The sequence below is a fragment of the Agromyces fucosus genome, from assembly GCF_004134865.1.
Lineage (GTDB): Bacteria > Actinomycetota > Actinomycetes > Actinomycetales > Microbacteriaceae > Agromyces > Agromyces fucosus.
Window position 1 is genome coordinate 567,277 of sequence record NZ_SDPO01000003.1, and the last position, 57,671, is coordinate 624,947.

Consider the following 57,671-nt stretch of genomic DNA (forward strand, 5'->3'; position numbering starts at 1 on the left):
GAGAACGACGACGACGATGACGACGATGACGACGAGAACGACGACGACGATGACGACGACGACGACGACGACGACGATGTCGACGACGATGACGATGACGACGACGATGACGACGAGAACGACGACGCGCAACCCGGTGACGACCGACCCCGCACCCGGTAGCGTCTCATCATGACGTTCAATCCCGACGCCGACATCAGCAAGGGCAGGGCTTCGAAGCGCGGCCGCAACACCGGCATCGCCCTCGGTGGCGGCGGCCTCGGCGTGCTCGCGATCTTCCTGATCTCTCAGTTCCTCGGCGTCGACCTCAGCGGGCTCGTCGGCGGCGGAGCCCAGCCGGAAGCGAGCGACTCCACGCTCGAGCACTGCCTCACCGGCGAGGATGCGAACGAGGACGTCGAGTGCCGCATGAAGGGCGCTTCGGCGTCGCTCGAGGCGTACTGGGCCGAGGAGGCGCCGGCACTGGGCGTGAACTACAACGCGCCACAGGACTTCGCGCTCTTCGACCAGGCCACGACGACGGGATGCGGCAGCGCCTCGTCGGCGACCGGTCCGTTCTACTGCCCGCCCGACCAGACGATCTACATCGACGTGACGTTCTACGACGAACTGCGCAGCAGGTTCGGCGCCAGCGGCGGCCCGCTCGCCGAGATGTACGTCATCGCGCACGAGTGGGGCCACCACGTGCAGAACCTCGCCGGCGTGCTCGAGCGCTCGCAAGACGGGCAGACCGGGCCGTCGTCGAGCGCCGTTCGGGTCGAACTGCAGGCCGATTGCTTCGCCGGCGCCTGGGTGGCCAATGCGTCCACAGTGCCCGATGACAGCGGCGTGCCGTTCCTGCAGCCGATCACGGCGGCGCAGCGCAGGGATGCCCTCGACGCGGCAGCGGCAGTCGGCGACGACCACATCCAGCAGGCGACGCAGGGACAGGTGAATCCGCACACGTTCACGCACGGCACGAGCGAGCAGCGGATGAACTGGTTCGAGACCGGCTTCGAGCAGGGTGCCGGGGCCTGCGACACGTTCTCGGTCAGCCCCGACGCGCTCTGACGAATCGGTGCGCGGCCGGTCGGGCCGATCGGCGCACCCCCTTGAATGCCCCATGTTGCTCGACCCGCGTCATGATCGAGCGTGATCGCCGTCTCTTCAGTAAGCGCACCGCGACGTGCGCAGATTGGAGCACGAGCCATGGGCCGACGACGACGCGAGATCCCGACTCCCCACCGCGAGTTCTTCCGAGCGGTGACGATCGACGAGACGGTGGCGCTCTCGTGCACCTGCAGCCGGGGCGCCGACCACTGGTACGCGGAACCGATGGGGGAGGCGCCGCGCGGCGGAGCGCCCCGCCCCAGCACGCGGACCGGGACGACCGCGACGCCCGACGCGGAGGGGCCGAGGCTCAGCCTTCGAGCGCCGCGACGATCGCCTGACCGAGCCGGACTGGCATGGTGAACTGCGGCCAGTGCCCGGGCAGGTCGAAGGAGCACGACGGACGCCGTCCTCAGACATCGCGGCGCTCCATGGGAAGCGCCGGCGGAGCCGGGGTGATCAGCCCAGTGCGACCTTCGCCCTCCGGCCGGCATTCGCGGTCGCGAGCACGACGATCCCCGCGGCCAGCACGAGCAGTCCGAGCAGTGCGCCGGGGGTGAGTGCCTCCCCGAGGACTGCCACGCCGAGGATGCCGGCGGTCAATGGCTCGGCGAGCGTCAGTGTCGAGACGGTCGCGGGTGCGAGTCCGCCGAGGCCGTAGCCGAACATCAGGTAGGCGACGGTCGTCGTCACGAGGCCGAGCCAGAGGGCCATCGCGAGACCGGGCCCGGTCGCGAGCCACGAGGCATCCGTCATCGCAAGCAGGGGGATGCTGCAGGCCGCCGCGACGCCGAACAGCGCGCCCATGCTCGCGGATCCGCTCCACCCGCGGTCGAGCAGCGCCTTCGCGGCGAGCGTGTAGACGGCGTACGAGGCGCCCGCGCCGAGTGAGGCGACCAGCCCGAGCGGATCGGCTCCCGTGGCGCTGCCGCCCCCACCCGTCGCCGCGGCCAGGATGCCGACGCCGATGGTCGCGATCGCGGTCGCGACGGCCCAGCGGTGCCCGGGATAGCGGCGGCGCAGCGCCCAGTCGAGGCCGCCGGTGATGACGGGCGCCGAGCCGAGCGCCACGACCGTGCCGACGGCGACGCCGTTCGCGGCGGTGCCGGCGAAGAAGGCCGGCTGGTAGGCGAGCACTCCTACTGCGCCGATCGCGACGAGCAGCCAGGCGGGCAGCGGATGCCTCGGGCCGACGCCGGCCGCCGGGAGGGCGGGTGTCCCGACCGCACCGCGCCGGCGGCCGGCGAAGATCGTGATCACGGCGGCGATGCCGAGGGCGCCACCGCCGATCAGGATTCGCGCCGCGCCGACCGAGGCCGCGCTCGCCTCGGGGCCGAGCGCCTGCGCGGTGCCCGTCGTGCCGAAGCAGACGGCCGCGAGCAGCACGGCGGTCACGAATCGCATGGCACATTGTTACACAATCACGCCACCGCCGCTGGACCGCCCGTACGAGCGGGCGCTCGCGGGCCGATAAGCTCGCGGATGTCGCGCGCGCGATCCGGCGACGATGCCGTGACTGCCGCCGACATCCGTGACCCGATACGGAAAGGACTCCTGTGCGCGCCGTGCTCTTCAACGCCTTCGGTGTGAACCCCGAACTCGTCGACGTGCCGGAGCCCGAGTGCCCGCCCCGCGGCGCCGTGATCCGGGTTCGCGCGACCGGCGTCTGCCGCAGCGACTGGCATGCCTGGATGGGCCACGACGACACCGTGTCGCTTCCACATGTTCCCGGCCACGAGTTCGCCGGTGAGATCGCCGTGCTCGGCACGGACGTCGACCCCGACGCCGGCTGGGCGGTCGGCGACCGCGTCACCGCCCCCTTCATCTGCGCGTGCGGGCGCTGCCACGAGTGCCTCACCGGCAACGAGCAGGTCTGCGACCACCAGTCCCAGCCCGGCTTCACGCACTGGGGCTCGTTCGCGGAGTTCGTGGCGATCGACGAGGCCGAGCTGAACCTCATCCGTCTGCCCGAGTCGCTCGGCTTCGTCGAGGCCGCATCGCTCGGCTGCCGCTTCGCGACCGCCTACCGGGCCATCGTCTCGCGCTCCCGGCTCGCCCCCGGCGAGCAGATCGCGGTGCACGGATGCGGCGGGGTCGGCCTCTCCGCGATCATGATCGCCGTCGCGGCAGGCGTGAAGGTCTACGGCGTCGACGTCTCCGACGCCGCGCTCGCCGCGGCCGAGGGGCTCGGCGCGGTGCCGCTGCAGGGCGGCGAGGGCGCCGCGGAGCGCATCCTCGAAGCCTCGGGCGGGGGCGTCGACGTCTCGGTCGACGCCTTCGGTTCGACGGAGACCTCCTTCGCCTCGGTGCGGAGCCTGAAGAAGCGCGGCCGACACGTGCAGATCGGGCTCATGGTCGGCGACTCCGCGCTCGCCGCCATGCCGATGGATGCCGTGATCGCCGGCGAACTCGAGATCCTCGGCAGCCACGGCATGGCGGCGCACGAGTACCCCTCCATGCTCGGCGCCGTCGCCTCCGGCGACTTCCGTCCGATCGAGCTCGTCGGGCGGCGCATCACGCTCGACGAGGTTCCCGCGGCGCTCGCCGCGATGGGCACCGCCGGCGGCGGGGGCTCGGGCATGACGGTCGTCGAGCTGTAGCGGCATCCGCTCGCCGTGTTCCGGAGCGTGGACGCCGTCGTGCCCGTAGCATGTCCGAGAACCCTCAGGAGGAACCGATGAGCGATGGTCGTGCGGCACCCGCAGGCTGGTATCCCGACCCGAGCGATGCCACCGCGCAGCGCTGGTGGAACGGCGCGCAATGGACCGAGCACGTCGCGCCGGCGGCGCCGGTCGCGCCCGTCGAGCAGGCCGCCCCGGCACGGTCGGTCCCGCCGGTCGTGGCTCCCGCCGTCGAACCCCCGGTGGCCGCTCCCGCGTACGTCGCGCCGGTGACCCCGGCGTATGCGCCGGCCTACACCTCCGCACCCGCGTACGCGGCGACCCCGGTGTACGGCGCCGGGCAGCCGGCTCCGTACAGCGGCGCCGCGGCGACGGCTCGCGTGCCAGAGGGCACCCCGGTCGACACGCTCTGGATCTGGCTGATCGTGGCGATGCCGGTGCTCGCCGCACTGCCCATCTTCCTCTGGGACTTCGAGGGCTACATGGAGCAGTCGATGTACCCGTCGTCGAACTCGATGATCACGGCCCTCGGCCCGTACACCGACCCGTGGTACCTCGCCGCGACGTTCGGGGGATGGATCGTCTACGGTCTCTCGGTCTGGTTCGCCGCCCTCGACAGTGCCAAGCTCGCGAAGCTCGGCTACCAGCGCCGGTTCCACTGGGCCTGGGCGTTCCTCTCGTCCCTCGTGTACGTCATCGGCCGCTCGGTCGTGGTGCGGCGGCAGGCCGGTCGCGGGTACCTGCCGATGGCCGCCGCGATCGCGCTCACCGTCGTGCTCACGATCGGCGTGATCGCGTGGGTCGTCGTGATGATGGTGAACGTCGTCAACACGTCGATGGAGATGTACCCCTCGTACTGATCGGCACGACCGGTCGGGGCGCCTGACGGCGCGTGCCCGTGGACGCCGCTGCCGGCGTCCACGAGCACGCGGTCCGTTCAGGCGTCCACCAGCTCCTCGGCGGGCGCGCTCGCCGAGCGGGGCGCCGCACGCAGGAGCACGGCGGAGGCCACGAGCCCGATGACGGCCAGCACGGCGGCGCCGATGAAGGCCGATGAGAACCCGGCCGTGAGCGCCGCGGCATCCGCAGCACCGCCGGTCGCCTCACTCGAGACGGCGGCGGTCACCGCAGCACCGACGGCCGTCAGCACGGCGAGGCCGATCGCCGAGCCGATCTGGTAGCTCGTGTTCACGAGGCCCGACGCGACGCCCGTCTCCTCGGGGCGTGCGGCGCCGATCGCCGTGCCGAGCGACGGCACGAACGCGAGCGCCATGCCGAGCGCTGCGACGAGCGAGGCGGGCAGCACGTCGACGGCGTAGCTGCCGTCGGGCCGGGCGAGTGCGAGCCAGCCGAGTCCGACCGCGAGCAGGGCGAATCCGCCGACGATGAGCGGCTTCGCCCCGAACCGCGCCTGCAGTCGCGGCGCCACGGCGACCATGCCGACCACGATGAGCGCGGTCATCGGCAGGAGCGCGGCACCCGAGGCGAACGCGCCCGCACCGAGCACCTGCTGCAGGTAGAGGTTCAGGAAGAACCACATGGAGACCCAGGCGGCGCCGAGGAGCAGCTGCGCGAGGTTCGCGGCGCCGAGCTGCGGGGCCCGGAAGATGCCGAGGCGCAGCAGCGGCGTGCGGCGGCGGGCCTGGATCGCGAAGAATGCGATGAGCAGGGCGGCGCCGGCGACCAGGGCGACGATCGTCTCGACCGAGGCCCAGCCCACCTCGGGTGCGCGCACGACGCCGTAGACGATCGCGGCGAGTCCCGCGGTCGCGGTGAGCGCACCGGCGACGTCGACGCGCCCGCGGCCGCCCGCGACGCGGGGGAGTGCGAACGGCGTCAGGATGATGACGAGCGCGGCGATCGGCACGGTCGCGTAGAACACCCACGGCCAGCTCGCGTACTCGGTGAGCACGCCGCCGAGGAAGACGCCGGCCGTACCCCCGATGGGTGCGGCGGCGCCGTAGACCGCGAAGGCGCGCGGCAGGTCGGCGGTGCCGCCGAACAGCGTCATCAGCAGGGTGAGCGCGGCCGGGGCGATGAGCGCGGCGCCCGCGCCCTGGACGGCGCGACCGGCGATCTCGAGGCCGACGTTGCTCGCGGCGCCCGCGAGCACGCTGCCGATGAGCAGCGTGAGCCAGCCGGCGATGAACACCCGGCGTGCTCCGAACACGTCGGAGAGGCGTCCCCCGAGCAGCAGGAGGCCGCCGAAGGCGATGACGTAGGCGTTGAACACCCATGACAGGGACTCGGGGGTGAACCCGAGTTCGGCCTGGATGTCGGGCAGGGCGACGCCGATGATCGACGTGTCCATGATGACGACGAACTGGGCGGCCGCGATGAGCGCGAGGCCGAACCACCGACGTCTCGTCGGCGGAGAGGATGCTGGCATGAGAACTCCTTCTGTGAATACCCCTAGGGGGTATAGATATACCGACAATGGAGCGCCCGTGTCAAGCGGCGGGCACCGCGTGACGAGGCCGGGGCCCCGGCGGGTGCACTGGCCGGTCGCCCCGCGACGCGCCAGAATGGGGCGATGGACCCCGTGGCGGCACTCGAGGAGATCGCGTTCCTGCTCGAGCGCGATCGGGCATCGGCGTTCAAGTCGAAGGCGTTCCGCCGGGCGGCCGACGTCATCCGGCCGCTCGACCCCGACGAGGTCGCCGCTCGCGTCGCCGACGGTCGCCTGCAGCGCACGAAGGGCATCGGCGACACGACGTTCGCGGTCATCGCGCAGGCGAGCGACGGTGCGGTGCCCGACTACCTCGCCGACCTCCGCACGCGCGCCGGGCTCTCACCCGAGGGCGCGCACACCGGCCTCAGGGCGCAGCTCCGCGGTGACCTGCACAGCCACACCGACTGGTCCGACGGCACCACGAGCCTCGAGACGATGGCGCGCGCCGCCGAGGCGCTCGGGCTCGAGTACCTCACGATCACCGACCACTCGCCGAGTCTCCGGGTGGCCAACGGACTCAGCGCCGAGCGGCTCACCGCCCAGCAGCAGGCGATCGCCGACGTGCAGGCAGGGGCCCGCGGCATCCGCCTGCTTCGCGGCATCGAGGTCGACATCCTGCTCGACGGCGCCCTCGACCAGACCCCCGAGATGCTCGATCGCCTCGACATCGTGGTCGCGAGCGTGCACTCGAAGCTCCGCACCGAGGCGCCCGAGATGACGAAGCGGATGCTGCGCGCCATCGCCGACCCGCACACGAACGTGCTCGGGCACTGCACCGGCCGGCTCGTCGAGGGGTCGCGCGGCACCCGGCCGCAGTCGACCTTCGACGCCCACGCGGTCTTCGAGGCGTGCGCCGAGCACGGAGTCGCCGTCGAGATCAACTCGCGGCCCGAACGGCAGGACCCGCCCGACGAGCTCATCGCGATCGCCCTCGAGGCCGGCTGCCTGTTCTCGATCGACAGCGACGCCCATGCGCCAGGGCACCTCACGTTCCTCGAGCTCGGGGCGGCGCGCGCGACGGCGAACGGCGTGCCGGCCGAGCGCATCGTGACGACCTGGCCCGTCGAACGACTGCTCGAATGGAGTCGCGACCGCGGAGTGCGCACCGCACGCGAGGAAGGACGACCATGAGCACCTGGACCGCCGAGGAACTCGACCGGGTCGGCGCAGCCGACGAACTGCAGATCGCCTCTCGCCGTGCCGACGGATCGCTGCGACCGTTCGTGACCATCTGGGTCGCACGGGTAGGCGATGAGCTGTTCGTCCGGTCCGCTTACGGGCCGGGCAATCCGTGGTTCCGCAGGGCCCAGGCGAGCGGCGCGGGTCGCATCCGTGCGGGCGGCGTGGAGCGCGACGTCGCGTTCGTCGAGCCGCCGGCCGACGTGCACGAGGCCGTCGACGCCGCGTACCACGCGAAGTACGACCGATACGGGCCGAAGATCGTCGGTACCGTGGTCGGGCCGCAGGTCATCGCCACGACGCTCCGGCTGGAGCCGGCCGCCGTCTGACTCGCGGCCACCCGAGCGGGGTCCGTGCCTGGTGGGCTGACGCCCTGGCGAGCCGGGCCCCCGGCGGCGACCGGTCCCTCGTCGTGACATGATTTCTGCATGCCCAATGCGCTGCGCGTCACCCCTCGGGTCTGGATCGGCTTCGCGATCTGGGTCGGCTACCTCGTCGTGATCTTCGCCATGCAGAGGGTGACGGGCGTGCCCTACACCGAGCTCGGCGAGAGCGGCGAGAACCTGTTCTTCGGCGTCGGACTCTCACTCATCGTCGGCACCGTGCTGCTCGCGATCACGACGTCGCTGCTCGGTTGGTGGCGCCCGGCGCTGTTCGATGCGGCGCGGAGCCGTCACCGGTGGCCGCTCATCGCACCGTTCGCGATGGCGGTGCTGCTGGTCGTGAACCTCGCAGTGACCGATTGGGCGGCCTACGACGCGGCCTTCTTCGGCGCGTCGATCGTGCTGCTGCTCGTCGGCTTCACCGAGGAGCTCACGACTCGAGGCTTGCTGCTCGTGGGTCTCCGTAGCCGCCTGTCGGAGCCGTGGGTCTGGTTCCTCACCACACTCGCTTTCGCGCTCATGCACTACGTGAACGTGCTGACCGGCCAGGACTTCCTGCCGACGACACTGCAGGTCGGATACGCCTTCCTCGGCGGCACGATCTTCTACATCCTGCGACGCACGACCGGCTCGCTCGTGTGGGCGATGGTGCTGCACGGCTTCTGGGACTTCTCGACGTTCTCGTCGGGCTACGGCGAGACGTCACCGCTGGTCGGGCTGACCGCCACCCTCTACGGCGTCGTCGGGTTGTTCGCCCTCGTGGCGGTGTGGTGGACCTTCCGCAGCGCCGCGCAGTCGGATGTCCCGAACGTGATGGCCGCGCGCCCGGCCGTGTAACGGCGGCGAGCGTCGCCTAGCGGCCGATCCCGCGATCGTCGGCCGGCGGCAGGTGCGTGCCGCGATGGATCTCGTACAGGCGCGCGTGGCCGGGTGAGCCGGGGTCGTCGACGATCGGCTTGTCGGCCATGAACAGCCGGATCAGGTGGGCGAGCTCGCCCGAGTGGCTGAAGTTGATGGCGTGCGCCGCGCCCTCGATCTTGACGAGCAGCACGTGGTTGTCGGTCGCTGCCGCGACCTCTTGCACGCGGCTCGCGCCGGGCATGAGCGGATCCCGATCGCCGATCACGACGAGCGTGGGGATGCGCAGTTGGAGGAGCCGCTCGAGGGTCGGGTACTGCGTGAGCGAGCGGAACATCTTGAACGTGCTGGGCACGCCGAACCGGAAGTAGTCGGGAACGGCCACCTTCATCATGCGGGGAGGCTCCCGGCTGCCGTCGCGGGTGAGCTGCCCGACGGCGCGGCGAAGCGGCTGGTTGTACAGGCCGCCGGCCGGCGAGACGAGCACGGCGCGGTCGATGCGCTCGGGGTAGTGGTGTGCGAACTCGAGGATGACGGGGCATCCCATCGAATTGCCGACGAGGGTGGCCTTCTCGATGCCGCGATCGTCGAGGAAGCGAGCCGCGGCGTGCGCGAGGTCGGGCACGTCGAGCGCGTCGCCCGCCTTGCCGCTGCGGCCGAAGCCGGGCAGGTCGGGCACGAGGGTGTGGAACTCGTCGGCGAGTCGTTCGGCGGTCGGCAGCAGGTACCGCCCGGAGAGGCCGAAGCCGTGCAGGTGCATCATCGCCGGGGCGTCGGGCGGCACGGGCGACTCGCGGTAGAACAGGTTGATGCCGTCGACCGTCGTCCAGCGCTCGGCAAGGCTCGACTCCGGTCGCCGCGGAGCACGCCGAGGTGTCGCTTTCGTCCCCATGCGTCGATCATCCTCGTCGGCGGAGGGCACGTCAACGCGCCGTCCCGCCGGCGCGTCATCCCGACGGGCGACCACGCCGGGGCGCCCAGCACCGGGCGCCGGCACGACAGAATGTTTGCGATAGCAGAATTTGCCCTGTTTGCGTTGACATCGTGATGATCCCGCCTCTAGCCTGACCGAGTCAGGGCCGGTTCGCGTCGGTCTCGCAACAGGGCGGGGCCGCCTCGATCGGCAGAACAGAGAGGTTCGCAGAATGCATCGTCGTACCCTACGGGTCGCGGTCGGACTCACGACCGCAGCACTCGCGATATCGGTCGCGAGTCCCGTGTACGCAGCAGCACCCGAGGATCCGATCGAGGTCCTCACGGGTCCCGAACTCGCGGCGTCCTGGACGGCGCCGCTGCACACCGTCGGCCGCTACATCGTCGACGCCGACGGTGATCGCTTCAAGCTGGAGTCCGCGAACTGGGACGGCGCGCAGGGCCACTGGAGCGGCAGCGGCGACAAGAACGATCCCGCCAACCACAACAGCGGCATGAGCTACGACATCCCCATGGGCCTCGACCGGGTGCCGATGTCGACCCTCATGAGCGACTTCCACGGGGTCGGCATCAACAGCATCCGCCTGTCGTTCTCGAACGAGATGCTCGGCATGACGGCGCCGGTTCCGGATGTCGCGGTGGCCGCGAATCCGCAGCTGAAGGGCAAGACCCCGCTGCAGGTCTTCGACGCGGTCGTCGCCGCGCTCACCGCCGACGGCTTCGCGGTGATCCTGAACAACCACACGACCACCTCGCACTGGTGCTGCGGCACGAACGACGGCAACGAGCGCTGGAACAGCAGCCAGACCACCGAGAAGTGGATCAGCGACTGGGTCGTGCTGACGACGCGCTACCAGGACAATGCGCGCGTGGTCGGCATGGACCTGCGCAACGAGGTGCGCCGCGACATCCTGAACGACGCGAACTGGGGCTGGGGCGACGACCACGACCTCTACAAGGCCTATCAGCAGGCGGGCATCGCGATCCAGCAGGCGAACCCCGAGGTGCTCGTCATCATGGAGGGCATCAACTGGCAGGGCATCCCGACCGACCTGACCTCGCACGAGCGGCCGCACCTGAAGCCGGTGCGGAACACCTCGAACACGCTGCCGTATCCCGACAAGCTCGTCTACGCGGCGCACATCTACGGCTTCACCGGACCGAACCACACCGGAGCGACCGGCCTCGGGGAGACGACCGACCCTCGCTACCGCGACATGACGGCGGCCGAGCTGAAGGCCTCGGTCACCGAGGGAGCGCTCTTCGTCAACACGGCGAACCAGCACTACACGGCACCCGTGTGGTTCAGCGAGTTCGGCACCACCGGTGCCGGCCAGACGAACGACAAGGAGAAGGCCTGGTGGACGAACTTCACCGACCTCCTCATCGAGAACGACAGCGACTTCGCGGCCTGGCCGCTCGTCGCCCACGCTCGCGATGACGGATCCTTCGTCGACACCTTCTCGCTGCTCGCCTACAAGGCCGACGGCACGAAGCTGAGCATCGCCGACGACTGGCGCTACCCGCAATGGAAGAAGCTCGTGAACTCGGACGGCAAGACCGGCCCCGTGGCATCCGTGCCGCGCTGGAACATGCTCGGCAGTGGCAGCACCTCACCCGACACCAACGCGTCCGCGCTCATGAACACGCGCCCCGACTGGGACCCGGGCCAGTGGAAGGGCAACTGTCCCGACAGCCAGCGACTCGTCGGCGTGGCACGTGGCACGAACCGCGCCCTCTGCACCGACAACCTGCAGCCGGCGCTGACCACCACCCGCACGGTCGTGAAGGACGAGTCGACCGTCCAGTCCGACTGGGCGAGCGGCTACGACAAGCTGCAGTGCCCGGCCGGACAGATGGCCGTCGGCTACAGCCTCCGGACCAGCACGATCAACAAGTGGTCGACGTCGAAGCTGCTCTGCGCACAGGGCCAGACGACCCTGCCGTCGAGCCAGGGCCGCAAGGTCTGGTTCGACAACGGCGACAACCGGCCGGCCGGCGGAGGCTCGATCCAGAGCGACTGGGCGCCCGGCAACTACAAGGGCCAGTGCGCCGACGGCGAGTACCTCTCTGGCATCGCCTTCACCTGGCGCTGGAACCACGGCGGCGTGCCCGACATGCTGCTCTGCAAGCCGCTGAGCTGATCGGCGGATGACGGAAGGGGCCGGGTCGCGACTGCGACCCGGCCCCTTCCTCGTCCGTCGGGCGAGCGACGCGTCAGGCGAGCGGCCGGAGCCGGACCTCGTGCACGACCTCGCCGCCGAGATCCCGCATCGTGAGCACGAGCTCCTCCGCGGTGGCGACGCCGTCGATCCACGTGGCCGCCTCGTCGGAGGTCGTCTCGGCGTCGGGTCCGCCGCTGATGAGCTGCGCATACGGGAACTCCACGGTCGCCGGCAACGAGGTGCGATGGTGCGTGTGCCCCGACACCACGATCTGGGCGCCCCAGGAGACGAGGCTCTCGTGCCACGCATCGCGGCTCATGCGGCTGAACCAGTCGTACCCGTCGGCGTCGTAGTCGACGACGGTCTCGTCGATCCACCGCAGCGGGATGTGGCAGAACACGACGCGGTACGGGGCATCCGCGAACTCGGGTCGCGCCGTGACCTCGCGGAGCCACTCGGCCTGCTCGGCGCGGAGCGGCTCGAACGCCACCCGCCCCTCGAAGCTCGGGTGGGCGTCGGGCTTGTCCTCGCCGGTGTGCAGCACGATGCACGCGACCGGGCCGATGCGGAACGCCGTGAACGGGCGCCCCTCGGGCGTCGCCACGAAGTCCTCGAGCTGGTAGGCCCAGGCGCCGCGGACGTCGTGGTTGCCGATGACGATCGAAAGCGGCCGGCCGTCGCTCACGTCGAGGCCCGCCGGGTTCAGCACCGTCGAGGTGAACCACGACGGATCCTTCCAGTCGTTGCAGAGGTCGCCGTTCCAGACGAGCACGTCGACGTCTGGGGTCGCGTCGTGCAGCGCCCGCAGGGTGTCGTCGCGCTGATGCGTGTCGTTCCAGACGGCGAAGTGCGCGGTGTCGGATGCCGCGTCGAGCGTGCGCAGCGTCTTCCACTCGCTCTCGTGGCGGACGCGGCGCCGGTCGACCGCCTCGGTGATCGCGCGCACCCGCACGGCGGTGGCCGACGGCAGCCCGTCGACCCGCACCCGAAGCACCCGGTGGTCTTGGGGCACCATGCCGAAGGCGTCGCTCGTCACGGTGCCGCTCGATCCGTCGGCGGCCTCCCACTCGATCCAGCCGCGGCTCAGGCCGCGCACGCCCCAGACGACCTCGAAGCCGTCGGAGCGCGGCGCCATCACGACCGGGGGACTCGTCACGATCGACGCGCTCACCGCGTGGCTCCGCGGTCGAGGCGGCGACCGGCGTCGGCGCCCGCGTCGAGGTCGAGTTCGAAGCGGAACCGCAGGTCGTCGTCGAACCACATCGTGAAGTTCGTGCCCCACATGTTGTTGTGCAGGTTCACGTGCAGGCCGTCATCGGGATCGGGCACCGCGTTGTCGAACCGGTACAGCGCGGGGCGGCCGACTGCGACGAGGGCGGCGTCGAGGGGCCGCAGCGAGAAGTCCCGCGTCGCCGTATGCGTGACCGCGGCGACCGCGTGCAGGCTGCGGTTGCCGTTGCGGACCACCGACTGCGGGTCGACCGGTGTCTCGATCTTCGTGAGTCGCCAGTCGCCCGGCCCGGTGAGCGGGCGGAAGCCGAGCCAGCTCGCCTCGGGGAGCCGCGAGGCGTCCTTGCCGCGGAGGTCGAGCGTGACGGTGATCGGTCCGGGCGCGGACGGGAACCGGTAGGCGAGCCGGATGTCGCGCGGCCCGCCCCATGCCTCGCTCGCCGCAGCGGGCAGCGCGAGTCGCAGCACCGCGACCGTGTCGGCGCCGTCGTCGAAGCGCTCGGCGGACACCACTCGAGGTGCGAACGTCGTCGCGGGCAACGTCTCGGCGATCGCGAGACCGGGCTTCGACTGGTCGGGCACGGCCCAGAAGGCGGTCGCCTCGATGTCGCGGCAGTACTCCTGCACCCATCTGGCCTCGTCGCGTTCGTCGAACGTCTCGTAGCGGTAGGCGGCGAGCGGATGCTCCGGACCCGCCCACTGCGTGCCGTCGCCGTCGATCAGGGAGACGAGGGACCCGTCGTCGCCGAAGCGCACCCGGTAGGCGCCGAGGGCCTGCTCGTCGTCGAGGTCGATCGTCGTCGTCGTGCTCCCCGTCGCACTGCTGCTCGGCGCGTCGCCCGGCTGCGTCTCGGCGATCGCCGTCTCGGCCTCGGCGCGGCGTTCGGGCGAGAGGGCCGCGAGCGCGCGATCGAGATGGGCGCGCTGCTCGGCCCACGACCGTTCGAACGCCGAGTAGCGCAGTCCCTGCGAGCTCGGGTGCTCGCGGTATGCCCAGGCGTAGCGGTCGAACTCGCTGGGGTTCAGGGCGGGGTCGATGACGTCGGCCGCACGAGCACGCTGGAAGTCGGCCTTCTCGTAGTTCACGTAGTCGGGCAGGTAGGTCTTCAGGTCCTCGCCCCACGTGTGCTCGGGCACGAGCAGCAGGCCGTCGCTGAACGCGTCGCACTCCTCGGTGCCCGGCACGAGCACGCCGGCGTCGACCCACGCGGTGCGCAGGCGAAGCAGTGTGCGGAGTCGCGCGGTCTGCACGGGGTCGCTGCCGATGCCGTGGATCCAGGAGTCGCCGATCTCCTGCGTGACGACCGGCAGGCTCGCGCGGGCAGCGACGGCCTCGCGGCTGAAGGCGTCGAGCGTCGAGGCGATCACCGTCGCCCCCGGGTAGGCGGCCTGGAGCTCGGCGAACAGCGACTCGACGTCGGTCGCCGAGGGAGGGCCGAAGTTGTCGCCCGTGTGCGCGAGGTGGAGGGCGTCGGTGCCGCCGGGCACGACGGCGACGCCGAGCTCGGTGGCGCCGTAGCTCCGCGCGTAGTTGACGACCACTTCGCTGCCGTCGGGCGCGCGCCAGACGAAGAACTCCGGCACGTCGGGCACCCCGGATGCCCCGTTGACCCCGAGGTGCAGGAAGTCGAGGCCGCCCCGGGCGAGCAGCGGCACGAGGCCGATCGTGTGGCCCGGGACATCCGTCATCTTCGCTGCTTGCGTGCGGTGGCCGAACCGGGCGTCGAGCCTGCGGCCGATCGCGATGCCGTGCTCGACGAGACCGGCATCCATGAGCTCGGTGTGCGTCGTCATCGGCAGGCCGTGCCAGGTCACGTGGCCGGCGCGGATCGCCCCTTCGAGCGCGGCCCGCTCGTCGGCGTCGCCGAGTCGGAGCGCCTCGTGGATCAGCCAGGACCCCGTGGTCCAGACGAAACGGGCGGGTCCGTCTCGGCGCTCGAGCTCCTCGGCCAGCGCGATCGCGCGGGGGAGGTACTCGTGCACGTACCGGCCGGTGACGTTCGCGGCGGTGTCGGTGAAACCGAGGTCGAGGTGCGTCTTGAAGACGACGTGGACGGTGGTGATCATGCATGCATCCAAACGGCGGTGTCGGGGGTGTGTCTACGGGCTGCTGTGCCGGGCCGGAGGAGGCTCGCCACTCGTCATTCAAGCGCACGGCGAGGTTGGAGGGACACCCGCGGATCCCCGGAATCATGCGGTTCTCACGCCGATCGGCAGATCGCGATCTGCCGGTTCCGAATCTCTGTTTGCGCAAACATCATTCTCGCCTATACTCCGATGGGAACGCAAACATTTCACGAAGGAGTGCGTACGCGCATGACGAAGACGTCGCCGATCCGAGGCGCGGAACGGGGCCACCGATGACCGTGGCCCACGTTCACGCGCAACCCCCTGCAGGTGTCTCGACCGAGACGTACGCGACGGTCGCCGCGACCGGGACCCGGGCTGCCGGTGCCACCGGCGGTCGCCGGAGACGAGCGCGCCGCGACTGGGCGGGCTGGTGGTTCGTCGGCCCCTTCATGCTCGTCTTCGGGCTCGTGTTCGTCGCGCCGCTGCTCTACGCGATGTACCTGTCTCTGTTCCGCGAGACGCTCATCGGCGGCAACTCCTTCGTCGGGCTCGAGAACTATGCCAAGGCGCTCGTCGACCCGAAGTTCTGGGAGGCGATGCTCCGGGTCTCGATCTTCCTGCTCGTGCAGGTGCCGATCATGCTCGGGCTCGGCCTGTTCGCGGCACTGGCGCTCGACAGCGCGCGGCTCCGCTGGGTGCCGTTCTACCGGCTGTCGATCTTCCTGCCCTACGCAGTGCCCGGTGTCGTCGCGGTGATGATCTGGGGCTACATGTACGGCTCGCAGTTCGGTCTCGTGGCCGACATCAACCGGTTCTTCGGCGTCGAACTGCCGTCGCCGCTCGCCGAGAACCTCATCCTGCTCTCGATCGGCAACATCGTGACGTGGGAGTTCGTGGGCTACAACATGCTCATCTTCTTCTCCGCACTGAAGGCCGTGCCGCAGGAGCTCTACGAGGCGGCCGAGATCGACGGCGCCGGTGCCTTCCGCACGATCTTCTCGATCAAGCTCCCGTCGATCCGCGGCGCGATCATCATCGCCACGATCTTCTCGGTGATCGGCAGCTTCCAGCTCTTCAACGAGCCGTCGATCCTGCAGACCATCGCACCGAACTCGATCACCACGTACTTCACGCCGAACCTCTACGCCTTCAACCTGTCGTTCGCCGGCTCGCAGTTCAACTACGCCGCCGCGATCGCGATCGTCTCGGGAGTCATCACCATGGTCGTCGCCTACCTCGTGCAGCTCGCGGGCGAGAAGAACGAGGCGACGTCATGAGCGCCGTCGACGCGGCGGCCCGGTCGGGCCGCACGCCGAGCCGCCTCGCAAGCGGCAAGGTCGCGCGCACGGAGCCCAAGCAGGCGAAGAAGCCGGTGACACCCCGCCACAAGCGCGCCTCCGTCACCCTCGGCATCCTCATGACGCTCATGCTGCTCTACTGCCTGGTGCCGCTGTGGTGGCTCGTCGTGAACTCGACGAAGACGATGGACTCGCTCTACAACTCCTTCGCCTTCTGGTTCAGCGGCGAGTTCTCGCTCTTCCAGAACATCGTCGACACGTTCACCTATCAAGACGGCATCTTCCTGCGCTGGCTCGGCAACACGCTCGTGTACGTCGTCATCGGGGCCGGCGGGGCGACCCTGCTCGCGACCCTGGCCGGGTACGGCCTGGCGAAGTACGCCTTCCCGGGCCGCAAGTGGGTGTTCGCGATCATCCTCGGCGCCATGGCCATCCCGGCCTCGGCGCTCGCCGTGCCGCAGTTCCTGCTCTTCAGCGGGCTCGGCATCACGAACACGCCCTGGTCGGTCATCATCCCGTCCATGGTGAGCGCCTTCGGCCTCTACCTCGTGTGGGTCTACGCCCGCGAGGCGATCCCCGACGAACTGCTCGAGGCCGCTCGACTCGACGGTGCCGGCGAGATCCGCATCTTCTTCGTGATCGCGCTGCGCCAACTCGCGCCGGCACTCATCACGGTGCTCATGTTCACGGTCGTCGCGACCTGGAACAACTACTTCCTGCCTCTCATCATGCTGAGCGACGCGCAGTGGTACCCGCTGCCGGTCGGCCTCGCCCAGTGGTCGGCCCAGTCGAGCGCGATCGGGGGCCAGGCCGTGCCGAACCTCGTCATCACGGGCTCGCTGCTCACCGTCATCCCGATCTCGGCGGCATTCCTCTATCTCCAGCGCTACTGGCAGTCGGGTCTGACCGCCGGAAGCGTCAAGTAGTCCGGCTCGGCAGGTCTCACAGGCCCGATCCGGTACACCGGCACGTCCGGCGCACCATCAGCACCACCCGCATCAACCGCATCACCCGTACACACCCAAGCGAAAGGGAATCACAGCAATGGAACAGATCACCACCCGCCGATGGGCGCGACTCGGAGCCGTCGTCGGCACCGGCGCACTGCTCGTCGGAGTGCTCGCAGGCTGCAGTGCCGCAGCTCCGGGCGCCGACAGCGGCTCGACCGACACCGACGCGGCGCTCGAAGAAGACGTCACGCTCACCTGGTGGACCTGGAGCGACAGCACCCAGGAGCAGGCCGACGCCATCTCGGAGAAGTACCCGAACGTCACGTTCGACGTCGTCAAGCTCGAGAACCCCGACGCCGTCGTCACGAAGCTGCAGAACGCGATCAAGGCGGGCAAGGGCGCGCCCGACATCGTGCCGGTCGAGTACCAGACCATGCCGCAGCTCACCCTCGGCGGCGCGCTCGCCGATCTCACGCCCTACGGTCTCGACGAGTACGAAGACGCCTTCACCGCGTCGACGTGGAACTCCGTCAACGTGCAGGACCAGCTCGTGGGCCTGCCCGGCGACTCGGGCCCCATGGTCATGATCTACAACACGGCCCTGTACGAGAAGGCGGGCATCACCGAGGCGCCCACGACGTGGGACGAGTTCGCGACGGCGTCGGCGGCGATCCACGCCGCCGACCCCGAGGCCTACATCGCGAACAGCGGCGACGCGGGCTTCTTCACCAGCATGATCTGGGCGTCGGGCGGTCAGCCGTTCACGACCGACGGCGAGAACGTCACGATCGACCTGCAGGACGAGGGCACCAAGAAGTTCTCCGATTTCTGGAGCGAGCGACTGAACAACGGCGAACTCTCGGGCCTCGCGACCTGGTCGGACGAGTGGACGAAGGCGCTCACGCAGGACAAGCTCGGCACCCTGCTGATGGGCTCGTGGATGATCAGCGGCGGCATGGAGGACTACGGCCCCGCGGGCCGGTTCAAGGTCGCTCCGATGCCGACGTGGGACGGTCAGCCGGCTTCGGCCGAGAACGGCGGCAGCGGTCTCTCCGTCACCTCGCAGAGCGAGCACAAGGCGGCCGCGGCCGGCATCCTCAAGTACCTCGCCGAGGGCGAGGGCCGTGAGCTGCTGAACGCGAACGGATTCCCGTCGACCATCGCCGACCTCGAGAACCCCGAGTGGCTCGACTACCCGTTCCCCGGATACAGCGACCAGCCCGCCAACCAGGTCGGTGCCGCCTCGGCCGCCTCGGTCATCTCGGGATGGCAGTACCTGCCCTATCAGGGCTACGCCAACAACGTCTTCTCCGACTCGGTCGGCAAGGCGCTCGGCTCCGGAGGCGACCTGAACGAGGCGCTCCTCGCCTGGCAGGACACCCTCGTCGAGTACGGCAACGAGCAGGGCTTCTCGGTCAACGAGTAGCACCGACGCACCACTCCGCGGGGCAGTCGCCGTCACGGCGACTGCCCCGTGGTCCGATCTCGACACAGGACCAGGCAATGCCCACCTTCTCCATCGGTGACACCGACTTCCTCCTCGACGGCGCCCGGCATCGCGTGCTCGCCGGCGCGCTGCACTACTTCCGGGTGCACCCCGACCAGTGGAGCGATCGCATCCGCAAGGCCCGCCTCATGGGCCTCAACACCATCGAGACGTACGTGCCGTGGAACGAGCACTCCCCGACTCGGGGCGAGTTCCAGACCTCCGGCCGGCTCGACCTGGCACGCTTCCTCGACCTCGTGCACGCCGAGGGCATGCACGCGATCGTGCGCCCCGGGCCCTACATCTGCGCCGAATGGCACGACGGCGGCCTGCCCTCCTGGCTCGTGGCCGACGAGGGCGTGGTGCTGCGTTCGCACGACGCCGGCTACCTCGAGGCCGTGGACGAGTACCTCGATGCCGTCTACGAGATCGTGCGCCCGCGGCAGGTGCAGCACGAAGGGCCCGTGATCCTCGTGCAGATCGAGAACGAGTACGGCGCGTACGGCGCCGACAAGGACTACCTGCGCCACCTCACCCGGCTGACGCGCGAACGGGGCATCGACGTGCCGCTGACGACGGTCGACCAGCCGCTCGAGCAGATGCTCGAGCGCGGCAGCCTCGACGAGCTGCACCGCACCGGGTCCTTCGGCTCGCGCGTGGGGGAGCGGCTCGCGACCCTGCGGCGGCACCAGCCGACCGGTCCGCTCATGTGCTCCGAGTTCTGGTGCGGATGGTTCGACAGCTGGGGTGAGATCCACCACACGACCTCGGCGGAGGAGTCGGCTCGCGAGCTCGACGAGCTGCTCGCGGCCGGGGCATCCGTCAACGTCTACATGTTCCACGGCGGCACGAACTTCGGGTTCACCGCGGGCGCGAACGACAAGGGCACCTACCGCCCGATCGCGACGTCGTACGACTACGACGCCCCGCTCGCCGAAGACGGCACCCCCACCGAGAAGTTCTGGCGGTTCCGCGAGGTCATCGCGAAGTACGCACCGGTTCCCGATGAGCGTCCGGCAGAGCGAGCGGATGCCCCGGCGCTCGAGGTCCGGCTCGACCGGAGTGCCTCGCTGTGGTCGGTCCCGATCGTCGCCGCGCACGCGTTCGAACATCTCCCCACCGCCGCGGAGTTCGGGTCGACGCGCGGCTTCACGTGCTACTCCACCCGCATCGAGCACGGGGGCCTCCTCTCGTTCGGCCACGTGCGCGATCGCGCGCTGGTGTACCTCGACGGAGCACTGGTCGGCACGCTCGACCGCGAACTCCACGAGCGGATGCTGCCGCTGCCCGAGGACGCGCGGGGCGAGCTCACCGTGCTCGTCGAGAACCTCGGCGGCGTCAACTACGGAACGCGGCTCGGCGAGGCGAAGGGGCTCATCGCGCCCGCGACGCTCGACGGCGCGCCGCTGACCAAGTGGTCGGCCGGATCCGTCGTGCTCGACGATCTCGCGCCGATCCGTGCCGTGCTCGCGGCCGGGAGGCCGGATATCTCGAGCGTGCCCATGCCGCTGTCGGGCCCGGTGTTCGCGAGCGGGACCTTCACGCTCGACCGGGCGACGGACCTGCAGCTCGCGCTGCCGGGCTGGTCGAAGGGCGTCGTGTGGGTGAACGGCACGAACCTCGGCCGGTACTGGAACCGCGGTCCGCAGCTCACCCTGTTCGTGCCCGCGCCGGTCGTGCGGGCCGGCGAGAACGAGCTCATCGTGTTCGAGACGCTCGGCGCCGCCTCGGCGACGGTGCGGTTCGTCGAGCGGCCCGAGCTCGGCCAGACCGAAGCGTGATCACGCTCGCGAGCGATCGGCTGCGGACGGCTCGGCCGCGGTGCCCGCGCGAGGCGTCCCGGTGGCGGCCGTGGTCGCCCTGGTCGCCGCGTTCGGCGTCAGGCGCTCGGCACCGGCCCGCTGCGCACCGGCCCGGTGCTGTCGCGCACCACGAGGTGCGTCGGAATGAGGACCTTCCTCCTCGTGTCGGGCGCGCCGTCGATGAGCGAGAGCAGCAGCGACGTGGCATTGCGGCCGACCTGGTCGAAGTTCTGGTGCACGGTCGTGAGGGCGGGCCAGGACACGGCGGCCTCCTCGGCGTCGTCGAAGCCGACCACGCTGACGTCCTCGGGCACGCGCAATCCGCGTTCGCGGATCGCATGGATCACGCCGAGCGCCATCTGGTCGTTGCCGGCGAAGACGGCGGTGGGCGGCGGTCCGTCGGCGAAGAGCTCGCGGGTCAGGGCGAGTGCCGACTGCGCGCTCCAGTCGCCGACGAGCACGGGGCGGGCCTCGAGGCCGGCCTCGGCCATCGTCGTGCGATACGTCTCGGCACGCCGTCGCGCCGAGAAGGAGATCTCAGGGCCAGAGACGTGCACGATGTCACGATGGCCGAGATCCAGCAGATGCCGCACGGCGAGCCCGGAGCCCTGCTCCTGGTCGGTGTCGACGATCGTGTACGGCAGCATGGCGTCGGAGTCGACGATCACGAGCGGCAGCCCCAGCGTGACCTTGAGCTCGTCGAGCGAGCCGACTTCGGCCGACATGACGAGGATGATGCCGTCGACGGCCTGCTCCTCGAGACGGCTGAAGGCACCCGCGACGTCGAGCTTGGTCGGGTCGGTGACGGGCAGCAGCGTCGTCGTGTACCCGGCCTTCTCGGATGCCTCGGCGACGGCGTTGAGCGTCTGCTCGTTGCCGAGCGTCGCCAAGTTGAACGTGACGAATCCGATGCTGCGGAACTTGCCCGACTTGAGGTTCCTCGCCGCGCTGTTCGGGCGGTACCCGAGCGCCTGGATCGATTCGAGCACGCGATCGCGAGTCGTCGGTCGCACATTCGTCTGGCCGTTCGCAACGCGCGAGACGGTCTGCGCGGAGACGCCGGCGTGCGCGGCGACGTCGTAGATCGAGGCGCGCCCCTTGGGCTGCGACCCGGGTTCGGACGGAGTGTTCGATGCCGGCGTCATGGTAACGCAAACAATACCCCGTGGCATCCGTTGGAAGGAATCTTGAGACATGACTGACACCCCCGACTTCGGCGTGGTGATGCGGGCCGGCGGCGTCTCCCTCGTACTCGACCTCGGCGATCGCGGACTGCCGGCGATCGTGCACTGGGGTGCCGACTGCGGAGACCTCGATGCTCGCGGCTTCGCCGGGCTCGCGGTGACGGGCGTGCTGCCGGTCGCGGCCAGTGAAGTGGACGTTCCCGTGCGCATCTCGATGCTCCCCGAGCACGCTCGCGGCTGGATGGGACGCCCTGGCCTCAGCGGTTCGCGCGCCGGCGCGGCCTGGTCTCCGCTCTGGCGCACCGTGACGATGGCGCTCGACGGGGTGCCCCTCGGGATGCCCCTCGACGGGGCATCCGATGGCGGTGTCGTGAACCATGGCGCCGGCACGCTCGTCGTCGATGCCGTCGACGAGGTCGCCGAGCTCGCGCTCACCCTCACCGTCGAGCTCGGCGTGTCGGGCATCGTCCGCACCCGCGCCGCGGTGCGGAACCTCGGCGCCGAGGTCTACCAGCTCGACGACCTCCTGCTCTGCCTGCCGACGCCGGCGATCGCGAGCGAGGTGCTCGACTTCGCCGGACGCTGGGGTGGCGAGCGAGCCCCGCAACGACGCGCGGTGAACGTCGGCGCGCACCGGCGCGAGAGTCGTCGCGGTCGCACTGGACTCGACGCGGCGACGATCCTCTCGGTCGGAACGCCGGGCTTCGGGTTCGCCGGTGGCGAGGTGTGGGGCGTCCACACGGCATGGTCGGGCAACCACGTGCACCAGGTCGAACGTGTGCTGAGTGGTGAGCAGCTGCTCGGCGGCGGCGAGCTGCTGCTGCCCGGCGAGGTCCGCCTCGCGCAGGGGGAGTCCTACGAGAGCCCCTGGGTGTACGGCATCTACGGCGCAGGTCTCGACGATTCGGCCCGGCGGATGCATCGCCACCTGCGGGCCCGCCCGCAGCACCCCCGCTCGCCGCGCCCGGTCACGCTCAACGTGTGGGAGGCGGTGTACTTCGACCACGACCTCGACACGCTCCTGGCCCTCGCCGAGAAGGCGGCCGACGTCGGCATCGAACGCTTCGTGCTCGACGACGGATGGTTCGGCGGACGCCGCAGCGATCGTGCGGGTCTCGGCGACTGGACCGTTTCGGACGCGGTGTGGCCCGACGGCCTGCACCCGCTCGTCGACCGCGTCCGCGGGCTCGGCATGCAGTTCGGGCTCTGGTTCGAGCCCGAGATGGTGAGCATGGACTCCGACCTCGCGCGGGCCCACCCCGAGTGGATCATGGCCACCGGCGACCGGCTGCCCGTGGAGTCGCGGCACCAGCAGGTGCTGAACCTCGGCATCCCCGAGGCGTACGACCACGTCCGCGACGCCATGTGCGCGATCCTCGACGAGTACGACATCGCGTACCTCAAGTGGGATCACAACCGCGACCTCGTCGACGCCGGCACGCAGCCGCTCGGCCGCCCCGGGGTACATGAGCAGACGCTCGCGTACTACCGGCTCGTCGACGAGCTGAAGGCGCGCTACCCCGAGCTCGAGATCGAGTCGTGCTCGTCGGGCGGCGGTCGCGTCGACCTCGCGGCGCTCGAGCGCACCGACCGCGTCTGGGTCTCCGACAACAACGACCCGATCGACCGCCAGCAGATCAACCGGTGGACGACCCAGCTCGTGCCGCCCGAGCTGATGGGCAACCACATCGCCTCGGGCGCCTCGCACACGACGAACCGGCTTCACGCGCTCTCCTTCCGCGCGATCACGGCGCTGTTCGGGCACCTCGGGGTGGAGTGGGACCTGCGGCACGCGAGCGAGGCCGAGCTCGCCGAGCTCAGCGGATGGATCGAACTGCACCGGGCGAACCGCGAGCTGCTGCACGGCGGCGAGCTCGTGCGCCTCGACCACCCCGACGCCTCGCTGTCGCTGAACGGCGTCGTCGCGGCCGACGGGTCCGCCGGCCTCTTCGCGTTCGTATCGCTGTCGCGCGCGCCGGTGGCGAGCCCCGGACGCATCCGGCTTCCGCGCCTGCTCCCGTCGGCACGGTACCGGGTCGAGCCCCTGCTCGTCGGCGGGCTCCCGCACGGGGCCGACACCGCGCCGTGGTGGGAGCTCGGACCGGTCGAGCTGAGCGGGGCGGTGCTCGGCTCCGTCGGCCTGGTGATGCCGGCGCTCCGGCCCGAGCAGGCGGTGCTGCTCCGCGCCGAGCGGGCCGACGAGGTCGACGGGGGCACCAGCGGCAGCCGCACCGCGTGAGCAGCGGCATCCTGCTCGCCGTCCTCGGCGCCGCGCTGCTGCACGGCAGCTGGAACGCGATCGCCAAGGCGATCCCGGCCCGGCTCGTCTCGTCGGCGCTGATCGGACTCGTCTACTTGGCGGCGGGGGCGGTCGGATGCATCGTCTTCCCGTTCCCGCCGGAGGCGGTCTGGCCGTACCTCCTCATCTCGGCCGCCGTGCAGACGCTCTACCTCGTGCTCCTGACGGCGGCCTACGCGAAGTCGGAGTTCGGCCGCACGTATCCGCTGACCCGCGGCATCGCCGTGCTCGGCATCACGCTGATCTCCACGACGTTCCTCGGCGAGCGCATGACCCCGGCCCAGATCATCGGGGTCGCGGTCGTGGCGATCGCGTTGTTCGCGCTGTCGTGGTCGCCCGCGGGCCGGGGCGGGAAGGCCGGAACCCTGATGGCGGTCGCCGTCGGCATCACGATCACCGCCTACTCGGTGATCGACGGCATCGGCGTCCGCCTCTCGGGCGAGCCGTTCGGCTACGCGTCATGGCTGTTCCTCATGCAGGGCGTCTCGATCCCGCTCGTCTGCTTCCTCCTGGAACGCGATCGGCGCGGGATGCTCCGGGGCATGCGCGAGCACGCGCCGATGGGTGCGCTCGGCGGCATCCTCTCGCTCACCGCGTACACGATCGTCGTCTGGGCGCAGTCGCTCGCGCCGCTCGCGATGGTCTCGGCCCTGCGCGAGACCGGAGTGCTCGCAGCCGGCGTGATCGGCTACTTCGTGTTCCGCGAGCCGTTCAGCAGGTGGCGGCTCACGGCGACCGTCTGCGCGGTTTCGGGGATCGTCGCGATCCGGCTCGGCGGGTGACATGGCGTCGTTCGCCGTGGTCGGGCGGCGCCGCGCTGCGGCCGGTGGCCGCGCGGCGTGATCGCCCGCCGGCGGGGTGGCGGCGACAGATCACTCAGATCGCGTGAGGGACGGATCGGGGGACACCGTAGATTCTGGATCGCACGTGGGGTGCCTCCGGGTACACCTCGTCGGACTCGTCGCGGGGGCGGCGAGGACATCCAGGTCGAAGGGGAACCGATGTCACGGGTAGGCACGCAGCTGGACACGCCAAGTTCATCGTCGCGTTCAGGCTTGATGGTCGTGTTCGCGACGGTGCTCACGCTCGTCGCCGGGCTGGCGCTCGCGCCACAAGCGGCGTTCGCCGGCCCGGGGAGCCTCGTCGGCGGTGTCGTATGGGCCGACACGAACCGGGACGGCGTGCGGGATGCCGGAGAGCCGGTCCAGTCCGGGGTCCCCGTCGAGCTGCTCAGCTCGCCTGGTGGGGTGGTCGTGGCCACCACCACGACGAGCGCGGTCGGCGCGTATTCCTTCGCTGGCAGCGCCGACGGCAGCTATATCGCGCGCGTCACGGCGCCCGGTGCCTTCATCCTCCCCGCAGCGGCGACAGGGGCCAACGACTTCGTCCGGGCCGGCCAGCCGGCGGCCGGTCAGCCCGAACGGGGTGTCTCCGCGCCGTTCGCGATCGCGGGTGCCACCCAGGTCACCGCGCTGGATGCCGGCCTGCAGCCGATCGCGAGTCTCGTGGTCGAACGGCTTCCTCTGGCCAACGCCTGCGACGGCTTTGCGCTGACGGGGGCGCCTCCGTTCAATGCCACCGACGCGCCCGGCAAGGACACCGGCACGAGCAACTGCGTCGTGCGCACCGAGAACACCGTCATGCAGCAGTACGCGGCGTCGCTCACGGGGCTGCCCAGCGGGGCATCGGTGCCGAATGTGATCATCGAGTTCACCATCGCCTCGTCGGACGGCGCGAAGCTGAAGCTGGTGGGGCCAGGCCTCGACGGCATGCCCGCGGGTTGCCTCGACGCGGCCAACGGAGCCAATCCCCCCTCATCGCGCACGCTCAACCCCGACGGGTCGATCACCGTGCGCTGCAACTTCGGCACGATGTCGTCCAACGTCGGGGCGTTGCAGGTCTCCTACCAGTTCGCGGGGGACACGCCGATCCCGTCGCACGCGAGCATTTCGGCGCGTGCGTACGCGGCCGGCGGGCAAGCAGCTGCTTCGAACACGGTGCAGGGTCCGGTGGTCGAGGTCACAGGAACGGCGCAGTGGGATCTGAAGAAGACGGTGTACACCGGCAATGGCACGTTCAGCACGGGGCCGTCCTTCACCACGCGCACCATTGGCGGAACGCAGGTCTCGGGCTACATCATGCGGTACCAGTTCACCATCACCGATCTGCTGGCCGGAGCCGGCGGCAGCGACCTGGTGTGGCCGGTGTCATTCGTCGATGTGATGCCTGAGTTCCCGAATGCACGGATCGACGCGTGCCGCCCGACGTTCGCCCCGTGGGACCCCGTGGGCGGAACGTCAGCGTGGACACTCACCTGCCCCCCTCTGACCGAGGTGCAGGGCGCTGACGGATGGAACCTCAGCATCAAGCCCAACAACGCTGCGGCTGCCGACAGCGGTGTGGGGCACATGGTGATGGACGTGTTCATCCCCCTGGACGACATGAACCGGGCGATCGACCCGGCCTGGCAGCCGGGCGACGACACCCCCACAGGTACGTTCGACTTCGCGAACCGGGCGCAGGACACGGATCACTGGGCGATCAACGGTGGCGCGCTGAACTACGGCGACGGACGCGAGCCCGGCTGGAACGGCACCGGCAACAATCTCGCCGTGCGCCAATCGAACGCGGCGCCGCCGCAGTGGGACCTGCTGAAGTACTTCGGTGGCAACCTCGTGTTCAGCACGGAGACGGTCGCAGGCGTGCGCACTGACGGGTACTTCATGGACTACATGTTCAGAGTCACCGACCTGGCCGGTGCTGAGAACGTGGCTCCCTGGCTGGATCTTCCCGTCACATTCAAAGACCGCCTCGTCAGCCACCCCGGCGCGATGCTTCTGAGCTGCCGTGACCTGCAACCCGACGCCAACGTCGCCAGCGTGGTCTGCCCGACGAACCAGGTTCAGCCCGCCGACGGCTGGACGATCTCGGCGACGCCGAATCGGCGGGGCTTCGAGGGGCGGCGGATGGACTTCATCGCCCGGATCTTCATCCCGCTCGCCGAGATGCCCAGCGACCCGTGCACCAGCAACATCACCATCGACCTCCGCAATGAGGCGGTCGGCTCCGAGAACTGGACGGTCGGCGGCCAGCCGAACAACCCGACGGGCCTCAATGGTGCACAGCCTGGCTTCGAGCCCGGGTGGGATGGCACCACCGCCACTGGCAACAACCTCGACGCGAGCAAAGTGCGGCCCGCGGCAGGCCAGTGCGGCTCGCTCGCCGGCAACAAGCAGTTCATTCGGAACGGGCATGATTTCAGCGGTAGCGCGACCTGGGGTGGCGACACCATCCTGTCGTTCGTCTCCCTTAGCGCGAACAACAACCGCGTCAAGGTCGACGCCACCAAGATGATGCTGTGCGACGTGTTCGACGTGTCGGTGTTCGAGCTTTCAGACACTCTGCTGCCGCAGATGGGGTCCTACCCCTCCGGGGTCAACGTCAACCCGGCGAACTACGTGATCGAGTACTCGGTCGGGCCCAACAATGTGAACACGCAGGCCGGGCCCCGCGTGAGCGGTTACTACCCGATCGAGAGGACCTCCCTCACGGCCGCGGCGACAGACTGCCGCAACGCCGCGGGACCGTGGTCGACCAATCCGGCCGCGGACTTCGGACCGGACTGGAAGGACCACGTCAACATGGTGCGGGCCCGTCCGATCGACCCCGCCCATGTTGAGGTCGGGCCGTTCGCGGCTCACCTGTTGTTCAACCTCCAGACCCGCACGTTCTACAACGGCGGCCCGAACGCAGGTGAGGCGATTCCATCGGGTGTTCGCCTGACCAACATCGGCGGCTGGCCGGCAGGTGTGACCGGAGCCATCTGGGGCACGGTCCCGAAGGAGATGTTCTTCACGGGCATGCAGCTCGGCGTGCAGAAGACGGTGCCGCAGGCGACGTACCTTCCGGGTGCCTCGGTGGTGTGGGATCTGAATACCTGGATCGGCCGCACAACCGTGGGCGCCACGCTGCGCAATCTGCGGGTCGTCGATACCGTGCCCGTCGGGCTGAATTTCGATCTGGCGTGCACGCAGAACCTGTTGCCCACCGGGGTGACGGTGAACTACGACTCGCAGACGCGGAAGGCGACATTCACCGTCGGTGACGTGCTCATCACGACGGCACCGCAGCACAATGTCGGCCTGCTGAAGATCTGCACGACCGTGGACACGTTGGCACAGCCTGGCGACCCCTACGTCAACACGGTGCAGGCGATGGCCGACAACGCGGAGAACCAGCCCACCGACGATGCGGCCATCACGATCGTCGGGTCCGGGCAGCTCGGCATCACCAAGAGCGTCGACAAGCCGTTCGTGGCCTCTGGTGAGACGTACACCTGGACGGTCGACTGGGGGAACACCTCGACGGAGATCGCGTTCCAGGCGCCGGATGTCATCGACGTGCTGCCTTGGAATGGCGACGGCGACGCGGCATCCGGATCGGCACGAACGCAATACGAGTCCGACTACACCGGCCTGGTACAGCTGACCGGCCCGCTCGAGGCGCCCACCTACGTACGCGGGGGCACCGGAGTCGGCAACGACGTGGCGGGAACCTGGTACTACTCGACGGCGGATCCGTCGACGGTGAACCACGATGCGCGGCATGCGTCGAACGCCGACCCGGCCGCGCCCGGTGGACTCTGGAAGACGGCGGCGGAGATCGCCGACTTCGACGACGTGACCGCGGTGCGCTTCGTGTCGAACGAGCCCTTGCCGCAATCCTCACGCGTGCGATCGTCGATCCCCATGGTCTCGACCAGCAACGGCCTCGACAACGTCTACGTGAACAAGGCCATGATCTTCTCCGCGACGTTCCCCGACCAGCCGCTGCTCTCCACCGAACCGTACGTGCTGATGCCCGGGTTCACGCTCGGTGACCTGGTGTGGGCGGACCTCAACGGCAACGGCAAGCTGGACGGCACCGAGCACGGCGTACCCGGTGTGACGGTGCAGGTGAAGAACGCGAACGGCGACGTCGTCGCGACCGTCGTCACCGACGCAGCCGGCCGCTGGTCGGTCGCGGCGATCGCGGCCGGCGAGTACACCGTGCACATCCCGCCGGCGATGTTCGCCGCGGGCGGCCCGCTCGCCGACACCGTGGTGCGGACGGTCGGGTCGAGCGGCGCAAACAACCCGAACGAGAACGCCGACAACAACAACACCGCAGCGGCCGACCCGGCGGCGACGGGCCTTACGAGCACCCCGGTCACCATGTCGTACGACTACGTCGGCGACGACCTGGTCGGCGGCAACGGCCCCGCGGGTGACGACGTTGCCGGGCTCGGCGGCGAGGTCATCCCCGACTCGTTCACCACCTTCACCGTCGACCTCGCCGTCATGCCGGCACCCTCGGTCGACATCGAGAAGGCGACGAACGGTCAGGACGCCGACGACCCGGCCGGCCCGACCGTCACGGTCGGCGGGCAGGTGCGGTGGACCTATGTGGTCACGAACACCGGCGGCGTAGACCTGACGAACGTGACCGTCACCGACGACCTCGTCGATGCGGACGACATCGACTGCGACGGCACCGGCAGCAACGTCATCCCGGGGCCGTTGGCTCCGGATGCATCGTTCACGTGTGTCGCGACCGGCACGGCGACCGCGGGTCCGTACGAGAATCTGGGCACGGTCACCGGCCTCGATCCGACGCAGGTCGAGGTGACCGATGACGACCCGTCGCACTACTTCGGGGTGCAGCCGTCGATCGACATCGAGAAGGCGACGAACGGCCAGGACGCCGACGACGCGCCAGGCCCGAACGTCACGGTCGGTGGCGCGGTGCGCTGGACCTATGTCGTCACGAACACGGGCAACGCAACGCTCACGAACGTGATCGTCACCGACGACCTGGTGATGGCCGCTGACATCGACTGCGACGACACCGGCGGCAACGTCGTCGCGGGCCCGTTGGCACCGGATGACTCGTTCACCTGTGTCGCGACCGGCACCGCGACCGTGGGGCAGTACGAGAACACCGGCACCGTGACCGGCGCCGGCCCCGAGTCGACCGACGTCGACGGAAACCCGGTCGCGGGGGCGCTGGTGACCGATGAGGATCTCTCGCACTACTTCGGCATCCAGCCCGCTATCGACATCGAGAAGGCCACCAACGGCCAGGATGCCGACGAGGCGCCCGGGCCGAACGCGGCTGCAGGCGGCGATGTGCGCTGGACGTACGTGGTGACGAACACCGGCGACACGTCGTTGACGAACGTGACGGTGATCGACGACGTGGTCGCTGCAACCGAGATCGACTGCGATGGCACGGGCGGCAACGTCGTTGCCGGTCCGTTGGCTCCGGATGCCTCCTTCACCTGTGTCGCGAACGGAACGGCGACGGCCGGGCAGTACGAGAACCTCGGCACGGTGACCGGCACCGGTCCGGAGACGACCGACGTCGACGGAGATCCGGTCGAGGGGACGGTGACCGACGAGGATCTTTCGCACTACTTCGGCATCCAGCCGTCGGTCGATATCGAGAAGGCGACAAACGGCCAGGACGCCGACGAGGCGCCCGGCCCGAGCGTCACGGTCGGGGGCGCGGTGGAGTGGACGTACGTCGTCACCAACACCGGCGACGCACCGGTCACGAACGTGACCATCACTGATGACGTGGTGGCCGCGGACGACATCGATTGCGACGCCACTGGCAGCAATGTCATCGCCGGGCCGTTGGAGCCCGGTGACTCGATCGAGTGCACGGCACACGGCGCGGCTACCGCCGGTCAATACGCCAACCTCGGCACGGTGGCAGCGACAGGACCCGTGACGACCGATGTCGACGGCGCCGAAGTCGCCGGCGCGGTCGCGACCGATGAGGACTGGTCGCACTACGTCGGGGTCGTCGTGGCCGTGCCGCCGCAGAACCCGCCGAAGAACCCGCCGGCCGCCGGCTCCGGCGCCGATCTCGCAGGCACCGGCGTGACGATCGGCCTCCCGATGGCGGCAGGAGCCATCCTCCTCGGCGGCGGCCTGGTGTTCATGCTGCTGGCGCGACGGCGCAAGGCTGATCGCTCGATCGACTGAAAGGTCGACTGAGCGCAGAGAGAAGCCCCGGCACCCGATCATGGGTGCCGGGGCTTCGTGCATCCGAGCGTCCCGCTCGGCCCCAGGCTTCAGCGGCTCAGGTCGACGCCGCCCGCAGAAACCAGAAAGCCCCCGGCGAACCGGGGGCTTTCGATGGTGGCTCCGACGGGCGTCGATCCCGTGACCTCACGATTTTCAGTCGTGCGCTCTACCAACTGAGCTACAGAGCCTCGAGATGACGAATCACCCCGAATAAGGAGAAAGCCCCTTCTCTCGTAAGGGAAAGGGCTTGTCGCCTGAGCGACCCTGACGGGACTTGAACCCGCGACCTCCGCCGTGACAGGGCGGCACGCTAACCAACTGCGCTACAGGGCCTCGTGATGCCTTTCGGCACCGAGTGTTTTCAGTTATAGATCTTGCCAATTATACGTACTGGTCGTGCAGTGACCCCAACGGGATTCGAACCCGTGCTGCCGCCGTGAAAGGGCGGTGTCCTAGGCCACTAAACGATGGGGCCGGAGGGCGTTCCCTGGGTCACGCCCGCCGACAGCCAAGCATACGTGCAGTCGGCGCAGATGGCAAAACGAGGGTCGCGGATGCCTCGGCGCCCGCCACGCGGCATCCGCGGACATGCGCTCGAAATGCCCGGAATGCGCCGATCCCGCGCCTATCGTGGGGCTGCCAGTGCCCGAACCGAGAGTTGAGGAGCGCGGGGACCCGAGCCCGCGTGGACGGGGAATGATGTACCGCACCGCAGACCGAACACCCGCAGGCCGAGCTCGAACGAGCCCGGTTCCCGGGGGAGCCCGGGCCGTAGCGCGACCGCGGACGATGCAGCGCCTCGTCGCCGTCGTCGCGATCCTCGCCGCTGCGCTCGTCGTGCCGATCGTGGCACCGCCCCAGTCGGCGGTCGCCGCGACCTACCCGAGTTGGGACGAGCTGCAGGCGGCGAAGGCCAACACCGCGGCGGGCGCCGCAGCGGTCGAGCAGGTGACCGCACTCATCGCGGAGCTCGAGGTGAACGTCGAGGTCACGCGGGCCGAGGCCGAGCGCCGCACCGACGAGCTCTTCGTGGCCCAGCAGAAGTACGACGAGGCCGTCATCCGGGCCGATCAGATCCAGGCGCAGGCCGATGCGTCGGCAGCGGAGGCGCAGACCGCGGAGACGAACGCGGGCCAGGTCGCGGCGCAGCTCTACCGGTCGGGCGGCAGTGACGTCGGCGTGAACCTCTTCCTCGACGCCGGAGACTCGCGGGCGACCGACGCGCTGCTCTCCAAGCTCGGCAACATGGAGAAGATGGTCGAGCGCACCTCGAGCATCTACGACCGTGCGCAGGAGAAGAAGAACACGGCCGAGGCGCTGAGCGGTCAGGCGGAGGTCGCGCAGGCCGAGCGCGAGAAGCTGCGCATCGCCGCCGAGGCCGCCCTCGTCGCGGCGCAGGAGGCGCAGGCCGCCGCCGAGGCGGCGCTCGCCGAGTCGCAGGCGAAGAAGATCGAACTCGACGCCCAGCTCCGTTCCTCAAGGACACGGAGGCGAAGACCGCCGCGGCCTACCAGGAGGGCGAGCGGATCCGCCAGGAAGAGGAGCGCAAGCGACGCGAGGAGGCCCTGCGTGCCGGCACTCCGGGCACGCCGGCGTCGTCGGGGTGGGCGAAGCCCGCCGCCGGCCGCATCACGGGCGACTTCGGCCCGCGATCGCCGATCTGCTCGGGCGGTGGGTGCTCCGGCTCCTTCCACTACGCCGTCGACCTCGGCACCGGATGCTCGTCGCCGATCTATGCCGCGAACAGCGGGGTGGTGACCTTCTCGGGCTACTCGGGCACGTACGGCAACTTCATCAAGATCGACCACGGCGGCGGCATCTCGACGGGTTACGCCCACATCCGCGACGGCGGCAGGTTCGTCGGCGTCGGCGAATGGGTCGAGGCCGGGCAGAACATCGCGTCGAGCGGCACGACCGGTGCATCCGACGGATGTCACTTGCACTTCGAGGTCTACAGCGGCGGGAGTCGCATCGACCCGCAGCCGTTCATGGCGGATCGGGGGATCTACTTTGGCTGAGAATCGCACCAGGCCGGTGTCGCGAGTGAAGCCCGCGACCGTCTTCTCGGCGGTCGCCGTCGGCGCCGTCACGGCATCGGTCGTCGCCGCGGGCGGGCCCGCCATGGCCGAGCCCGACTACCCCTCGTGGAGCGAGATCGAGCAGGCGAAGGGCAACGAGGCCACGAAGCAGGCCGAGATCGCTCGCGTCGGCGAGCTGCTCGCCGGTCTGCAGCAGGTGGCGGATGCCGCGGTGCAGGCGTCGCAGATGGCGGCCGAGTCGTATCGCATCGCCGTCGACCAGCGCGACCGTGCGGCGGAACGCGAGACCACGCTCGCCCAGCAGGCCGACGAGGCCGATGCCGTCGCGGAGATCTCCAAGATGCGGGCCGGCCTCCTCGCCGCCCACCTCGCGAAGACCGCGGGCAACGACCTCACCTCCGAGCTCGTCTTCTCGGGCGAGGACACCGACGGCCTGCTGAAGCAGCTCGGCATGGCGTCCAAGCTCGGCGAGCAGTCGCAAGCCGTCTACGAGCAGGCCGTCGCCGATCGCAACACGGCGGATGCGCTGCGGGCGCAGGCCGCGGAGGCAGCTGTGGAGCGCACCAGGCTCGCCGCGCTGGCGGAGGCGAAGGCCAACGAGGCGCACGCCGCCGCGGAGTCCGCGATGGCGGCCGTGGCCGCGCAGGAGCAGCGCTCGGCCGAGCTCTACGCGCAGCTCGCGACGCTCAAGGACACGACGGCCGAGCTCGAGCGGGAGCGCGTCGAGGGACAGGCGCAGGAGGCCGCTCAGGCGGCGCTCGAGGCGAGCCGCCCGCCGGCGCCGACCCCGCCGTCCGGCGGCAGTGGCGGTGGCGGTGGGAACAGCGGCGGCGGCACGCCTGCGCCGAATCCCGATCCCGCACCGCCGAACGCGAGCGCCGTCGAGACGGCGATCTGGTTCGCGAGCCAGCAGCTCGGCGAGCGATACGAGCTCGGCGGTGCCGGCCCCGACGTCTGGGACTGCTCGGGCCTCACGCGGGCGGCGTACGCCGCGGCGGGCATCGGCATCGGCACGCACTCGGCGACGAACCAGTACTACACGCTCGCGGGTCGAGGGAAGGCCGTCTCGCTCGGCAACGTGCAGCGCGGCGACCTGCTCTTCTGGGGCGGGGGCGGAAGCTACTACCACGTCGCGATCTACCTCGGCGGCGGACGCATCCTCGAGGCCCCCGACTACGGCAAGCCCGTGCGCGAGTGGCCGATCTGGGGGAGCCCCTCGGCCGCGGCGCGGCCGGCCGGCTGAGCCGGACCAGACATACACAGGCGACCGACGCACCCTGCGACCGGACGCACGCAGAAGGGGCGGGCCACTCGGCCCGCCCCTTCTGCGTACGGATGTCGCGAGCCCGCGACATCCGCTTCGTTCATGTCCGGTCTCAGTGACCGGGGAACGCCTCGATCGCCTTCTGGATGAGCGACTCCGCCTCGGCCGCGTCGGCCCAGCCCTCGGTCTTGACCCACTTGCCCGGCTCGAGGTCCTTGTAGTGCTCGAAGAAGTGCTCGATCTCCTTGCGCGTGAACTCGGGGATGTCGTTCACGTCCTGGATGTGGTTCCAGCGGGGGTCGCCGGCCGGCACCGCGATGACCTTGGCGTCGCCGCCGCCGTCGTCGGTCATGTGGAAGACGCCGACGGGGCGCACCTTCACGCCGACACCGGGGAAGAGCGGGAACTCGAGCAGCACGAGCACGTCGAGCGGGTCGCCGTCGTCGCCGAGGGTGTTCTCGAAGAAGCCGTAGTCGGTCGGGTAGACGAAGGTCGTGTAGAGCACCCGGTCGAGGAAGACCCGGCCGGTCTCGTGGTCGACCTCGTACTTGTTGCGGCTCCCCTTCGGGATCTCGATGACGGCGGCGTACTCGCCCATGTGGTTCTCCTTGATCGTGGAAGCACTGTCTGGAAGCTTCGTCGCCCGCGCGGGGCGCGGAATAAGGTTACTTGATGCCTTCTGACCAGCAGACGGATGCCGCGGCTCCCCGCCGCCCGCGCCTGACCCCGCCGATCGCCGACGTGCGCCGCGCGGTGCGTGCCGTGCTTCCCCCGGGAACGGATCCGGTGCGCCGAGTCGAAGGAACAGACGCACAACACGCCGATCCCGACTCCGGCGTGTCTCCCGATCTTCCTGCGACTCAGCGTGAGCTCGTGCTCGTGGCCCTCTCGGGCGGCGCCGACTCCCTCGCGCTCGCCGCGGCCACGGCGTTCGAGGCGCCACGCGCCGGATGGCGCGTGGGCGCCGTCGTCGTCGACCACGGGTTGCAACCGGGGTCGGCCGAGGTGGCCGAGGCCGCAGCGGCGACCGCGCGGGCACTCGGTCTCGACCCGGTCGTCGTGCGACGCGTCGAGGTCGCTTCGACCGGCTCAGCGAGCAAGGGCGGACCCGAGGCATCCGCTCGCGACGCCCGCTACGCCGCGCTCGACGCGGCAGCCGTCGAGACCGGCGCGGCGCTCGTGCTGCTCGGTCACACGCTCGACGACCAGGCCGAGACCGTGCTGCTCGGACTCGCTCGCGGTTCGGGTGCGGCGAGCCTCTCCGGCATGCCGGCGCGCGCCGGGCGCTACGCCCGCCCGCTCCTCGGCATCCGGCGGGCGGACACCCGGCAGGCCTGCTTCGACGCCGGCCTGACCCCGTGGGACGACCCCCACAACCTCGACCCCGCCTACGCCCGCGTACGAGTGCGCGAGCGCGTGCTGCCCGTGCTCGAGGCCGAGCTCGGGCCGGGCGTCGCCGAGGCCCTCGCGCGCACGGCCGAGCAGCTCCGCGAAGACGAGGCGGCCTTCTCGGAGCAGATCGAGGAGTTCATCGAGGAGATCTGCGAACCCGCCGAGGCCGGCATCGCGATCTCGGTCGGCGCCCTCGCGGCGAACCCGGCGGCGCTGCGGCAGCGCATCATCCGCCATGTCGTCGGCAGCGAGTTCGGCGTCTCGCTCTCGCGGGCGCAGACGCTCGAGGTCGCGCGCCTCGTGACCGACTGGCACGGGCAGGGGCCGCTCGACCTGCCGGGGGGCGTGCTCGCCACGCGAGCCGGGCGGCACGTCGTGCTGAGCATCACCGGGTCGACCGAGATCCTTCCCCACGACCACTGAGCGGTCCGACTGCGGGTTGAGCGTGTCGAAACCGCCCCTGCTGCCGGTTCCGGCAGGCTCAACCCACAGGGACCGACGGCGTAGGCTCGGTGCATCCGTTCGCCGCGCACCCACGGCGAACGCGCCACGATCGCCCCCACAGGAGAGCAGGCCATGTACGCGAACGAGATCGAAGCCGACCTGACCGAGGTGCTCGTCACCGAAGCCGAGATCCACGCGAAGCTCGCCGAGCTCGCCCGCCGCATCGAGGCCGACTACGAGGGTGAAGACCTGCTCCTCGTGGGCGTGCTGAAGGGTGCGGTCATGGTCATGGCCGACCTCGCACGCGAACTGCGCGGGCACATCAACATGGACTGGATGGCGGTCTCCTCGTACGGCGCCGGCACGCAGTCGTCGGGCGTCGTCCGCATCGTGAAGGACCTCGACACCGACCTCACGGGTCGCCACGTGCTGATCGTCGAGGACATCATCGACTCCGGCCTGACGCTCAGCTGGCTGCTCGGCAACCTCGAGTCGCGCGGCGCGAAGTCGGTCGAGATCTGCGCGCTGCTCCGCAAGCCCGACGCGGCCAAGGTCGCGGTCGACGTCAAGTACCTCGGCTTCGACATCCCGAACCAGTTCGTGGTCGGCTACGGCCTCGACTTCGCCGAGAACTACCGCAACCTGCGGGATGTCGCGATCCTCGCGCCGCACGTCTACTCCTGACGTTCGCCGGGGCCCCGAAGTCGCCGGCACGCCGATGGGGGAGAGGCCCTAGAGTCATCGCATGGGCCAGGGCCGGCGCCGCGACAGGGTACGCGACGCTGCCGCCGCGTTCACGAGCAACTGGCGCAATCCCAACCTGCGCCGCGCCCAGCTCAGCTTCCTCGGGGCATGGACCGCCGAGTGGGCCTTCACGGTCGCGCTCGGCATCGTCGCCTACCGCGACGGCGGCGCGGTGGCGCTCGGTCTCGTCGGGCTGCTCCGCATGGTGCCGTCGGCGATCCTCGCCCCGTTGCTGTCGCCCATCGCCGACCGGGGGCGTCGCGAGCGGGTGCTCGTGCTGGTGTCGATCGTGCGCGGACTCGCGACGGCCGGCGCCGCCGTGGTGGCCGCGGTCGCCGGGCCTCCGGCCGTCATCTACGCGCTCGCCGTGCTCTCGACGATCGCCGCGACGCTCTACCGCCCGGCGCACTCCGCCCTGCTCCCGTCGCTCTGCCGGACCGGGCACGAACTCGCGAGCGCCAATGTCGTGCGGGGACTGCTCGACTCCGCGGCCACGCTCGTCGGCCCGCTGCTCGCCGCCGTGCTACTGCAGTTCACCGGGGTCGACATCGTGTTCGCGGTTGCCGCTGCCGCCTCGTTCTGGGCCGCGGCCCTGCTCGCCCGACTGAAGTACGACGCACCGCCGCGCCCTCCGGCGCCGAGCCGTCCGAACCTCGCGAGGGAGGCGGCCGAGGGCATCCGCGCGGTCACGGCCAACCGAGACCTGATGCTCATCCTCGGGCTCGCCGCGGCCCAGGCCCTCACGAGGGGCGCCCTCACGGTGCTCTCGGTGGTGGTCGCGATCGAGCTGCTCGGCACGGGGGAGCCCGGGGTCGGTGCGTTGATGACCGCGGTCGGCGTCGGTGCGGTGCTCGGCTCGCTCGCGGCATCCCTGCTCGTCGGCACTGGTCGGCTCGGCGTCTGGTTCGCCGTCGGGGTGGGGCTCTGGGGCCTGCCGTTCACCCTCGTCGGCCTCGCCCCCGCCGAGGCGCCGACGCTGGTGCTCCTCGCGTTCGTCGGCGTCGGCAACGCCCTCGTCGACGTCGCCGGCTTCACGCTCATCGCCCGCATGGCTCCCGACGAGGTGCTCGCGCGCGTCTTCGGGGTACTCGAGAGCCTCGTCGCGATCTCCATCGGCATCGGCGCCGTCGTCGCCTCGTTCCTCGTCGAGTGGTTCGGCGTGCCGGCCGCGCTCATCGCGATCGGACTCGTGTGCCCGGTGCTCGCGATCCTCTCGCTGCGGCGGCTGCGGGGCATGGACCGCACGGTCGACGTGCTCGACGACGACATCGAGCTGCTGCAGCGGGTGCCGATGTTCCGCACCCTGCCGCTGCCCTCGATCGAGCAGCTCGCGCGCGGACTCGAGCCGGTCGGGGTCGCCGCCGGTGCCGCCGTGTTCACGCAGGGCGACGTCGGCGAGCGGTACTACGTGATCGAGTCCGGTGAGGCCGACGTGGTCGGCGACGGCCGGGTCGTCGCGACGCTCGGCCCGGGCGAGGGCTTCGGCGAGATCGCGCTGCTGCGCCGCACCCGCCGTACGGCCTCGGTCGTCGCGAGGAGCGCCCTCGGTCTGCGGGCGCTCGGCTCCGATCGATTCCTCCCCGTCGTCCTCGGCTACACGGCGAGCGCGCAGGCGGCGGCGGTCGTCGTCGACGAGCAGCTCGACCGGTACTCGCCAGGCGAACGAACGGATGACGACCCGGCGTCCTGACGACCCGGGCAGACGACCCGAACAGGGGTGTTGAGAACTCCTCGACTCGGTGGGATCGTGAGGCATGGACTCCGGCCGTGCCGCGCTGCTGATCGCCGACATCGGTGGCTACACCGACTACATGAGCTCCCATCGCATGAGCCTCGCCCACGCCGAGGTCAACACGGGCCGCATGCTCGAGCGCATGATCGACGCGGCCCCGGGATTCGACCTCATCGAGATCGAGGGCGACGCCGCCTTCCTCTCGCGGCGGGTCGACGACGAGCATGCGGATGCCTCGATCCCCGAGATCCTCGACGCCGCCGTCGCGATGCACCGCGCCTTCCACCTCGAACGCCGGTACGTCACGGCGAACCTGTGCCCGTGCAAGGGGTGCAAGGGCGCCGCCGACCTCAAGCTGAAGTTCGTGGCGCATGTCGGCGAGGTCGCGATCCAGACGATCCGCGACCGCATCAAGCTCGTGGGCATCGATGTCATCCAGGTGCACCGAATGCTGAAGAACCCGGTCGACATCCCCGAGTACGTGCTGCTCTCCGAGGAGCTCTACCTCACCGCAGAGGACTCGGTGCCGAAGCCGGTGCGCGAGGTGGCGCCCGAACTCGAGGGCTTCGGCACCGTGCGCGCGTACTTCGTCGACGTGGGCGACCTCGATCGGACCCCCGAGCCGATGCCGTCGCCCTCGTGGCCGAAGCGCATCGGGCAGACGTTCGCCGCAGTGGGCCCGGGGCTCCCATACATGCTCGGAATGCGCGACACCCGCCGCGCGGCATCCGCTCTGTGAGTCGTCGGCAGTCGCCGCTCGGGCGGGCCGTGACCGCCCTCAGCGAACACTCGGCCGCCTTTCGGCAAGCGCGATGTAGCCTGTGAGCACCATGAACATCAAGAAGATCCTGCGCGGGCCGATCGTCTACATTCTGCTCGCCATCGTCGCCGTGTGGATCGGGTCGAGCCTCATCACCGCATCGGGTTTCAAAGAGGTGTCGACGCAAGAGGGCCTCGACCTCCTGAACGACGGCAAGGTCGCCGCGGTCAAGATCGTCGATGGTGAGAACCGCGTCGACCTGACCCTCGCCAAAGAGGACGACAAGCTCGGCAAGCAGGTGCAGTTCTACTACGTGACGCCGCGCGGTGCCGACATCGTCGCCGCCGTCGACGCGGCCGACCCGGCAGACGGCTTCAACGACGAGGTCCCGCAGCCGAACTGGTTCCTCTCGATGCTCGGCATCCTGCTGCCGCTCGTGCTCATCGGCCTCTTCTTCTGGATCATGCTCTCGGGCATGCAGGGCGGCGGCAACAAGGTCATGCAGTTCGGCAAGTCCAAGGCGAAGCTCGTCTCCAAGGAGAGCCCGAAGGTCACCTTCGACGACGTCGCCGGCGCCGAGGAGGCGATCGAGGAGCTCCACGAGATCAAGGAGTTCCTGAAGGAGCCCGCGAAGTTCCAGGCCGTCGGCGCGCGCATCCCCAAGGGCGTGCTGCTCTACGGCCCTCCCGGAACCGGCAAGACGCTGCTGGCCCGCGCGGTCGCTGGCGAGGCCGGCGTGCCGTTCTACTCGATCTCGGGTTCCGACTTCGTCGAGATGTTCGTTGGCGTCGGCGCATCCCGCGTGCGCGACCTCTTCGACCAGGCGAAGCAGAACGCTCCCGCCATCATCTTCGTCGACGAGATCGACGCGGTCGGCCGCCACCGCGGCGCCGGCCTCGGCGGTGGGCACGACGAACGCGAGCAGACCCTCAACCAGCTGCTCGTCGAGATGGACGGCTTCGACCCGAAGACCAACGTCATCCTCATCGCGGCGACGAACCGCCCCGACATCCTCGACCCCGCGCTGCTGCGCCCCGGCCGCTTCGACCGCCAGATCGGCGTCGACGCCCCCGACCACAAGGGGCGGCAGAAGATCCTCGAGGTGCACTCGAAGGGCAAGCCGCTCGCCAACGGCGTCGACCTCGAGGTGCTCGCTCGGAAGACCCCGGGCTTCACCGGTGCCGACCTCGCGAACGTGCTGAACGAAGCCGCGCTGCTCACGGCGCGCTCGAACGCGCAGCTCATCGACAACCGCGCCCTCGACGAGGCCGTCGACCGCGTCATCGCCGGCCCGCAGCGCCGCTCCCGCGTCATGAAGGACAAGGAGAAGCTCATCACGGCCTACCACGAGGGCGGACACGCACTCGCGGCGGCGGCGATGAACTACACCGACCCCGTGACGAAGATCACGATCCTGCCGCGCGGCCGCGCACTCGGCTACACGATGGTGATGCCGCTCGAAGACCGGTACTCGGTCAGCCGCAACGAGCTGCTCGACCAGCTGACCTACGCGATGGGCGGGCGGGTCGCTGAAGAGATCGTGTTCCACGACCCGTCGACCGGCGCCTCGAACGACATCGAGAAGGCCACCTCGACGGCCCGCAAGATGGTCACCGAGTTCGGCATGAGCTCGAGCGTCGGTGCGATCAAGCTCGGCCAGTCGGGCGGTGAGGTCTTCCTGGGCCGCGACATGGGCCACCAGCGCGACTACTCCGAGCGGCTCGCCGAACGGGTCGACACCGAGGTGCGCTCGCTCATCGAGCAGGCGCACGACGAGGCGTGGCAGGTGCTGAACGACAACCGCGACATCCTCGACAAGCTCGCGGCCGAGCTCCTCGAGCAGGAGACGCTCGACCACACGCAGATCGCCGAGATCTTCAAAGACGTGAAGAAGCTGCCCGAGCGCCCGCTGTGGCTCTCGAGCGACAAGCGCCCGGTCTCCGACCAGCCGCCGATCTCGTTCCCGACCGAGAAGATGCCGATCGATCAGGGTGCCGTCGACGGAGGGGTCGACTCCGACCAGCTGCCCGTCGAAGACGAGGCGCCGGCGCGCGCACCGAAGTCGAACCCGCGGCCCGCGACCGCCTAGTCGCGGGCACGGCGAGTCCGTCGACCCGAAGAAGGGGAACATGGCCGGAGTGGACGCCGAGCGCATCCAGCGTGCAGTGCACGAGATCCTGCTCGCGATCGGTGAAGACCCGTCGCGACCGGGCTTGGAGCGCACGCCCCAGCGCGTTGCCGAGGCCTACGCCGACTTCTTCGGCGGACTCGACGTCGATCCGCTCAGTCACCTCGCCGACTCGGTTCCGATCGGGGCGACGGATGCCGGCGTGCCCGCGACCTCCGACGCGGTTGTGCTCCGCGACCTCGCGTTCCGGTCCGTCTGCGAGCACCACCTGCTCCCGTTCGTCGGCACCGCGCACGTGGCGTACCTGCCGGGCGACCGGGTGGTCGGGCTCGGTCGCATCCCCGCGGTCGTCGACACCCTCGCGCGCCGGCCCCAGCTGCAGGAGCGGCTCGCCGAGGAGATCGCCGACGCGCTCGTGGCCGGACTCGACCCGAAGGGCGTCCTCGTCGTGCTCGACGCCCAGCACCGCTGCGTGACCACGCGCGGCTCCCGGCAGGAGCGGAGCTCCACGGTGACGATCGCGAGCCGCGGTGCGCTGTCGGAGCCGGCCGCCCGGAGCGAGATCATCACGCTCATCGGGGCCCAGACGAATGCCTGATCGCACGCTCGTCATGGGCGTGGTGAACGTGACGCCCGATTCGTTCAGCGACGGAGGCCGCTGGTTCGACGCCGATGCCGCGATCGCGCACGGGCTCGAGCTCGTGGCCGACGGCGCCGACATCCTCGACGTCGGGGGAGAGTCCACACGTCCGGGGGCCGCCCGGGTCGAGCCCGAAGAGGAGCTGCGCCGCGTCGTGCCCGTCATCAGGGAGCTCGCCGGCCGCGGCATCCGGGTGAGTGTCGACACGATGCGCGCCGCCACGGCGCAGGCCGCGGTCGAGGCTGGGGCCGAGATCATCAACGACGTGTCGGCGGGCCTCGCCGACGCGGCGATGGGCCCGATCGCGGCCGAGACGGGCGCACGCTACGTCGCCATGCACTGGCGCGGCCACTCCGACCGCATGGACTCGCTCGCCGAGTACGCCGACGTCGCCGTCGAGGTGCGCGACGAGCTCGCCCAGCGGGTCGACGCGCTCGTGGCGGCCGGGGTCGACCACGAGCGGCTCATCCTCGACCCAGGGCTCGGCTTCGCCAAGCGCGGCGACCAGAACTGGGAGCTGCTCGGCCGGCTCGACGTGCTCGCCGGTCTCGGGCTGCCGATGCTCGTCGGCGCGTCGCGCAAGCGGTTCCTCGGCGCGATGCTGCCGGGCGACGCATCCGTCACCGACCGCGACCTGCCGACGGCGGTCGTGAGCGTGCTCGCCGCGCAGGCCGGCGCGTGGGCCGTGCGGGTGCACGACGTGCAGGGCACGCGTCGAGCCCTCGACGTCCTCGGCGCATGGCAGAGTGGACGACGTGACTGAACTGCGCAATCCCGGGCGAGGCGACCGGATCACCCTCACCGGGCTTCGTGTGCGCGCCCATCACGGCGTGTTCGACTTCGAACGCGTCGAGGGGCAGGAGTTCGTGATCGACGTCTCGGTCGCCGTCGACCTCGCGGCAGCAGCGGCATCCGACGAACTCGACCGCACGGTGCACTACGGCGAGCTCGCCGAGGCCGTCGTCGCCGCGGTCGAGCGCGATCCCGTCGACCTCATCGAGACCGTCGCCGAGCGGGTCGCCGCGGTGGCGCTCGGCTTCGCCGCCGTCGACGAGGTCGAGGTCACGGTGCACAAGCCGCAGGCGCCCATCACCGTGCCGTTCGGCGACGTCGCCGTCACGATCGTGCGGGGCCGGGCATGACGCGCGCCGTCATCGCGTTCGGGGCGAACCTCGACGACCGCGAGGCGACCATCGCCGCCGCGGTGCGGGAGATCGCCGAGGCATCCGGCGTCGAGCTCGTGGCCGTGTCGCCGGTGTACGAGACCGCGGCCATCAAAGACAGCGGTGTCGACGTCGACGCCCCCCGTTACCTGAACGGCGTCGTCGTCGTCGAGACGCTGCTCGAGCCGCACGCCCTGCTCGAGCTGCTGCAGCGCATCGAGCTCGAGCACGGCCGCGTGCGCACCGAGCACTGGGGCGACCGCACGCTCGACCTCGACCTCATCGACGTCGCGGGCGTCGTGCTCGACGACGAGCGCCTGACGCTGCCGCACCCCCGGGCCTGGCAGCGGGCGTTCGTGCTGGCGCCCTGGCTCGACGTCGACCCCGACGCCGAGCTCGCGGGTCGCGGACCGATCGCCGCCCTGCGCGCCGCCGCTGACGATGAGGTGGAGCGCCGATGAAGCGCACGCATCCGTCGACCATCATCGCGTTCGTGCTCGCGGGCATCGTCGCCGGGTATCTCATCGACCTCGCGATCGTCTCGAACGGGTCGAAGGCGATCGTGCCGCCGCTCTCGCTCCCGATCACCCTGGCGGGCGTCGCGGCGCTCGTCGTGGCCTTCGCCTGGCCGATCCGCCGGGCCGTGAAGGGCAAGGCGACCAAGCACCTCGACCCGTTCCGGGCCATGCGCACCGCCGTGCTCGCGAAGGCCTGCAGCCTGAGCGGGGCCCTCATGCTCGGCTTCGGTCTCGGCATCACCCTGTTCCTGGTGACCCGCAGCGTCGTGCCGTCGCCGGCCACGATCTGGCTCGCGATCGCCACCGCGATCGGCGCGGCACTTCTCATGGCCGGCGGCCTCATCGCCGAGTTCTTCTGCACGCTGCCGCCCGACGACACCGACACCGAGAAGGAAGAGCACGCACATGCCTGAGGCGCCCGGCCTCCAACCCGATGAGACCGTGCACGACGAGGCGCAGCCGCACCAGCAGCCGCAGCATCTCGGCGATGCGCAGCCGCCCTTCGACGATGCGCAGCAGCCCGAGGCATCCGACACCGGCTGGCTTCGGGTCTCGCCCAAGTACGTGCTCGTCGAGGTGGTCGGATCGATCATCGGCATGCTCGTCTTCGTCGGGCTCGCGCTCGGGGCCTACTTCCTGCTGCACTGGCAGTGGGCGCTGTGGGTCGCCGGGGCGATCGCCCTGGTCTCGCTCGTCGGCATCGCGTTCGAGCCGCGCCGCGTGCGGTCGATCCAGTACCGACTGCGCGCCGACGACCTGCTCTTCCGCCGCGGCATCATGTTCCAGCGACAGGTCGCGGTGCCCTACGGTCGCATGCAGCTCGTCGACATCACCCGGGGTCCCGTCGCGCGCGCGCTCGGCCTGGCCGACCTCAAGTTCGTGACCGCGGCCGCATCGAGCGCCGTCACGGTGCCCGGACTGCCGATGGCGGAGGCCGACCGACTGCGCGACGAACTCGTCGCCCTCGCCGAGTCGCGCCGGGCGGGACTGTGAGCGGTCCGGTCCGCCCGCAGGGAGTGGTGAACCTCGCCGACGGCGAGTGGCACCGGCTCCACCCGGCGAGCCCGTTGCTGCGCGGCGGCCTCGTGTTCATCGCGGTGATCGGCTTCATCATCGCGAACCTGCGCGAGCGGGTCATCGAGATCTTCCTGGCGATCTTCGCGCCCGAGTCGACCGCGCCGATCGACGCCGAGTACGGCGAGTGGCAGCAGGACTGGGCCAACGACCCGGTCGGCGGCATCGTGGTGAACGGGCTCGTGGGCTGGGCGCTGCTCGCCCTCGCCGCGGTCATCATCGCGGTCGTCATCGGCTTCTGGCTGTCGTGGCGCATGCACACGTTCCGGGTCACGCCCGAGGCGGTCGAGGTTCGCAGCGGCATCCTCTTCCGCTCGCACCGGAGCGCCAGGCTCGATCGCATCCAGGGCATCAACGTCAACCGTCCGCTCTTCGCGCGGCTCTTCGGCACCGCGAAGCTCGAGATCTCGGTCGCCGGGCAGTCGGCGAACGTGCAGCTCGCCTACCTCGGGTCGGCCCTCGCCGACGCGCTGCGCGCCGACGTGCTGCGCCTCGCATCGGGCGCGCGCGCCGAGCGGGCGCAGGGTGCGGTCGCTCCGGCTGCAGGAGCGGTCGACGGCCGAGCGGATGCATCGTCGGTCGTCGCTCCCGGAGTCGTGGCGGTTCCCGGCACGGCTCAGGAGCCCGGCGCACCCGCTGCGGCAGCCGATGCTCCTGCTGCCGACGGTACCGGCGCAGGCGTTCCTGCGGTCGGTGCCGCAGGCCAGCGCACCCCGGTGAGCGCCCGGGCCGGCGCACTCGTGACCCAGCGCGTCGACGAGTTCCTGGCCCCCGAGCTCGATCCCGACCTCGCGCCGCCCGAGTCGGTCGTGCACCTGCCGCTCGGCAGGGTCATCGGCTCGACGCTGCTCGGCGGATCGACGATCTGGGCGATCATCCTGGTCGCGATCATCGTCGTCGGCGTCACGACCGGCCAGATGTGGGTGCTCTTCAGCTTCGTTCCCGCGGCCATCGGTCTCGTCAGTTACACGTGGTCGCGCATCACGAAGTCGCTGCGCTACTCGATCGCCGGCACGCCCGACGGCGTGCGCATCGGGCACGGTCTGCTCTCGACCGGCAACCAGACGATCCCGCCGGGGCGCGTGCACGCCGTCGAGGCCACCCAGTGGGTGTTCTGGCGGCCGTTCGGCTGGTGGTCGGTCCGCATCAACGTCGCCGGACAATCGGTCTCCGCTTCAGGCGAGGCGGCGCAGCGCACGATCGTGCTTCCCGTCGGCACCGCGGCCGATGTCCACCGGGTGCTCGCCCTGCTCCTGCCCGATGCCGCAGCCGAGGTCGAGGCCCTCGTCGACGCCGGTCTCGTGGGCCGCGGCGACGCCGGCGGCTTCTCAGTCACCCCGAAGCGCGCCGCATGGTTGCGACCGTTCTCGTGGAAGCGCATCGGCCTCGCCGAAACGGCCGGCGTCGCCGTCATCCGTCGCGGCGCACTCATCCGCAGCCTCAGCCTGGTGCCGCTCGCACGCATGCAGTCGGTCGCCGTGTCGGTCGGTCCGATCGAACGCGCGCTCGACCTCGCGACGCTGCGGCTGCACACGGTGACCGGCCCGGTCAGCGCGCTGCTGCCCGTCGCCGATCGCACCGTCGCGGCCGCGCTCTTCGAGCGACTCGCGCACGAGGCGATCGAACGTGCGGCGATCGACACCTCCCACCATTGGGGGGCCGTGCCGGCCCCTGCCAACGAGACGGAGTCCCTCCATGTCGACTGATCGACCCGGACGGCTCGGCGTCGGCACGATCGGCGCCGGTCGCGTGGGCGCCGTGCTCGCCTCGGCGCTCGCCGGGGCCGGACACGCCCTCACCGGCATCGCGGCGGTCTCCGAGGCGAGCCGGGAGCGGGCGGCGACGATGCTGCCCTCGGTCCCCGTGCTGCCGATTCCCGAGATCATCGAGCGCAGCGAGCTCGTGCTGCTCGCCGTGCCCGAGTCCGAGCTCGGCCCGCTCGTGGCGGGTCTCGCCGACGCGGGCGTCTGGCAGCCGGGTCAGCTCGTGCTGCACACCGTCGCCCGGTTCGGCACCGGAGTGCTCGAACCGGCGCGGCTCGCTGGCGCCATCCCGCTCGCCGTGCACCCGGCGATGAGCTTCACGGGCACGAGCATCGATCTCGCCCGCCTGCCGGGCACCTGGTTCGCGGTCACCGCGCCGGCACCCGTGCTCCCGATCGGCCAGGCGCTCGTCGTCGAGATGGGCGGCGAGCCCGTGATCGTGGCAGAGCGCGATCGCGGCGCCTACGGAGAGGCGATCGACACCGCCGTCTCGTTCTCCAGCGCGATCGTCGACCAGGCCAGCGGAATCCTCTCCGGCATCGGCATGACCCGGCCGGGCGCGGTGCTCGCCCCGCTCGTGCGCAGCACTGTCGAGAACGCGCTCGCGCGGCATGACAGCGGCGCATACGTCGATGGTGCCGATACGATCGACGAGGCCGATTCCGACTGGCCGCTGGGGGGTGGCGCGTGACCGGGTCCGCATCGGGCGCACGTGTCGTGCCCACCATCGCCGAACTGCGCGAGCGCCTCGCCGAGCGCCGCGCGGCCGGGGCATCCGTCGCGCTCGTGCCGACCATGGGCGCGCTGCACGCCGGCCATCTGGCACTCGTCTCGCATGCTCGCGAGCTCGCCGACGTCGTCGTCGTGTCGATCTTCGTGAACCCGCTGCAGTTCGGCCCGAGCGAAGACCTCGACCGTTACCCGCGCACGCTCGACGCCGACGTCGAGGCGCTCGACGGGCTCGGGGTCGAGTTCGTCTTCGCACCGACGGTCGCCGAGATGTACCCGAACGGCCCCGTCGGCACGATGCTCACCGCGGGCCGCGTCGGCTCGCTCTACGAGGGTGCCTCCCGCCCCGGCCACTTCGACGGCATGCTGACCGTCGTCGGCAAGCTGCTCAACATCGTGCGTCCCGACGTCGCGGTCTTCGGCCAGAAGGACGCGCAGCAGGTGTTCCTCGTGCGCCGCATGGTCGACGACCTCGACGTGGCGACCTCGATCGAGGTCGTGCCGACCGTCCGCGAGACCGACGGCCTCGCGCTCTCGAGTCGCAATCGCTTCCTCGATCCCGAGCACCGCGCCGCAGCGCTCACCCTGAGCGAAGCGCTGCGCGCAGCGGATGCCGCGGCGCCCGACGGCCTCGCCGAGGTGCTCGCCGAGGGTGCCGCCGCGTTCGGCGACCACGACGACGTCACCCTCGACTACCTCGTGGTCGTCGACCCCGAGACCTTCCTACCCGTCGCCGACGACGCGCGCGGGCCGGCCGTCGTGCTCGTCGCCGCGCGGGTCGGTGCGACCCGCCTCATCGACAACGCCGCCATCACGCTCGGCTGACCTCGCGCCTGCGCACGCCGCCCGCCAGGGTTTCGGACAACTGCGCAGAACCGGAGCGGAGGGCGATGTCTCGCCGACGTCGCGCAGATCTCCGCGGTCGTGGCCGAGGGACGGCCGCGGCGCTCGCCCAAGTAGGCTGGTGCACGCACCTTTTCGCACGACGAGAGAGAACGATGGCCGAGAATCAGACGGATGCCGCGCCCGAGCCCACTGCCGAGGAGATCAGCGCTGCTGAGATCTCCGAGCAGAAGGCCGTGCGCCTCGCCAAGCGCGAGCGGCTGATCGCGGCATCCGACGACCGCGCCTTCGGTGCGTACCCGGTGCGCCTGCCGATCACGGCGACGATCCCCGAGGTGCGCGACCGCTTCGTCGGGCTCGGCGTCGACGAGGCGAGCGGCGAGCAGGTCGGCGTCGCCGGCCGCGTCGTGCACTCGCGCAACACCGGCAAGCTGTGCTTCGCAACGCTCCAGGCCGGCGACGGCAACCGCATCCAGGCGATGGTCTCCCTCGCCGAGGTCGGCGAGGAGTCGCTCGCCGAATGGAAGGAGCTTGTCGACCTGGGCGACCACGTCTTCGTCGCCGGCGAGGTCATCACGAGCCGACGCGGCGAGCTGTCGATCATGGTCAAGGAGTGGCGCATCGCCTCGAAGGCGATCCTGCCGCTGCCGAACCTGCACAACGAGCTCTCCGAAGAGATGCGCGTGCGCAGCCGCTACCTCGACCTGATCTCCCGCGACCAGGCCCGCAAGAACGTCATCGACCGGGCGAAGGTCAACGCGAGCCTGCGACGCACGTTCGACTCGCTCGGCTTCATCGAGGTCGAGACGCCGATGCTGCAGGTGATGCACGGCGGGGCATCCGCTCGCCCGTTCGTCACGCAGTCGAACGCGTTCGACACCGAGCTGTACCTGCGCATCGCTCCCGAGCTCTACCTCAAGCGCGCCGTCGTCGGCGGCATCGAGCGCGTCTACGAGATCAACCGCAACTTCCGCAACGAGGGCGCCGACTCGACGCACTCGCCCGAGTTCGCGATGCTCGAGGCCTACGAGGCGTACGGCGACTACAACACGATCGCCGATCTCACGCAGCAGCTCATCCAGGATGCCGCGCTCGCGACGTCGGGCTCGCACGTCGTGACCTGGGCCGACGGCACCGACTTCGACCTCGGCGGCGACTGGGCGCGCATCTCGATGTACGACTCGCTGTCCGAGGCGATCGGCGAGACGATCACCTCCTCGACCCCGGTCGAGCGGCTGAAGCAGCTCGCCGACGACGCGGGCGTCGAGGTCGACCACCCGCTGCCCGGCAAGTACGTGGAAGAGCTCTGGGAGCACCACGTGAAGTCGGGCCTCGTTCGGCCGACGTTCGTCATGGACTTCCCGCTCGACACCTCGCCCCTCGTGCGCGAGCACCGCTCGATCCCGGGCGTGGTCGAGAAGTGGGACCTCTACATCCGCGGCTTCGAGCTCGCGACGGGCTACTCCGAGCTCGTCGACCCCGTCGTGCAGCGCGAGCGCTTCGTCGAGCAGGCGAAGCTCGCCGCCGGCGGCGACCCCGAGGCGATGCGCCTCGATGAGGAGTTCCTCCGCGCGCTCGAGTTCGGCATGCCGCCGTCGGGCGGCATGGGCATGGGCATCGACCGGCTGCTGATGGCCCTCACCGGCCTCGGCATCCGCGAGACGATCCTCTTCCCCCTGGTCAAGTGAGTCGAACCGGTCACGTGAGTCGAACCGGTCACGTGAGTCGACGAGAGAGCGGATGCCGCGCATGAACGACTACCTGCCGAAGGGCGAACTCGAACCCGACAAGGACCCGAAGCGCCCGTCGAACATGCGGCTCGGCATCTGGATCGTGGTGGGCGCGATCGGCCTCTACCTGCTCGGATCGGGCGTTTGGGGCATCATCACCGGCGGCTGAGCCGGATTTCTGTAACGATTCGGACTCGATTCGCGGACGAACCGTGTCCCCCATGTGAACCGCTCCGGAAGCTGCGGCCTGCGTCGATGCCGGGTCCGTCGAGCGGGGTGTACCCCGATTCGCCGAGCCCGTGAAACGAAGGCCGTCGATCGCCGCCGCACCGCCGCCCGCGTGGCCCGTTCGGGGGGCGCGAGGAATCCTCGAGAAGCGCTACTTTCGCCTCATGTGACCACCCGGCTTCGGTGCCGGGTGAACCCGAACACAGGAGTCCGACCGTGGTTCAACAACGCCCCCGCACCGCGCTGCTCGCGACTGGAGCACTGCTCGTCGCGCTCATCGCACCCGTCGCCTTCGCGACGTCCGCCGCCAACGCGGCCGACGTCGGCGGTCTCGCGACCGGGTTCCAGATCGACGGCAACAAGAACGGCGGCTCGCCGCCCGACACCTTCGACTGGGACTCCTTTCTGACTGCGCCGGTACCCGACGGCAGCTACACCTTCACGCCCACCGGCACGTATACGACAGCCGACGGCAATGAGTCGACCGGCATCGTCGACGCGAGCTTCTCATGGGACAACGATTCCGACGGCTGCGAGGCCGCCGACGCGACCGGCCTGCCGGGCAGCCAGGTGGCCGACGACAACCCCTGGGACATCGCGCCCGCCAACGTCAACGCGAAGGCCAACGGCTGCAGCTCGGCGTCGGCCTACGAGATCGTCGACGTCGCGGGCGTGGACCACTACGTGCTGTACCAGTACTGGACGCGGCTCGAGGGCAACGGCGACATGAGCACGTACCAGTTGCTCCAAGGCCCCGTCCCCGGGCGATGCGACGACATCCTCGTGGAGTTCAACTACGACTCCGCGGGCGACACGACCGAGGTGAACATCCTCGGCTGGGTGGGCGAATGCGCCGAAGGCGGGGCCGGCACCTGGGAGATCCTCGCGGCCGACTTCCCGCATGACGCGGCGGTCGGCGCCCGCGTCGAGGGTCCCGACCTTCCCGGTGAGCCCGCGACCTTCGGCGAGATCGCCGTGGACCTCACCGCTGCCGGGCTGTTCGACGGCGAAGGCTGCACGGGATTCCGTGCGGTCGGTTACGTGACCCGCACCGGCAACAGCTCGAACGCGCAGCTCATCGACTTCGTCGGTCCGGGCTCCGACCCGCTCGTCATCGCGACCTGTGGCACGATCTCGGTGGCCAAGGCCAGCAACCCTCCGGGCGTCGAGTCCGGGGAGATCTTCGACTACGACGTCACCCGTTCGGGCGGTGGCGACGTGCACGGTGAGACGATCGTCGGCACCAACCTCCTCGGTCAGCCCCTCGTCGATGCGGATCCGACACTCCAGGGCATCTCGGGCACCATCGGGGTCGGCGACTCCCACGCATGGGGGCCGATCAACGCCGGCGATGACTACGAGCTCACCGAGACCTTCGACGCCGCCGAGCCGTGGGCGCTCGAATCCATCGTCTGCACCGTGACCAATCCTGGCACCGGCCAGCAGGAGACCTACACGCTGGTCGACGACGGCGAGCCGACGGGGGAGGAATTCGCGGTCTACCCGAACGTCAACACCGGTTGCGTGATGACCAACTCGACCTCGTTCGTCGAGGTCGAGAAGATCACCCTGCCTGACGGCTCGGCCGAACTGTTCGACTTCACGATCGACGGGCAGGGGTTCGACCTGGCCGACGGTGAGACCGAGACCTTCCAGTTCGCTCCCGGGGCCGAGGTCGACGTCGTGGAGACCGTGCCCGACGGATGGGACCTCGTCGACGTGACCTGCGATCCGGCAGGCGACGCCATCGAGTTCGGCGAGACGGTGACCACGACGGCCGGCGCGACAGTGCACTGCGCGTTCACGAACGAGCAGGCCGGCAGGATCATCATCAACAAGGTCGTCGAGGGCCTCGACGACGCCGAGTTCCTCTTCGCGAGCGAGACGCTCGGCGACTTCTCGATCACCACGGTCGGCGGCGTCGGGTCGGAGGACTTCCCCGACCTCGTCCCCGGCGCCTACGCGGTCGCCGAGACGCCGATCGACGGATACGACACGACGAACCTCGTCTGCACCGATCCCGATGGCGGCACGGTCGTCGACCTCACCGACTTCTCCGTCGACATCGACCTCGACCCGGGCGAGACGGTGGAGTGCACCTTCACCAACACCGAGCGCGGGATCATCCTCGTCGACAAGGAGACGATCCCCAACGAATACGACCAGGACTTCGGCTTCGTCTTCGACGGCGGTGACTCGCACGAGGAGTTCACGCTCAATGACGCGAACGACGACGAGGTCGACCCGTGGAACTCGGGGCTCATCGTTCCTGGCACCTACACCGTCGACGAGACGGTGCCCGAGGACTGGACGCTCGAGGGCATCTCCTGCGGCACCGTCGAGGGCGACGGAACGACGATCGAGCTCGCGCCCGGCCAGGTCGTGACCTGCGTGTTCACGAACGCGGCGGTCCCCGGCTCGGTCGAGCTGGCCAAGTCGGTCGAAGGCGTCTCCGACGACTTCGCGTGGAGCTTCGACTTCACCCTCACCGAGGAGCCCGATGGTGCGCCCGTCACGCAGACGGTCGACAGCTCGGCACTGCCGGACTCGGCGGTCGCGCTGTGGGAGGACCTCACGGTCGGCTCCACGTACACGCTGGTCGAAGACGAGCTGCCGTTCGGCTGGACCGCCGATGACATCGTCTGCACCGGTCTCGAGGACGCCGACACCGAGACGGCCGGGTTCCAGTTCGAGGTGACGCCCGGGCTCGAGCTCGAGTGCACCGCGCTGAACACGGCCATCCCGACGGAGGTCGATCTCCTGAAGTCCGTGACCGGTCTCCCCGATGGGGCGGCGTGGTCGTTCGACTTCACGCTCACCGGACCCGACCAGGCGGGCGACGTGCGCACCGCCACGAACGCCGAACCGGTCGTCGGCTGGGACGGGCTCATCCCCGGCCTGAGCTACACGATCGTGGAGAGCGCGACGCCGGGGTGGGTGAACGGTGACATCACCTGCACAGCGGGCGAGGGGCCGTACGGCGATCTCGATCCCGAGGCCGATGGGTTCCAGTTCATGGCGATGCCGGGACTCGTCCTCCTCTGCGATGCCGACAACGAGGCGCTTCCGGGCATCATCACGGTCACCAAGTCGACGGTCGGCGGAGACGGCACCTTCGGCTTCGTGCTCACCCAACTCGGCTCCGACGGCGACCCGCGAACGCGCGAGGTGACCACGGTCAGCGGAACGGCGGAGGCGGTCTTCGAGCTCGTCGATGCCGGGTTGCGCTACTCGATCGCTGAGACGCCGGTCGAGGCGGGCTGGTCCGCCGGGCCGATGATGTGCGAGGTCACTCCGGCGGGCGGCGGCGACGCCGTCGCGATCGACGCAGCCGACTTCGAGGTGGCGCCCGGTGACGAGATCGCGTGCGCCATCACCAACACGTTCCACCCGCCGATGCCCGTGACGGGCGTCAACCTCGCGGCCGGTGGGGGGATCGCGCTCCTCCTCCTGCTGGGTGGTGGACTGCTGTTCCTGCTCCGTCGGCGCCAGGCCGCCGAGTAGACCGTCCCCGGCGGGCTCGAACACGAGTCTCCCGGACAAGCTGAAGGCGAAGGCCCGGTCGATCCCGAGGATCGACCGGGCCTTCGCCCGTCTCATTCCATCTACCCGCAGCTGCGCGCGTCGTACCCGATGGTCTTCGCGGCCGAGACCGTCGCGCCGTCGGCGGTACGGGTCGCCGTGACGGTCACGTCACCGGCGGGCACGCTCGCCGAGCGCACCGCGAACGAGTTGGTGGCGTTCTTGCCGGCCGCGACGGCCGAGAACGACTTCTCGCCGAAGGCGGTCTGCATCGTCAGGTCGATCGGCGCCGTCTCGCCGCTCGTCGCGCGCACGACCACGTACGCCTTCGACCCGAGGCAGCGGGTCTCGGCGGTCGCCTCGAACGCGACGGTCTCCTCGGCCCCGACCTGCACGGTGAACTCGGCGACGACCCGGCCGTCGGAGCCGACGACCCGACCGCTGCGCGAGCCGCCCGCGTCGTACGCGTGCGAGCCCGAGATCACGTAGGCGCCCGAGGAGTTCAGCACACCGCGCACCTGCTCCGCGGTGAACGTCGCCGGAGAGGTCGCGCCGTCGCCCCACTCGATCGTCGCGCCGAACGCGCCGTCGAACTCGCTCTTGCTGATGCCGTCGGCGTCGTTGACGAGATCGGCCGCGATCGTCGCGCCGCCGGCCGCGGCCTTGGTGCCCGGCGCGAAGAACCGTGCGACCTGGAGCGTCGTCGGCGCAGCGACATCCGCTTCGGCATGCAGGCCTGCGCCCTGGGCGAACCAGGTCGCCTGGGAGGTGTCGTAGTAGTTGACGCCGGCCGCGGTCAGGCGTGCGCCCACCACGCCCACGCGCTGCGTGAAGTCGGTGACGTCGCGTTTGGCCTGCGGCGACCATCCCATCTCGGCGTGGGCGATCGCCCTCGGGAACATCATGAACTCGGCCTGGTCGCCGCCGCGGATCGTCTCGCTCCACATCGGCGCCTCGGGCCCGGCGACCTGCGCCTCGGTGAGCCCGCTGACGAAGGTGCCGGGGTTCCACGAGTAGTACTGCGTGAGGTCGCAGATGCCCGAGCACGCCCAGGTGAGCCCGATCGGCGTCTTCGCGTTGTACTTCATGTCGAGGTACGAGCTCGAGCCGCGGGAGGCGACGATCTTGGCACCGGCCGCTGCGGCAGCGGGAAGCTCCGCGGTCGAGCCGGCCCAGTACTGCACCTTGTCGCCGGCCTGCAGCGCCGACGTGGTGCGAGCGATCTCGTTCCAGCCGTTGGCGCTCTTGCCGAGACCATGCACGATGCCGAGCACGCGTGCCACGAAGGCGTTGAATTTCGCCTGGCCGTAGCGCGCCACCATGTCGTGCGACTCGTCACCGCCGACGTGGATCAGGTCGCCGGTGGTCAGGCCCGAGAGCTGGCCGAGCACGTGCTGGATGAAGGTGAAGGTCACCTCGCTGTCCGGGTCGAGGTAGGAGTATCCGACGGCACCCGAGCCGTTGTGCGGTGCGGTCGGCTGCGTCGCCGTCGCGGGGTGCGAGGAGCCGGGGGTGTTCAGCTGCGGGATCGCCCCGAGCGCCGCGTTGGTGTGACCCGGCAGGTCGATCTCGGGCACGATCTGCACGAACCGCTCGTCGGCGTAGGCGACCAGTTCCTGGTAGTCGGCCTGCGTGTAGAAGCCGGTTCGACCGGCTTCGCCGCCGTAGCCGCCCTGCGTCATCGCCCTGGCGCCCGAGACCGTGGTCAGCAGCGAGTAGTCGATCGTGTCGCCTGCGGCGCGGCCCTCGTTCGTGATCTCGATCCGCCAGCCCTGGTCGTCGGCGAGGTGCAGGTGCAGCACGTTCATCTTGAACGACGCGATCGCGTCGATGATCTCCTTGACCTCGTCGACGGTCTGGAACGAACGTGCCACGTCGAGCATGACGCCCCGGTAGCCGAAGCGCGGGGAGTCCTCGATCTCGAGGGCGGGCGTCGTCCACGCGGCCTGCACGACCGTCGGCGACTCCACGGCGGCCGGGAACAGCTGCCGCAGCGTCTGCGCACCGTTGAACGCGCCGTGCGCGTCGGCCGCGGCGATGCGCGCTCCGCTCGCGGTGGCGCTGAGCTCGTACGCCTCGGCGTTGCCGCCGCCGACCGCGGCGTCGGAGGCGAGCACGATGTCGGATGCCGCGGGCTCACCGGTCTCGACCACCGGCAGCTCGTACCCGGTCGAGGCGCGGAGCACCTCGGCGAGACGGGCGGCCGATTCGCCGAACGCGGGAGCCGTGATGATGCGGGATGCCGCCGAGAGGGAGAAGCCGGCGCCGTCCTGCGGGGTCACGGTGGCCGGGATCGGCACGAGTCCGAGCGGCGCGACCGCCTTCGGCTCTGCGCCGGTCCACGCCTCGAGCTCCCACAGGGACATGCCGTAGAAGCTGGAGCCGATCGGGGTGCGCTTGATGCCCTGCATGCGCACGTAGGAGACCTCGCCGGCCGCGGTCAGCGGTACTCGGTCGATGCCGTCGCAGGTGCCGTTCAGCACGCCGCTCGCATCGGTCCATGCGGTGCCGTCGTCGGACACCTGGATCTTGTACTGCGCGGCGCAGGCCGCCTCCCACCGGAGCGTCACGTGATCGAGCGTGGTGGGCGCGGCGAGCTGCACCTGGAGCCAGGCGCTGTCGCTGTAGTTCGAGGACCAGCGCGACTGCTCGCCGTTCGGCAGCAGGCCGCGCACGCCGTCGTTGGCCATGGGCGCCGCCCATTTCGCGAGCTCGGCGCCCGACGCGGTGGCGACGCCGCCATTGGTGGACAGGGCCACGTTCGTCGAAACGGGCTCGGCGTTCGCCGCGGGCACGGCGATCAGGCTTCCGGCCAGCAGCGCACCTCCCAGTATCGCCATGGTCCGGTGCAGTGAAATCGTCATCGATCCTCCTTGTTCGCCCCACGGGCTGGAACCTGGGGCGAGCTTAGTATGTTAGGGAAACTAAGCAAAGGGGTCATCACGAGATATCGCGGGTAGTCTGGTGGTCCTATGGACGAATTCTGGGCGAATGCGATCTGGTCGCTCGCGCCGACCGTGCTCATCGGGCTGATCTTCTGGTTCGTCATGCGCGCGGTCATCCACGCCGACCGCAACGAGCGCAAGGCCTACTCCCGCATCGAGGCTGAGGAGCGGGCCAAGCTCGCCGAGCACCGACCGGCAGCCTGACCGGCATGACGTCGGAGCAGACGGCGCTCCTCTTCGCCGGCATCGTCGTCGTCATCGACCTGATCATCCGTGTCACCGCGATCATCGTGGTGCCGCGAAACCGCCGCCCGACCGCTGGCATGGCCTGGCTCCTCGCGATCTTCTTCCTCCCGTTCATCGGGGTGTTCTTCTTCCTCCTCATCGGGAATCCGAAGCTGCCCAAGCATCGTCGGCAGAAGCAGGCCGAGGTCGACCGCTACATCCGCGAGTCCACGCACGGCGTCGAACGCGTCAGCGACCCGGGGCACTGGCCCGGCTGGTTCGAGGGCGTGGTCCGGCTGAACCGCAACCTCGGCTCGATGCCGCTCATCGGCTCCAACAGCGCGAGCCTCATCGGCGACTACCAGGGCTCGCTCGACGCCATGACCGACGCGGTGCGGGGTGCCAGGCGCTACGTGCACGTCGAGTTCTACATCCTCGCGCTCGACGCGACGACGACGCCGTTCTTCGACGCCCTCGGCGAGGCGGTCGCCCGCGGCGTCGACGTGCGCCTCATGCTCGACCACGTGGCGTCGCTGCGGGTGAAGGGCTATCGCCGGACCCTCAAGCGCCTCACGGACATGGGCGTGCGGTGGCAGCTCATGCTCCCGGTGCAGCCGCTCAAGGGCAAGTACCAGCGACCCGACCTCCGCAACCACCGCAAGATCCTCGTCGTCGACGGGGAGGTCGGCTTCATGGGCTCGCAGAACATCATCGAC

44 protein-coding genes and 3 tRNA genes (1 of these 47 running past the window's edge) are annotated in these 57,671 nt (G+C 70.2%); 36 read left to right on the forward strand and 11 right to left on the reverse strand.

Features of this window, described 5'->3' with window-relative positions:
- Nucleotides 1-171 precede the first annotated feature (171 nt).
- A complete protein-coding gene (ypfJ, locus tag ESP57_RS14120) occupies nucleotides 172-1,050 on the forward strand; it encodes a KPN_02809 family neutral zinc metallopeptidase (RefSeq protein ID WP_129232040.1) in 879 nt (292 codons plus the stop codon).
- A 498-nt stretch (nucleotides 1,051-1,548) separates the two neighbouring features.
- On the opposite strand, the gene ESP57_RS14125 is transcribed toward ypfJ, so the two are convergent.
- Complete coding sequence (locus ESP57_RS14125; protein WP_129232041.1) at nucleotides 1,549-2,493, reverse strand: EamA family transporter; 945 nt, start codon at nucleotides 2,491-2,493, stop codon at nucleotides 1,549-1,551.
- Between the two features lie 152 nt (nucleotides 2,494-2,645).
- Here ESP57_RS14125 and ESP57_RS14130 point away from each other — a divergent pair, with 152 nt between their 5' ends.
- Both ESP57_RS14130 and ESP57_RS14135 read left to right on the forward strand, forming a co-directional pair.
- Nucleotides 2,646-3,689 carry an alcohol dehydrogenase catalytic domain-containing protein gene (locus ESP57_RS14130; protein ID WP_056011231.1) on the forward strand — a complete coding sequence of 348 codons (1,044 nt, stop codon included), beginning with the start codon at nucleotides 2,646-2,648 and terminating at the stop codon, nucleotides 3,687-3,689.
- A gap of 77 nt (nucleotides 3,690-3,766) precedes the next feature.
- Nucleotides 3,767-4,570: a DUF2510 domain-containing protein gene (locus tag ESP57_RS14135; RefSeq protein WP_165877485.1), complete on the forward strand. Its 804-nt coding sequence runs from the start codon at nucleotides 3,767-3,769 to the stop codon at nucleotides 4,568-4,570.
- Between the two features lie 77 nt (nucleotides 4,571-4,647).
- On the opposite strand, the gene ESP57_RS14140 is transcribed toward ESP57_RS14135, so the two are convergent.
- Complete coding sequence (locus ESP57_RS14140) at nucleotides 4,648-6,099, reverse strand: MFS transporter (protein ID WP_129232043.1); 1,452 nt, start codon at nucleotides 6,097-6,099, stop codon at nucleotides 4,648-4,650.
- A gap of 144 nt (nucleotides 6,100-6,243) precedes the next feature.
- Between ESP57_RS14140 and ESP57_RS14145 the strand changes: the two genes are divergently transcribed.
- The 3 genes from ESP57_RS14145 (at nucleotide 6,244) to ESP57_RS14155 (ending at nucleotide 8,561) form a co-directional block, all read left to right on the forward strand.
- Nucleotides 6,244-7,293 (forward strand): PHP domain-containing protein, encoded by a 1,050-nt coding sequence (locus ESP57_RS14145; protein WP_129232044.1) that lies wholly within the window; start codon nucleotides 6,244-6,246, stop codon nucleotides 7,291-7,293.
- Complete coding sequence (locus ESP57_RS14150; protein ID WP_129232045.1) at nucleotides 7,290-7,670, forward strand: DUF2255 family protein; 381 nt, start codon at nucleotides 7,290-7,292, stop codon at nucleotides 7,668-7,670. Before ESP57_RS14145 ends, ESP57_RS14150 begins: the two co-directional genes overlap by 4 nt.
- 99 nt (nucleotides 7,671-7,769) lie before the next feature.
- Nucleotides 7,770-8,561 (forward strand): CPBP family intramembrane glutamic endopeptidase, encoded by a 792-nt coding sequence (locus ESP57_RS14155; RefSeq protein WP_115961012.1) that lies wholly within the window; start codon nucleotides 7,770-7,772, stop codon nucleotides 8,559-8,561.
- 16 nt (nucleotides 8,562-8,577) lie between these two features.
- Here the strand turns inward: ESP57_RS14155 and ESP57_RS14160 are convergent, their stop codons facing one another.
- Entirely contained in the window at nucleotides 8,578-9,474 is an 897-nt protein-coding gene (locus ESP57_RS14160; protein ID WP_129232046.1) for an alpha/beta fold hydrolase, read from the reverse strand.
- A gap of 253 nt (nucleotides 9,475-9,727) precedes the next feature.
- Between ESP57_RS14160 and ESP57_RS14165 the strand changes: the two genes are divergently transcribed.
- Nucleotides 9,728-11,659: a glycoside hydrolase family 5 protein gene (locus ESP57_RS14165; protein ID WP_129232047.1), complete on the forward strand. Its 1,932-nt coding sequence runs from the start codon at nucleotides 9,728-9,730 to the stop codon at nucleotides 11,657-11,659.
- Between the two features lie 73 nt (nucleotides 11,660-11,732).
- On the opposite strand, the gene ESP57_RS14170 is transcribed toward ESP57_RS14165, so the two are convergent.
- Nucleotides 11,733-12,851, reverse strand: coding sequence for a metallophosphoesterase family protein (locus ESP57_RS14170; RefSeq protein WP_129232048.1), 1,119 nt, complete (start codon nucleotides 12,849-12,851; stop codon nucleotides 11,733-11,735).
- On the reverse strand, nucleotides 12,848-14,977 hold the full coding sequence (locus ESP57_RS14175) for a DUF5054 domain-containing protein (protein WP_129232049.1): 2,130 nt from the start codon (nucleotides 14,975-14,977) through the stop codon (nucleotides 12,848-12,850). The genes ESP57_RS14170 and ESP57_RS14175 overlap by 4 nt, the downstream gene beginning before the upstream one ends.
- A gap of 293 nt (nucleotides 14,978-15,270) precedes the next feature.
- Between ESP57_RS14175 and ESP57_RS14180 the strand changes: the two genes are divergently transcribed.
- From ESP57_RS14180 to ESP57_RS14195, 4 genes are all read left to right on the forward strand, one after another.
- Nucleotides 15,271-16,257 carry a carbohydrate ABC transporter permease gene (locus tag ESP57_RS14180; RefSeq protein WP_115961027.1) on the forward strand — a complete coding sequence of 329 codons (987 nt, stop codon included), beginning with the start codon at nucleotides 15,271-15,273 and terminating at the stop codon, nucleotides 16,255-16,257.
- Nucleotides 16,254-17,204, forward strand: coding sequence for a carbohydrate ABC transporter permease (locus ESP57_RS14185; RefSeq protein ID WP_082571418.1), 951 nt, complete (start codon nucleotides 16,254-16,256; stop codon nucleotides 17,202-17,204). The genes ESP57_RS14180 and ESP57_RS14185 overlap by 4 nt, the downstream gene beginning before the upstream one ends.
- A 118-nt stretch (nucleotides 17,205-17,322) precedes the next feature.
- The gene (locus ESP57_RS14190) at nucleotides 17,323-18,654 is read left to right on the forward strand and encodes an extracellular solute-binding protein (protein WP_056011198.1); all 1,332 of its coding nucleotides are present in this window, start codon (nucleotides 17,323-17,325) and stop codon (nucleotides 18,652-18,654) included.
- 77 nt (nucleotides 18,655-18,731) lie between these two features.
- The gene (locus ESP57_RS14195) at nucleotides 18,732-20,495 is read left to right on the forward strand and encodes a glycoside hydrolase family 35 protein (RefSeq protein ID WP_115961033.1); all 1,764 of its coding nucleotides are present in this window, start codon (nucleotides 18,732-18,734) and stop codon (nucleotides 20,493-20,495) included.
- A gap of 98 nt (nucleotides 20,496-20,593) precedes the next feature.
- On the opposite strand, the gene ESP57_RS14200 is transcribed toward ESP57_RS14195, so the two are convergent.
- Nucleotides 20,594-21,661, reverse strand: coding sequence for a LacI family DNA-binding transcriptional regulator (locus ESP57_RS14200; RefSeq protein ID WP_129232050.1), 1,068 nt, complete (start codon nucleotides 21,659-21,661; stop codon nucleotides 20,594-20,596).
- Nucleotides 21,662-21,710: 49 nt separating this feature from the next.
- On the opposite strand from ESP57_RS14200, the gene ESP57_RS14205 reads away from it, so the two are divergent.
- The 3 genes from ESP57_RS14205 (at nucleotide 21,711) to ESP57_RS14215 (ending at nucleotide 31,030) form a co-directional block, all read left to right on the forward strand.
- A complete protein-coding gene (locus ESP57_RS14205; RefSeq protein WP_129232051.1) occupies nucleotides 21,711-23,939 on the forward strand; it encodes an alpha-galactosidase in 2,229 nt (742 codons plus the stop codon).
- Nucleotides 23,936-24,781: a DMT family transporter gene (locus tag ESP57_RS14210; protein ID WP_243648538.1), complete on the forward strand. Its 846-nt coding sequence runs from the start codon at nucleotides 23,936-23,938 to the stop codon at nucleotides 24,779-24,781. The genes ESP57_RS14205 and ESP57_RS14210 overlap by 4 nt, the downstream gene beginning before the upstream one ends.
- A gap of 276 nt (nucleotides 24,782-25,057) precedes the next feature.
- Complete coding sequence (locus tag ESP57_RS14215) at nucleotides 25,058-31,030, forward strand: DUF7507 domain-containing protein (protein ID WP_207904569.1); 5,973 nt, start codon at nucleotides 25,058-25,060, stop codon at nucleotides 31,028-31,030.
- Nucleotides 31,031-31,184: 154 nt separating this feature from the next.
- Here the strand turns inward: ESP57_RS14215 and ESP57_RS14220 are convergent.
- The 3 genes from ESP57_RS14220 to ESP57_RS14230 form a co-directional block, all read right to left on the reverse strand.
- Nucleotides 31,185-31,260 (reverse strand) — tRNA-Phe (locus tag ESP57_RS14220).
- A 71-nt stretch (nucleotides 31,261-31,331) separates the two neighbouring features.
- Nucleotides 31,332-31,405, reverse strand: a tRNA-Asp gene (locus tag ESP57_RS14225).
- 69 nt (nucleotides 31,406-31,474) lie between these two features.
- Nucleotides 31,475-31,547, reverse strand: a tRNA-Glu gene (locus ESP57_RS14230).
- A gap of 314 nt (nucleotides 31,548-31,861) precedes the next feature.
- Between ESP57_RS14230 and ESP57_RS18755 the strand changes: the two genes are divergently transcribed.
- From ESP57_RS18755 to ESP57_RS14240, 3 genes are read left to right on the forward strand one after another with little or no spacing between them, the layout of a single operon-like run.
- Complete coding sequence (locus ESP57_RS18755) at nucleotides 31,862-32,830, forward strand: coiled-coil domain-containing protein (protein ID WP_243648539.1); 969 nt, start codon at nucleotides 31,862-31,864, stop codon at nucleotides 32,828-32,830.
- A complete protein-coding gene (locus ESP57_RS18760; protein WP_243648556.1) occupies nucleotides 32,803-33,090 on the forward strand; it encodes a M23 family metallopeptidase in 288 nt (95 codons plus the stop codon). Before ESP57_RS18755 ends, ESP57_RS18760 begins: the two co-directional genes overlap by 28 nt.
- Nucleotides 33,091-33,106: 16 nt before the next feature.
- Nucleotides 33,107-34,354, forward strand: coding sequence for a C40 family peptidase (locus ESP57_RS14240; RefSeq protein WP_129232053.1), 1,248 nt, complete (start codon nucleotides 33,107-33,109; stop codon nucleotides 34,352-34,354).
- A gap of 133 nt (nucleotides 34,355-34,487) precedes the next feature.
- Here the strand turns inward: ESP57_RS14240 and ppa are convergent, their stop codons facing one another.
- Entirely contained in the window at nucleotides 34,488-34,973 is a 486-nt protein-coding gene (gene ppa, locus ESP57_RS14245; RefSeq protein WP_056011139.1) for an inorganic diphosphatase, read from the reverse strand.
- A 74-nt stretch (nucleotides 34,974-35,047) separates the two neighbouring features.
- Here ppa and tilS point away from each other — a divergent pair, with 74 nt between their 5' ends.
- The 17 genes from tilS (at nucleotide 35,048) to ESP57_RS14325 (ending at nucleotide 53,767) form a co-directional block, all read left to right on the forward strand.
- Complete coding sequence (gene tilS, locus ESP57_RS14250; RefSeq protein ID WP_129232054.1) at nucleotides 35,048-36,190, forward strand: tRNA lysidine(34) synthetase TilS; 1,143 nt, start codon at nucleotides 35,048-35,050, stop codon at nucleotides 36,188-36,190.
- Between the two features lie 153 nt (nucleotides 36,191-36,343).
- The gene (gene hpt, locus ESP57_RS14255) at nucleotides 36,344-36,895 is read left to right on the forward strand and encodes a hypoxanthine phosphoribosyltransferase (RefSeq protein ID WP_129232055.1); all 552 of its coding nucleotides are present in this window, start codon (nucleotides 36,344-36,346) and stop codon (nucleotides 36,893-36,895) included.
- 61 nt (nucleotides 36,896-36,956) lie between these two features.
- Entirely contained in the window at nucleotides 36,957-38,645 is a 1,689-nt protein-coding gene (locus ESP57_RS14260) for an MFS transporter (RefSeq protein WP_129232056.1), read from the forward strand.
- Between the two features lie 64 nt (nucleotides 38,646-38,709).
- A complete protein-coding gene (locus ESP57_RS14265) occupies nucleotides 38,710-39,426 on the forward strand; it encodes a DUF2652 domain-containing protein (RefSeq protein ID WP_129232057.1) in 717 nt (238 codons plus the stop codon).
- A 91-nt stretch (nucleotides 39,427-39,517) separates the two neighbouring features.
- Nucleotides 39,518-41,536, forward strand: coding sequence for an ATP-dependent zinc metalloprotease FtsH (gene ftsH / locus ESP57_RS14270; RefSeq protein ID WP_056011123.1), 2,019 nt, complete (start codon nucleotides 39,518-39,520; stop codon nucleotides 41,534-41,536).
- A gap of 40 nt (nucleotides 41,537-41,576) precedes the next feature.
- The gene (folE, locus tag ESP57_RS14275; RefSeq protein WP_056011120.1) at nucleotides 41,577-42,173 is read left to right on the forward strand and encodes a GTP cyclohydrolase I; all 597 of its coding nucleotides are present in this window, start codon (nucleotides 41,577-41,579) and stop codon (nucleotides 42,171-42,173) included.
- Nucleotides 42,166-42,978: a dihydropteroate synthase gene (folP, locus tag ESP57_RS14280; RefSeq protein ID WP_129232058.1), complete on the forward strand. Its 813-nt coding sequence runs from the start codon at nucleotides 42,166-42,168 to the stop codon at nucleotides 42,976-42,978. The genes folE and folP overlap by 8 nt, the downstream gene beginning before the upstream one ends.
- Nucleotides 42,971-43,357, forward strand: a complete 387-nt coding sequence (gene folB, locus ESP57_RS14285; protein ID WP_235507731.1) for a dihydroneopterin aldolase — start codon at nucleotides 42,971-42,973, stop codon at nucleotides 43,355-43,357. The genes folP and folB overlap by 8 nt, the downstream gene beginning before the upstream one ends.
- Nucleotides 43,354-43,839, forward strand: a complete 486-nt coding sequence (gene folK, locus ESP57_RS14290; RefSeq protein WP_129232059.1) for a 2-amino-4-hydroxy-6-hydroxymethyldihydropteridine diphosphokinase — start codon at nucleotides 43,354-43,356, stop codon at nucleotides 43,837-43,839. Before folB ends, folK begins: the two co-directional genes overlap by 4 nt.
- Nucleotides 43,836-44,309 (forward strand): DUF3180 domain-containing protein, encoded by a 474-nt coding sequence (locus ESP57_RS14295; protein ID WP_115961069.1) that lies wholly within the window; start codon nucleotides 43,836-43,838, stop codon nucleotides 44,307-44,309. Before folK ends, ESP57_RS14295 begins: the two co-directional genes overlap by 4 nt.
- The gene (locus tag ESP57_RS14300; protein ID WP_129232060.1) at nucleotides 44,302-44,889 is read left to right on the forward strand and encodes a PH domain-containing protein; all 588 of its coding nucleotides are present in this window, start codon (nucleotides 44,302-44,304) and stop codon (nucleotides 44,887-44,889) included. The genes ESP57_RS14295 and ESP57_RS14300 overlap by 8 nt, the downstream gene beginning before the upstream one ends.
- On the forward strand, nucleotides 44,886-46,676 hold the full coding sequence (locus ESP57_RS14305) for a PH domain-containing protein (RefSeq protein WP_129232061.1): 1,791 nt from the start codon (nucleotides 44,886-44,888) through the stop codon (nucleotides 46,674-46,676). Before ESP57_RS14300 ends, ESP57_RS14305 begins: the two co-directional genes overlap by 4 nt.
- Entirely contained in the window at nucleotides 46,666-47,424 is a 759-nt protein-coding gene (locus ESP57_RS14310; RefSeq protein WP_129232062.1) for a Rossmann-like and DUF2520 domain-containing protein, read from the forward strand. Before ESP57_RS14305 ends, ESP57_RS14310 begins: the two co-directional genes overlap by 11 nt.
- Nucleotides 47,421-48,287 carry a pantoate--beta-alanine ligase gene (panC, locus tag ESP57_RS14315; protein ID WP_129232063.1) on the forward strand — a complete coding sequence of 289 codons (867 nt, stop codon included), beginning with the start codon at nucleotides 47,421-47,423 and terminating at the stop codon, nucleotides 48,285-48,287. The genes ESP57_RS14310 and panC overlap by 4 nt, the downstream gene beginning before the upstream one ends.
- Nucleotides 48,288-48,460: 173 nt before the next feature.
- The gene (lysS, locus tag ESP57_RS14320) at nucleotides 48,461-49,993 is read left to right on the forward strand and encodes a lysine--tRNA ligase (RefSeq protein WP_115961084.1); all 1,533 of its coding nucleotides are present in this window, start codon (nucleotides 48,461-48,463) and stop codon (nucleotides 49,991-49,993) included.
- A gap of 61 nt (nucleotides 49,994-50,054) precedes the next feature.
- Nucleotides 50,055-50,204: a hypothetical protein gene (locus tag ESP57_RS18485; RefSeq protein ID WP_157377077.1), complete on the forward strand. Its 150-nt coding sequence runs from the start codon at nucleotides 50,055-50,057 to the stop codon at nucleotides 50,202-50,204.
- Between the two features lie 275 nt (nucleotides 50,205-50,479).
- The gene (locus ESP57_RS14325; protein WP_129232064.1) at nucleotides 50,480-53,767 is read left to right on the forward strand and encodes a prealbumin-like fold domain-containing protein; all 3,288 of its coding nucleotides are present in this window, start codon (nucleotides 50,480-50,482) and stop codon (nucleotides 53,765-53,767) included.
- Nucleotides 53,768-53,868: 101 nt separating this feature from the next.
- Here ESP57_RS14325 and ESP57_RS14330 read toward each other — a convergent pair whose 3' ends face one another.
- Nucleotides 53,869-56,649, reverse strand: a complete 2,781-nt coding sequence (locus ESP57_RS14330) for a family 20 glycosylhydrolase (RefSeq protein ID WP_129232065.1) — start codon at nucleotides 56,647-56,649, stop codon at nucleotides 53,869-53,871.
- A gap of 108 nt (nucleotides 56,650-56,757) precedes the next feature.
- Here ESP57_RS14330 and ESP57_RS18490 point away from each other — a divergent pair, with 108 nt between their 5' ends.
- Both ESP57_RS18490 and cls read left to right on the forward strand, forming a co-directional pair.
- Nucleotides 56,758-56,934, forward strand: coding sequence for a hypothetical protein (locus ESP57_RS18490; protein ID WP_056011093.1), 177 nt, complete (start codon nucleotides 56,758-56,760; stop codon nucleotides 56,932-56,934).
- Between the two features lie 5 nt (nucleotides 56,935-56,939).
- A protein-coding gene (cls, locus tag ESP57_RS14335) for a cardiolipin synthase (protein WP_056011090.1) crosses the window boundary here: on the forward strand, nucleotides 56,940-57,671 show its start. It continues 735 nt past the right edge of the window; 732 of the gene's 1,467 nt are visible here — the first part of the coding sequence; its start codon is at nucleotides 56,940-56,942; its stop codon lies off the right edge, out of view.

Bases quoted from the DNA above. Each gene is read 5' to 3' on its own strand.
- ESP57_RS14200 (WP_129232050.1), bottom strand. From the start codon at position 21,661: ATGACGCCGGCATCGAACACTCCGTCCGAACCCGGGTCGCAGCCCAAG.
- ESP57_RS14205 (WP_129232051.1), top strand. From the start codon at position 21,711: ATGACTGACACCCCCGACTTCGGCGTGGTGATGCGGGCCGGCGGCGTC.
- folP (WP_129232058.1), top strand. From the start codon at position 42,166: ATGCCTGATCGCACGCTCGTCATGGGCGTGGTGAACGTGACGCCCGAT.
- ESP57_RS14150 (WP_129232045.1), top strand. From the start codon at position 7,290: ATGAGCACCTGGACCGCCGAGGAACTCGACCGGGTCGGCGCAGCCGAC.
- ESP57_RS14260 (WP_129232056.1), top strand. From the start codon at position 36,957: ATGGGCCAGGGCCGGCGCCGCGACAGGGTACGCGACGCTGCCGCCGCG.
- folE (WP_056011120.1), top strand. From the start codon at position 41,577: ATGGCCGGAGTGGACGCCGAGCGCATCCAGCGTGCAGTGCACGAGATC.
- ypfJ (WP_129232040.1), top strand. From the start codon at position 172: ATGACGTTCAATCCCGACGCCGACATCAGCAAGGGCAGGGCTTCGAAG.
- ESP57_RS14180 (WP_115961027.1), top strand. From the start codon at position 15,271: ATGACCGTGGCCCACGTTCACGCGCAACCCCCTGCAGGTGTCTCGACC.
- ESP57_RS18490 (WP_056011093.1), top strand. From the start codon at position 56,758: ATGGACGAATTCTGGGCGAATGCGATCTGGTCGCTCGCGCCGACCGTG.
- ESP57_RS14175 (WP_129232049.1), bottom strand. From the start codon at position 14,977: ATGATCACCACCGTCCACGTCGTCTTCAAGACGCACCTCGACCTCGGT.
- lysS (WP_115961084.1), top strand. From the start codon at position 48,461: ATGGCCGAGAATCAGACGGATGCCGCGCCCGAGCCCACTGCCGAGGAG.
- ESP57_RS14195 (WP_115961033.1), top strand. From the start codon at position 18,732: ATGCCCACCTTCTCCATCGGTGACACCGACTTCCTCCTCGACGGCGCC.
- ESP57_RS14145 (WP_129232044.1), top strand. From the start codon at position 6,244: ATGGACCCCGTGGCGGCACTCGAGGAGATCGCGTTCCTGCTCGAGCGC.
- ESP57_RS14185 (WP_082571418.1), top strand. From the start codon at position 16,254: ATGAGCGCCGTCGACGCGGCGGCCCGGTCGGGCCGCACGCCGAGCCGC.
- ESP57_RS14190 (WP_056011198.1), top strand. From the start codon at position 17,323: ATGGAACAGATCACCACCCGCCGATGGGCGCGACTCGGAGCCGTCGTC.
- ESP57_RS14155 (WP_115961012.1), top strand. From the start codon at position 7,770: ATGCCCAATGCGCTGCGCGTCACCCCTCGGGTCTGGATCGGCTTCGCG.
- ESP57_RS14125 (WP_129232041.1), bottom strand. From the start codon at position 2,493: ATGCGATTCGTGACCGCCGTGCTGCTCGCGGCCGTCTGCTTCGGCACG.
- ESP57_RS14295 (WP_115961069.1), top strand. From the start codon at position 43,836: ATGAAGCGCACGCATCCGTCGACCATCATCGCGTTCGTGCTCGCGGGC.
- folK (WP_129232059.1), top strand. From the start codon at position 43,354: ATGACGCGCGCCGTCATCGCGTTCGGGGCGAACCTCGACGACCGCGAG.
- ESP57_RS14160 (WP_129232046.1), bottom strand. From the start codon at position 9,474: ATGGGGACGAAAGCGACACCTCGGCGTGCTCCGCGGCGACCGGAGTCG.
- ESP57_RS14265 (WP_129232057.1), top strand. From the start codon at position 38,710: ATGGACTCCGGCCGTGCCGCGCTGCTGATCGCCGACATCGGTGGCTAC.
- ESP57_RS14165 (WP_129232047.1), top strand. From the start codon at position 9,728: ATGCATCGTCGTACCCTACGGGTCGCGGTCGGACTCACGACCGCAGCA.
- ESP57_RS18755 (WP_243648539.1), top strand. From the start codon at position 31,862: ATGCAGCGCCTCGTCGCCGTCGTCGCGATCCTCGCCGCTGCGCTCGTC.
- ESP57_RS14135 (WP_165877485.1), top strand. From the start codon at position 3,767: ATGAGCGATGGTCGTGCGGCACCCGCAGGCTGGTATCCCGACCCGAGC.
- ESP57_RS14310 (WP_129232062.1), top strand. From the start codon at position 46,666: ATGTCGACTGATCGACCCGGACGGCTCGGCGTCGGCACGATCGGCGCC.
- ESP57_RS18485 (WP_157377077.1), top strand. From the start codon at position 50,055: ATGAACGACTACCTGCCGAAGGGCGAACTCGAACCCGACAAGGACCCG.
- tilS (WP_129232054.1), top strand. From the start codon at position 35,048: ATGCCTTCTGACCAGCAGACGGATGCCGCGGCTCCCCGCCGCCCGCGC.
- ppa (WP_056011139.1), bottom strand. From the start codon at position 34,973: ATGGGCGAGTACGCCGCCGTCATCGAGATCCCGAAGGGGAGCCGCAAC.
- ESP57_RS14300 (WP_129232060.1), top strand. From the start codon at position 44,302: ATGCCTGAGGCGCCCGGCCTCCAACCCGATGAGACCGTGCACGACGAG.
- ESP57_RS14215 (WP_207904569.1), top strand. From the start codon at position 25,058: ATGGTCGTGTTCGCGACGGTGCTCACGCTCGTCGCCGGGCTGGCGCTC.
- ftsH (WP_056011123.1), top strand. From the start codon at position 39,518: ATGAACATCAAGAAGATCCTGCGCGGGCCGATCGTCTACATTCTGCTC.
- ESP57_RS14140 (WP_129232043.1), bottom strand. From the start codon at position 6,099: ATGCCAGCATCCTCTCCGCCGACGAGACGTCGGTGGTTCGGCCTCGCG.
- ESP57_RS14330 (WP_129232065.1), bottom strand. From the start codon at position 56,649: ATGACGATTTCACTGCACCGGACCATGGCGATACTGGGAGGTGCGCTG.
- hpt (WP_129232055.1), top strand. From the start codon at position 36,344: ATGTACGCGAACGAGATCGAAGCCGACCTGACCGAGGTGCTCGTCACC.